This is a genomic window from Aeromonas sp. s12, assembly GCF_040907925.1.
Taxonomy (GTDB): Bacteria; Pseudomonadota; Gammaproteobacteria; order Enterobacterales; family Aeromonadaceae; genus Aeromonas; species Aeromonas veronii.
The window spans coordinates 55,333-113,003 of record NZ_JBFOCT010000007.1; the positions used below are offsets into that span (position 1 = coordinate 55,333).

Below are 57,671 nucleotides of genomic sequence, written 5' to 3' on the forward strand. Positions count from 1 at the left end.
TGATCGATCAGTTGCTGACCCTGCCACTGGGTTGGCACGATGCCGAGCTGCGTCTCAACGTCGAATAAGCGTCGAGTGTTATCTAAGGAAGAGCCCACCCCACGGTGGGCTCTTCTGTTTGGGGAAAATTGCAGGGAGCGAGGTCACGTAATTGGCGCGGGAGGCTTGGCGTCATCGGCCTGTAACGGTACCTTTTCAGGCTGTTTATCCGATTGAGCACTGACAGGGATGGATTGTAATTGATCGACTTTAGTCACCCCGAATGGCGGGCGCTGGCGCAGCAGTTGCTGAGCCACTCACCTGTGGTGATCCGTGGCCGCCAGTGGCAACCGCTGGTGGGCCTGCTCAAGGATAACCAGCTGCTGCTCGCCCATGGCAGCCACAGCTATGAGCTCACCCCGGCCGGGCGGCGCTATCTCACCCGCGAGCTGATGCTGGCCGAGATCGCCACCGCTCCTCCCGAGCCCGAGGAGTGGTTGCATGCTCAGGGCTGGCAATTGGGGGAGCAGATCAACGAACGGGTGCTGGCGGCGCTCTATCGCAAGAGCGAGGTGAACTTCACCCCCAACGAGCAGATCGATTTCGAGGACAAGGGGATCCGGCTCTGCGCCGATCAGCTGTTGCGCTTGCGCGCAGCCCAGCCGTTCAGCCTCTTTTTTAGCGGCGGCACCCTGATCGACGCAGGCCCTTGGTTGCAGGCGCTGGGGGAGGTGGCCCTGCCCGAGCGCACCCTGGCGGGTCTTGGCAAGATCCTGTGGGGGGAGGGGAGTATCGAGCGGGTGATCACCACAGACAGCGTCGGCGCCTTTGCCGAGATGCCCCTTGATGCTGGCACCTTGCTGGTGTGGGCTCCCCCATCGGCTCCTCTGGCCTTGCAGCAGGTGGTGGCCGCCTTGCCCCCCAATGTGCTGTGGAGTCATCTCACCGCCCTCGACCCTGCCGGGGTGGATCGGCTGCAGGCGCTGGCCCAGCGCTTGGGTCGTCCGGCCAGCTGGTGGCTGCCCCGTGATCTGGCCCCCATTCTCAGTGCGTATGCCCAACCTTTGACCGAGGCTAGGCCGTGGGAACCGAGCCGGATCCCCAAGTCATTGTTAGCAGTTTGTAGCGGTTTGGTTGAGTCCAATGGTGGCTTGTCGGCCGAGGTGTGCGCACTGGCGCCAGCGTGGCATGCCGTTGGTTGAAATTGGTCTGAAAGCGAGCCAAAAAGCGGTTTTCCCTCATTGAACGCGGTGATATAAAGAGTTGACGAAGCGCTCGCCAGATGAGCGCTTTTGTTTATCAAGCCGCTTTGCCACCCAACGAACTCAACGGAATACAGGGAATACCATGTTTGAAAAGGTTGTTGCCGCCCCAGCGGATCCGATCCTGGGCCTGACCGAAGCCTTCCGCGCTGACTCTCGCAGCCACAAGATCAATCTGGGCGTAGGGATCTACAAGGACGAGTCCGGTGCCACCCCCATTCTTCACTGTGTCAAGAAAGCCGAGCAGAAGCTGCTGACCGACGAGAAGACCAAGAACTACCTCGGTATTGAAGGCAATATCGAATATGGCCGCATCGTGCAGCAACTGCTGTTCGGGCAGCACTCTGCGCTGGTTGCCAGTGGCCGTGCCAAGACAGCCCAAGCGCCGGGCGGTACCGGTGCCCTGCGTATCGCGGCCGAATTCGTGGTGCGCAACGGTCTGGCCAAGACCATCTGGATTTCCGATCCCACCTGGGCCAACCACGTCAGCGTGTTCCAGGCCGCGGGCCTGACCGTCAAGTGGTACAAGTACTACGACGCCGCCACCAAGGGACTCGACTTTGCCGCTATGCAGGCCTCGCTGGCCGAAGTGCAGCCGGGTGAGCTGGTGCTGCTGCACGGTTGCTGCCACAACCCGACCGGTATCGACCCCACTAGCGATCAGTGGCGCGCACTGGCCAAGCAGAGTGCGGCCGCCGGCTGGTTGCCGCTGTTTGACTTTGCCTATCAGGGTTTTGCCCGTGGTATCGAAGAGGATGCCGAAGGTCTGCGCATCTTCGCCGAGTGCCATGACGAGCTGCTGGTGGCGAGCTCTTTCTCCAAGAACTTCGGCCTCTATAACGAGCGGGTCGGCGCCTTCACGCTGGTCAGCGCGACCAAGGAGATCGCCGATGTGGCCTTCACTCAGGTCAAGACCGTGATCCGTGCCAACTACTCCAACCCGCCGTCACACGGTGCCGCTGTGGTCACCGCCGTGGTGAGCGATCCGGCTCTCTATGCCGAGTGGGTCGAAGAAGTGGCCGCCATGCGGGTGCGTATTCGCGAGATGCGCGAATTGCTGGTAGAGAAGCTGGCTGCCCTCGGCGTGAGCCAGGATTTCAGCTTTATCCGCGAGCAGAACGGCATGTTCTCCTTCTCCGGCCTCACCAAGGATCAGGTGGAGCGCCTCAAGAGCGAATTTGCCATCTACATCGTCGGCTCAGGCCGGATCAGCGTCGCCGGTATTACCCGCGCCAATATCGATCCCCTGTGCGAGGCCATTGCCAAGGTGCTGTAATCGCATCGCCTGATGCTCTGGCACTATGCAGCACTATGCCATGAAAAAGCCCGTCACCTTGGTGACGGGCTTTTTTGATCGCCAACGGCTGATCGTCAAACGATGGGAAGGTGGGCTCACTGGTGGCGGGCACCTTGCCACAGTTTGCGCAGTTGCAGCAGCAGCGCGGTCAGGGCGCCGCCGCTCAGGGCGGTGAGTACCGCCAGCAGCAGGCTGCCGAGCAGGAAGGGGGGCACCAGGGTCGCAGCCTCCTGCTCCAGCCAGTGGAGGGTCCAGTTGAGGTGGAAAGGCTCCGGCGTCTGGTGCAGTACCAGACAACCGGTGCGATAGGCGTAGAGATACATGAACGGCAAAGTCAGCGGATTGTTGAACCAGACCGCCAGCAGCGCCAGCGGCAGGTTGAGGCTGAATGCCAGCGCCAGACCGACTGCGATGAGCGAGTGCATCGGGATGGGGAACCAGCAGGCGAAGATCCCGGCCGCCACCGCGCCGCTCAGGGCGCGGGTGCCCCCTTGCCAGAGGGCAGGGGCAAGCAGTCGCTCACCAAACAGGGCAAACCACTTCTGCTGGCGCAGGGTATCGGGATCGAGCTTGAAGCGGGCAAACCAGCGACTCAGCATGGGCGGGCCATCTTGCGTTTTTGCCACTGGCGCACCGTGCTGATCCGCCAGAAGGTACGGATCAGGGTGTAGCCGATAAGGGAACTGAGCAGGGCCAGGATCAGCGAGCCCAGCAACAGCGGCGGTGCCACTGTGCCCAGTACCGAGACCAGCCACTCCCAGGTGAACTCAATCTCTATCTGCTGCGCCGAATGTCCCAGCAACTGGCAACCTACCAGATAGGCGCCATAGAGCAGGGGCGGCATGGTAAAGGGGTTGGAGAGCCAGACCAGCGCCACCGAGAGCGGCAGATTGACCCGGCACAGGATGGCGCCACCGGCGGCCAGCAGCATCTGGCAGGGGAGCGGCACCCAGGCCATGAAGAGGCCCACCGCAAATGCCCCGGCAGCCGAGCGGCGGTTGAGGTGCCAGAGGTTGGCATCGAGCAGCAGTTTGCCGAACAGCCGCAGGTGCTTGTGTTCTTTCAGGGTTTGCTGATCGGGCATCCAGCGTTTAATGAGTCGTTTGGGCATATTGAAACCTTGCTAAATACTTGCTCCATGGATCTACGTCTGTTGTCGTTTGCCCTGGGGGCAAGCTCCTCACTGCTCTGGCCATGGTTACCTTCACTCGCATGGGGGGGCCTGTTGCTGTCTCTGCTGATCCCCCTTGCATATTGCCGTGCCTGGCGGTGGCTGTTTCTCCTGCTCGGCATCCTCTGGATGCAGGCCAATCTTGCCTATCGGCTGGCCTGGCTGGAGCGGTTGGGCGATCAGACGAGCCACATGATAACCGCAGAGCTGCAAAGTGCAGAGCCCGAGGGGGATAAATTTGTCCGGCTGCTGCTGCGGGTGAGCACCCTCGACGAGCAACCGGTGACACCTGAGCCCCTGATCCGGGTCAATGCCTATCAGGCATTACCCGCCATGACAGTGGGCAGCCGTATCACCCTGGTGACCTCGTTGAAACCGGCTCACGGTCTGGCCAACGAGGCGGGGCTGGATGGGCGGCGTCTGCTGCTGGGCAAGGGGATCACCGCCACCGGCAATTTGCGCCGGGTGATAGATATTCAACAGGCACCTGCGGGGTGGCGCGAACGCTGGTTGGGCGCGGCGACCGAGAGTTGGCGTCCGCTTGATTATGCTCCCTTGCTGGCGGCGCTCACTTTTGGCGAGCAGAGTGGCATCACGGATGCCCAGTGGGAGCTGTTTCGCGGCAGCGGCCTGACCCATATCATCGCCATTTCAGGGCAGCACATTGCGCTGGTGGCGGTGCTCGGGTGGTGGCTGGGCAGGTTGTTTGGCCTGCGCGGCGCCATCATCACCTCCCTGCTGTTTGCCGCCGTCTACAGCGCGTTGGCAGGGTTTGCGGTAGCCACCGAGCGGGCCCTGATCATGGTGCTGGTGTGGAGTGTGCTGCGCTGGAGTCGGCGGGAGTGGCCGGCCTGGCGCATCTGGCTGTGGGCCTTTGTGGTATTGACCCTCTGGGATCCCTTCGCCCTCTATTCGGCCGGCTTCTGGCTTTCGTTTCTGGCGGTGGCCATCTTGCTGCTGGTGGGATATGTCCACGACAAGCCGGGGCTCTGGCAGATCCAGCTCTGGCTGTTGCTCGGTCTGCTGCCGCTGCAACTGGCGTTGTTTGAGGGGATAGCGCCCCTTGCCATGGTGATCAACCTGTTGGCTGTGCCGCTCTTTTGTATCGCCATCATCCCGCTGGCCCTGATCGGTGTGCTGCTGGCGCCGCTCTCCACCTCGCTTGCCTATGTCCTGTTCTGGCTGGCGGATCTGGGGCTCGGGTGGGTGCTGACGATCCTGAATTGGCTTTCCGATCAACTGCAACTGTGGTGGCCACTACCCGGCTGGTGGCTGCCACTCTGCACCTTGCTGTTGCTGCTCTGGTTCGCCGCGCAGTGGCGCCCGGCACGCGGGCTCTGGCTACCGGGTCTGTGTGCGCTGTTATTGGCGCTCTGGCCAACGCCTGTCCGCTGGCAACTGCGTGTGCTGGATGTGGGGCAGGGGCTGGCGGTGCTGATCAGCAAGGGGGAGCGTGCCATCCTTTATGACACCGGTGATCGCTATCCCGGAGGCTACAACATGGCGGATGCGGTGATCCTGCCCCAGCTAAGCCATTTGGGGATCCGGGTGATTGATCGCCTCATCATCAGCCACAAGGATCGGGACCATGCCGGCAATCGCAAGCGACTGCTCAGCGCCATGCCGGTGCGTCACGAGCTCTCCTCTTATCCCTTCAGTGAGGGAACGACGCTCTGCCAGCGTGGGCAACAGTGGCGCTGGCAGGGGCTCTCGTTTGCAGTGCTCTGGCCAGAACGCCCCGGTGGCGGGCGCAATAACGATGGCTGCGTGGTGCGCATCAGCGATGGCGAGCGCAGCGTGCTACTGAGCGCAGATATCGAGCGGCAAGCCGAGCAGCGGCTGGTGGCGCTGGAGGGGGAGGGGTTGGCCAGCACCTTGCTGGTGAGCCCCCATCATGGCAGTCGCACCTCCTCCACGCCCCCTTTTGTTGCGGCGGTAGCGGCGCAGGAGGTGATCCACAGCGCCGGCTTTATGAATCAGTGGGGCTTTCCCCGTCCCGATGTAGTGGCCCGCTATCGGGATGCCCGCCAGTGGATCACCGGTCAGCAAGGGGCGATGCTGGTCGAACCCACCGCAGCGGGCTTGAGCGTCACCGCCGAGCGAGATCTGGGGCCTTGGTACCGGCGCAGTGGCGAGTGGTGGAGACCGCGAGTGTGGTTTGAGCAATAATCCGCCATTTCTGCCGTGTAGGAATGCGATATAGGTGGCGGCGCTTGGTGTAAGCCTGCGCTTTGGCTAGAATAGCCCGTCATTTCCATTACTAACGGCTATTCATGCAACAAGAAACCTCACAAGAGAGCTGGCCAGTATTCAAACGCCTGCTCGGTTATGTCCGTGATCGCAAGCTGGGCCTGGTCGGTGGCATCATCGGGATGCTGGGCTACGCCGCCGTGGATACCACCTTTGTCTACTCCATCAAGCCGCTGATCGATCAGGGCATCAATGGCAACGACAGCACCGTTCTGAAATGGATGCCCTTCTTCGTCCTCGGCATCGTGGCCCTGCGCGGTGTCGCCAACTTTCTCTCCAACTACTGCATGGCCTGGGTCGGCAACCACGTTGTGATGCGTCTGCAACAGCAGGTGTTCAATCACATGGTGGCAATGCCGATGAGCTTCTTCGACCGTCAGAACACCGGTCATCTGCTCTCCAAGGTGACCTATGACGCCAGTCAGGTCTCCTCGGCGGCGAGCACCACGCTGGTGACCCTGGTGCGGGAAGGGGCGACCGTGGTCGGCCTGCTCGGCCTGATGTTCTGGCACTCCTGGCAGCTGTCGGTGATTTTCCTGGTGGTTGGCCCACTGGTGGGGGTCATCATCGGCCTTATCAGCCGCCGTTTCCGCCAGATCAGCCGTCACATCCAGCAGGCGGTAGGGGATATCACCACCTCCACCGAGCAGATGCTCAAAGGGCACAAAGAGGTGCTGATGTTTGGTGGCCAGAAGGTGGAAGAGAAACGCTTCTTCCAGGTCAGCAACAACATGCGCCAGCAAACCATGAAGATGGTCGCCGCCGATGCCATCGGCAGCCCTGTGGTGCAGATGGTGGCCTCCATCGCGCTGGCTGCCTTCCTCTATGTAGCTACCATCGACAGTGTGCGCAGCGAGCTGACTGCCGGTACGTTTACCGTCATGATCACCTCCATGATGATGCTGCTCAAGCCGCTGAAAAGCCTGACCGACGTCAACAACCAGTTCCAGCGGGCCATCACCGCCTGCCACAGCCTGTTTGGCCTGCTCGACAGCGAGCCGGAGCAGGATACCGGTACCCGCACTCTGGAACGTGCCCGCGGCGAGATCGAGTTTCGCAACGTCACCTTTACCTACCCGACCAAGGACACCCCGGCGCTGCACAACGTCAGCTTCAAGGTGGAGGCGGGTAAATCGGTGGCGCTGGTGGGCCGTTCCGGCTCTGGCAAGAGTACCATTGCCAGCCTGTTGACCCGTTTCTACGACATCGATCAGGGCGAGATCCTGCTGGACGGCATCAACATCCGCGAATATAAGTTGAGCGAGCTGCGCAAGCAGTACGCGCTGGTCTCCCAGCATGTCCACCTGTTCAACGACTCGGTGGCCAACAACATCGCCTACGCGGCAGAAGACAAATACAGCCGCGACCAGATCGTGCAGGCCGCCCGTATCGCTCACGCCGACGAGTTCGTCAGCAAGATGAGCAACGGGTATGACACTGTGGTTGGCGAGAACGGTGCATCCCTCTCCGGTGGTCAGCGCCAGCGTGTTGCCATTGCGCGGGCTCTGCTGCGCGATGCGCCTGTTTTGCTGCTAGATGAGGCCACCTCGGCTCTCGATACCGAATCCGAGCGCCACATTCAGGCGGCCATCGACGAGCTTTGCAAGGCGCGAACCTCGCTGGTGATCGCCCACCGTCTCTCCACCATCGAGAAGGCAGACGAGATCCTGGTGATCGACGAAGGCCATATCGTCGAGCGCGGAAACCACGAAGCATTGATGGAGCAGCGCGGCACCTATGCCCAGCTGCGCGCCATTCAGTTTGGCAACGCGGGAAGCAAGGCCTGATGCTGGAACGGCTCTGGTATCGCAAAAGTGGCTGGCGCTGGTTGCTGGCCCCCTTTGCCCTGCTGTTTGCCATCATCAGCGGCAGTCGCCGCTACGCCTATCGTCACGGCTGGCGCAAGGGGTATCGCTCCTTCTTGCCGGTGATCGTGGTGGGCAATATTTCGGTCGGGGGCAACGGCAAGACGCCGGTGGTGGTCTGGCTGGTGGAGCAGTTGCAAGCCCGCGGCTATCGCCCCGGGGTGGTGAGCCGTGGTTATGGTGGCAAGGCGCCCCATTACCCCTATCGTCTGGATGAGACCAGCACCACGGCGCAGGCCGGAGATGAGCCGGTGCTGATTGCCCGGCGCTGCGGTTGTCCGGTGGTGGTAGCCCCGAAACGGGCCGACGCGGTACGACTGCTGGAGCAGAGCGGTGAGGTGGATATCATCATCACCGACGATGGTCTGCAGCACTATGCGCTGGCCCGCGACATCGAGCTGGTGGTGGTGGACGGAGCGCGCCGTTTCGGCAATGCCTGCTTGCTGCCCATGGGGCCGCTGCGCGAGCCGGTCACTCGTCTCAAACGGGTGGACGCCATCATCTGCAACGGCGGCGAGCCGGGCAAGGGGGAGTACCCCATGCAACTGGTAGCCGACACCCCGCGCCGGGTGCGCGACGATGCCCCGCTGGCTGCCCCCTTGTCGGGGCCGGTCGATGCGTTGGCTGGGATCGGTCATCCGCCCCGCTTCTTTGCCACCCTCGAAGGGCTCGGCTATCAGCTGGATCAACAGGCCGCCTACGGCGATCATCATCCCTTCGATCGGGATGAGCTGGTGGGGCGCTTTGCCAGCAAGCCGCTGCTGATGACCGAGAAGGATGCGGTCAAGTGCCGCGCGTTTGCCCTCGATAACTGGTGGTATCTGCCGGTCAGTGCCGAGTTGCCTGCTTCTCTGCTCGACACCCTGCTGCACAAGCTGGGGGCGAAGGCAAAGGGCACGACCGGGGCACAAGATTAATCTCTCTCGCCTGAATGGGGGAGAAGTGGACCAATAGCGGTCCCGTATGGAATATCTGGTTGCTCGACATCCATCGCTGGCGTGATGAAGCCGCCAGCGCGACATCGTTGAAGGAGTATCGTTTTGGCTTTGGACATCAAGTTGCTCGACATCATCGCCTGCCCGGTCTGCAAGGGTAAGCTGCATTACAACAAAGCAGTTCATGAGTTGGTCTGCCGCTTCGACAAGCTGGCCTATCCGCTGGAAGAGGGCATCCCAGTGCTGCTGGAGAACCGTGCCCGTCCGCTCAACAGCGATGAGCTGCCGTCATGAGTTTCGTCGTCGTCATTCCGGCCCGCTATGCGTCAACCCGCCTGCCGGGCAAGCCGCTGGCTGATATCCATGGCAAGCCCATGGTGCAACACGTGGTGGAGAAAGCCCTGCAATCGGGTGCCGATCGGGTGATCGTTGCCACCGATGACGAGCGGGTACAGCAGGCACTGCAGAGCACCGGCGTCGAGGTGTGCATGACCTCACCGGATCACCAGTCCGGCACCGAGCGTCTGGCCGAAGTGTGCCGTCACTACGGCTTTGCCGCCGATACCATCATCGTCAATGTGCAGGGGGATGAGCCGCTCATTCCGCCCGCCATCATTCGTCAGGTAGCGGATAATCTGGCCGCCGCCACGGCGCCGATGGCGACCCTGTCGGTGCCGATCCAGGATGCCGAAGAGGCGTTCAACCCGAACGCAGTGAAAGTGGTGACTGACAAGGATGGCTACGCCCTCTACTTCAGTCGCGCCAGCATTCCCTGGGATCGGGATCGCTTTGCCAACAGTCACGAGCAGATTGGTGACCACTACCAGCGTCATATCGGTATCTACGCCTATCGCGCCGGCTTTATCCAGCGTTACGTAGACTGGGCACCGAGCGTGCTGGAGCAGGTCGAGGCACTGGAGCAACTGCGGGTGCTCTGGTACGGGGAGAAGATCCATGTCGCCCAGGCCCTTGAAGCGCCGCCGGTCGGGGTGGATACCCAGGCCGATCTGGAGAAGGTGCGCGCCTTTTTGGCCAAGTGATGGCCACAGCACTAACGTCATGAAAAACGGTGTCGCAAGGCACCGTTTTTTGTTTTGAAATTTTATATAATTATTTGATTTTAAACGCTAAACATGGGTTTTCTCAAACTTTTGGCGTGCATGGTTTGCCAAAGCGACGAGTTTGGTTATGATGCAAGACGCCCTGTTAACCCTAACCGGGCGGCTAAAACGAGATAAAACGGGGTGTTTGGGTGATAAATGTATTCCTGGTCGATGATCATGAGCTGGTGCGTACAGGGATAAGACGCATTCTTGAAGATGTGCGCGGGATCAAGGTGGTGGGTGAGGCACAGAGCGGCGAGACCGCAGTTACGTTCTGTCGCCAACACCATCCGGACGTGATCCTGATGGACATGAACATGCCGGGTATTGGTGGTCTGGAAGCGACCCGCAAAATTCTGCGGATCCGCCCCGATGTGCGCATCATAGTGCTGACCATTCATTCAGAAAATCCGTTCCCCACCAAGGTGATGCAGGCCGGCGCCGCCGGTTACCTGACCAAGGGGGCAGCCCCCGACGAGATGATCCAGGCGATCCGGTTGGTGCACTCCGGTCAGCGCTACATCTCCCCGGAGATTGCCCAGCAGATGGCCCTCAGCCAGTTTGCCTCCGCTGACGAGAATCCCTTCAAGTCCCTCTCCGAGCGCGAGCTGCAGATCATGATGATGATCACCAAGGGGCAGAAGGTGACTGATATCTCCGAGCAGCTCAACCTGAGCCCGAAGACGGTCAACAGCTACCGCTATCGGCTGTTCAGCAAGCTGGGGATCAACGGTGACGTGGAACTGACCCATCTGGCCATTCGCTATGGCATGCTGGATGCCGATACCCTCTAATCGGGTGGCGTGTGGTCACAAAGGCGGCGCGTGCCGCCTTTTTGCTTTTCTGCCCTTTTGCTTTTCAGGCGGCGGGGGCAGTATGCTCTGCCCGTCAATTTTTGCCTTTGTGTGAGCCGAGTAGCTGATGATCCTCTCTCCCGAACCTCTCTTCGACAGCAAGGCGTTTCTGAGCGCCGTCACCCATCAAAGTGGCGTCTACCGCATGTATGACAGCGGTGGCACCGTGATCTACGTGGGCAAGGCCAAGGATCTGAAAAAGCGGCTCGCCTCCTACTTTCGCACCAACGTCGACAGCATCAAGACTCGCACCCTGGTGCGACAGATCGCCGATATCCAGGTCACCGTCACCCACACCGAGACTGAGGCGCTGATCCTCGAGCACAACCTGATCAAGCAGTACCAGCCCCGTTACAACGTGCTGCTGCGGGACGACAAATCCTACCCCTGGATCATCATCACCGCGCACCAGCATCCACGCATCGGCGTCCATCGCGGTGCCCGCAAGGTGAAGGGGGAGTACTTCGGCCCGTACCCCTCTGGCGGCGCGGTGCGCGAGAGTTTGCATCTGATGCAGAAAATATTTCCGGTGCGTCAGTGCGAAGATGCGGTCTATGCCAACCGCACCCGTCCCTGCCTGCTCTACCAGCTCAAGCGTTGCGCTGGCCCTTGTGTTCCTGGACTGGTGAGCGAAGCCGAATATGCCCAGCAGGTGGAGCTGGCCAAGCTGTTTCTGGCGGGCAAGAACCAGCAGGTGATTGGCGAGCTGGTTGGCAAGATGGAGTCTGCCAGCGGCGATCTGCGCTTTGAAGAGGCGGCCCGCTATCGGGATCAGATCCTGGCGCTGCGCCGGGTCACCGAACAGCAGTCGGTGAGCGGCAACGTACTGGACGAGCTGGATGTGGTGGGGGTCGCCTTCCAGCAAGGTGCGGCCTGCATTCACGTGCTCTTTATCCGTCAGGGCAAGGTGCTCGGCTCGCGCAGCTACTTCCCGAAAGTGCCGGCTGACACCCCGCTTGACGAGGTGGTGCAATCCTTCCTGCTGCAGTTCTATCTGTCGGGGCAGGGGGGGCGGCAGATCCCGAGCGAGGTGCTGCTCGATGTGGCCCTTGAGGACGAAAGCGTCATCGCCGAGACTCTGAGCCAGACCGCAGGCTACAAGGTGCGGGTGGTGAGCCGTACCCGCGCCGAACGGGCCCGCTTTATCAAGCTCGCCTCTATCAACGCCGAGACGGCGCTGCGCTCGCGGCTGGCTCACAAGAGCACCATCACCGCCCGCTACGACCAGCTGGAAGAGCTGCTGGAGCTGGAGCGCCCCATCGCCCGCATGGAGTGTTTCGATATCTCCCACACCATGGGGGAGCGCACCGTGGCCTCTTGCGTGGTGTTCAACCGGGAGGGGCCGCTCTCATCGGAATATCGTCGTTTCAATATCGACGGTATCACTGGCGGTGATGACTACGCGGCGATGGAGCAAGCGCTGGAGCGCCGCTTTGGCAAGCAGCAGGAGCCGGACAAGGTGCCGGACGTGCTGTTTATTGACGGTGGCCTCGGTCAGTTGCGCCGCGCCGAAGAGATCCTGGCCCGTCAGCTGGAGTTTCTCGGCGGTAAATATCCGCTGCTGGTGGGGATTGCCAAGGGGGTCACCCGCAAGGCGGGGTTGGAAACTCTCATCATGGGGGAGAGCCACGAAGAACTGCATTTGCCGGCAGATATGCCCGCTTTGCACCTTATTCAGCATATTCGCGATGAATCCCACCGTTTTGCCATTACTGGCCATCGGGCCAGACGGGCCAAGGCCCGCACCAGCAGCACGCTGGAGGATATTCCGGGGGTGGGGCCAAAGCGGCGGCAGGCGCTGCTCAAATATCTGGGCGGCCTGCAGGAGGTCAAAAAGGCGAGCGTGGATGAACTGGCCAAGGTACCCGGCATCAGTCAGGAGCTGGCCCAGACCATCCACGATGGCTTGCACAGCGCCTGAGCAGGGTTAGCAGCATGGCAAAATCGCTAACTCCTTGATGCACAAGAGCCGTGACGCGGGGGGGCCGTAAATGCCATAATGGCCCTCGCATTTTGAGAAGATTGATGGATTAAAAAGACCAAGACGGGCGCCAGTGCGGTTGCATCGCAAATCGGCTTTGGCGCACTATGTAGCGACGTACAAGAAGTGGCTGAAAATAATGACAAATATACCTAACCTGTTGACGTTTTTCCGGATTTTGCTCATTCCCGTCTTCGTCATCCTGTTCTATCTGCCTTATCAATGGTCCTATCTGGCTGCCGCCATCATCTTTATTCTGGCCGCTGCCACCGACTGGTTTGATGGCTATCTGGCTCGCAAGCTCAATCAGTCCACCGCCTTTGGCGCCTTCCTTGACCCGGTTGCCGACAAGATCATGGTCGCCGCCGCACTGGTGGTTATCGTCGAACACTACAACACCATCTGGGTGACCATCCCCGCCATGACCATGATTGGCCGCGAGATCATCATCTCCGCCCTGCGTGAGTGGATGGCTGAGCTCGGCAAACGCTCCTCGGTGGCGGTCAGCTGGATTGGCAAGTGGAAGACCATGATCCAGATGGTGTCGCTCACCGGTCTTATCTGGCAATACAACGTCTGGATGGTATGGCTCGCCTATGTGATGCTCTATGTCGCCACCGTGCTCACCTTCTGGTCGATGTTCCAGTACATGAAGGCGGCCTGGGGCGATTTGACCCACCACGCCAACCTGTGAGTCACTTGCGCCGCAAGGTGAGGTTTCCGCTGATTTGAGGCAGGAAACGGCCAAAGGCGCTAAAACTGTTCAAAAAGGGCAAAAAATGCCCGAACGATCAGGTAATTAAATATTTCTGGTTGACTGGGCGAGGAACATCGCTAGAATGCGTCCTCGTAGTCAGGCAGTCAGCCAGACCAATGCGGGAATAGCTCAGTTGGTAGAGCACGACCTTGCCAAGGTCGGGGTCGCGAGTTCGAGTCTCGTTTCCCGCTCCAAATTCAGACAATAGAGAGCCAACTCTCTTTTGCATGGCGCGTTAGCAAAGCGGTTATGCAGCGGATTGCAAATCCGTTTAGTCCGGTTCGACTCCGGAACGTGCCTCCATATTGACAAGCCCGCCACGCGAGCTTGATACCGATTGCGGTGCCCGAGTGGTGAAATCGGTAGACACAAGGGATTTAAAATCCCTCGACGTTCGCGTCGTGCCGGTTCGATTCCGGCCTCGGGCACCATTAAAATCAAAGAGTTACAGAAGGCCACTAGATATAGTGGCCTTTTCTTTTGCCTAAATGGCGCCAAAGTGGCGACAGCGCTTTTTTAAGTGGTTCACCCTTCCTGTCATGTGGAGTAACAGGATCTTCTTGTAGGATGCAGCTCTGCCTGACGGCGCACTTCATGCGGCGACTTTCCCTGGCCATGTTTCGGTGTGCTGTCAGACAGAAATGAGAATGGCCCCACATTGTGGGGCCATTCTCGGATCCAGTTATCACTCCTGCGTTTCTTCTAGCTGCACGTCGATATTCTTCTTCTGGGTGGCATTGCCGTTGGTGAACGATGTTATCGTCTGCTCGTTTTGGACCATGCACACCTGTATTCCGTTGCGTAGTCTACAGACCAAGGCATAAGCCTGTAATCAGAACCGGTACTCGATATGGAAGGTATGGCTGTCCAGCCCCGGGTTCTTGTCATACATATAGGCGTTGGACATGTGCTCATACTGATAGCCGATCAGCCAATTCTTGGTGATGGCGTAACCGAGGCCGATACCCAGAGTGAACTGGAAGGGGCCGCCGTAATCCTTGTAGCCGTGGCCGCGGGTACCAAATTGATGCTGATTGAGCCAGACCATTTCGCCGGGGAGCCAGGTCACCCAGTTACCCCATTGGCATTCGATACGGGCGCCGCCCCCCAGTCTGGCGGTCTCTTCATCTTCTACCTTGAGCGTACCGGCACGTACCCCCAGCCCAAATTGACAGCCTGAGTCTCCCCAGCGCCAGAACATGTGGTGGAACTTGGCGTCGGCGATGTTGATGTCGAGCTTTTCATTGCTGAAGGCCTTGCCAAGCTGCAGTACCACGACATTGTCATTTGCCATTGCAGACGGACTGGCCAGCAGTGCTGTCAGCAGGCCGATCCTTGATAGAGTGTTAGCGTCCATGCCCCCTCCCGATCCTTGTTGTCATCCTGGTGATCCTGTTGATCACCCTTCAGGCATAGTCAATCGACGCGCTCCCTGTCAATGCATGGTCACTCGGTAAAAAATTAAATATTTATGAAAAATCAACTATCTGTGATGGTCTGATGTGATTTGGCGGGCGCGACTGCGGGAGATGAAAAAGCCCTTCACCATGGTGAAGGGCTTTTTGCTATCTGGCGTTACCCGCCCGGTTTGGCGTGCAGGCTCAGTAGCCCTGCTGGTGCACGTCCATCACGGCGCGGCCGGAGGGATCTGCCATCTCCTTGAACTTGGCATCCCACTCCAGCGCGGTGGGGGTGGAGCAGGCGACCGACTTGCCGTAGGGCACGGTACGGGCGGCGGCTTCCAGCGGGAAGTGCTCGTCGAAGATGGCGCGGTAGAAGTAGGCCTCCTTGGTGAGCGGGGTGTTGATGGGGAAGCGGAATGCGGCCGCCTCGAACATCTGATCCGTCACCTCTTGTTCTACCATGGCTTTTAGGCTGTCGATCCACGAATAACCCACGCCGTCGGAGAACTGCTCCTTCTGACGCCATGCCACTTCGTGGGGCAGCAGATCTTCGAACGCTTCGCGCAGGATGTGCTTCTCGATCTTGCCCTTGCCGCACATCTTGTCGGCAGGTTGCAAACGCATCGCCACGTCCATGAACTCCTTGTCGAGGAAGGGCACGCGACCCTCCACCCCCCAGGCGGCCATCGATTTGTTGGCGCGCAGGCAGTCATAGAGGTGCAAAGAGGCGAGCTTGCGCACGTTCTCTTCGTGGAACTCGCGGGCGTTGGGCGCCTTGTGGAAGTAGAGATAGCCACCGAACAGCTCGTCTGAGCCTTCGCCGGAGAGCACCATCTTGATCCCCATCGCCTTGATGTAGCGGGCCATCAGATACATGGGCGTGGAGGCGCGGATGGTGGTGACGTCATAGGTTTCGAGGTGATAGATGACGTCCCGCAGGGCATCCAGACCCTCCTGCACGGTGAAGTGGATCTGGTGGTGGATGGTGCCGAGGTGATCGGCCACTTTACGGGCGGCGGCGAGATCCGGCGACCCTTCCAGACCGACGGCAAAGGAGTGCAGTTGCGGCCACCAGGCTTCGCTCTTGCCATCGTCCTCGATGCGGCGCGCCGCATAGAGCTTGGTAATGGCGGAGATGACGGAGGAGTCCAGCCCACCTGAGAGCAGCACGCCATAAGGCACGTCACACATCAGCTGGCGTTTGACCGCGGCTTCCAGCGCGGCTTTCAGCTCGGCCTTGTCGCTGACGTTGTGCTCGACCGCGCTGTATTCCATCCAGTCGCGCTTGTACCACTGTTTTAGCTCGCCATCCTTGCTCCAGAGGTAGTGTCCCGGCGGGAAGGTTTCGACGCTCTTGCAGACCGGCACCAGCGCCTTCATCTCGGAGGCGACATAGAAGTTGCCGTGCTCGTCGCGGCCGGTATAGAGGGGGATGATTCCCATGTGGTCGCGACCAATCAGGTAGGCATCCTGTTCGGCGTCATAAAGAATGAAGGCAAAGATGCCGTTGAGATCGTCGAGAAACGCCGGGCCCTTCTCCTTGTAGAGGGCCAGCAGCACTTCACAGTCGGATTTGGTCTGGAACTGGAAGTCGACCTTGAGGGTTTTCTCCAGCTCTTTGTGGTTGTAGATCTCGCCGTTGACCGCCAGCACATGGGTGCGTTCGGGGTTGTAGAGCGGCTGGGCGCCATTGCCCGGGTCGACGATGGCCAGACGCTCATGCACCAGAATGGCTTTGTCTGAGCTGTAGACGCCGGACCAGTCAGGCCCGCGGTGACGCAGTCGCTTGGACATCTCCAGCGCCGATTTGCGCAGGGCAACTGCATCGGACTTGATATCCAGAATGCCGAAAATTGAACACATTGGCGGTAATCCTCTTGATTTTTATATGAGCCCCCCACGTTTGGGCTCGAAATTCCATTTACATTCCTCGTCAGACACAATGCCTAGCGGAAAAACCTTTTGCAAGCGGGAAAACCGCAGAAAATCATGCCGTAAGCGTCAAGCGGATCAACAGAATAATGGCTGCGGCAACGGGGCAGGGTGACGTGAACGTCAAGCCGAGGCGGGTTCGAAGATCACATAGACCTTGCGACAGGGGGTGAGGGTCTCCCACTCGCCGACAAAGCCTGCCGGAATCACGAATTGATCGCCGGGTTTGAGGGCCAGCTGGCCGCCCTCACTGTCGTGGATCACCACATCCCCCTCCAGCAGCTGGCAATACTCGTGCTCGGTGTAGTGAATGGTCCAGCGGCCGGGCTCGCAGCTCCAGAAGCCCACGTGAAACTGCTGGCTTGGGTCGGAGTAGTGGTTCCACACCGTTTGCGCCGGGTTGCCCGCTTTAATGCGCTCGGGGGCTGGCATCAGCGGGGTAGGGGCCGCCTCATGGCGATCGAGCAAAATCCAGTCGTTGAGGGTCTTCATGGTGCCTCCCTGGCAATGGGGATATGAAAACGGGGCCATCCAGGCCCCGCGTTTGTTCGTTTTATTAAACGAGGTTGTGCATAACTTAAACGATGTGCATTCCCTTGCCAAGAGCCGCAGCCCGACGACTCAAAGTGGCTGCAAGCGGCGGATCACATGACGGGCAAAGCCGCTGCCCGCTTCGTTGTAGACGTTGAACACCGCATCCACCCCCTGCTCCTGCAAGGAGGCGATATCATCCTCGAAGCGGACGATGGCGGCTATCTTGCCGTTGAACCCGTGGCTGCGCAGCTTCTCGATGGCGTAGAGATTCCCCGAGTGATGGGGCATCGCCAGCAGCACCAGATTGACCTGATTGGAGAGCAGCACCTTGTCCCAGAAGTCGGTATCGGTGGCATCCCCCTCGATGACGTTCATCCCCTGGGCGCGCAGGGTGGGCAGCTTCTCGCTGTCGTTCTCCACCCCGAGGATGACGTTGCCGTACTTGTTCTCCAGCTCGAAGTAGGCTCCCTGACCGATCCGCCCCATACCGAGGATGATCACCCCGGCATCGCCAAGCTCTATGGGTCTGTCTTCCGGATGGAGGTTGCTCGCCTGCAATCCCCGCAGCCAGTGGCCGATGCGGTGGTAAATGCGCTCGCTCTGGGCATTGAGGGGAGCGGAGATCATAAAGCTGGCCGCCAGTGCCAGCGAGACCGCCACCAGCCACTCGTGGGAGAGCCAGCCTGCCTTGGCGGCGATGGCGGCGACGATCAGGCCAAACTCCGAGAAGTTGGTGAGCGCCAGGGTCGAGAGCAGGGCGGTACGCACCCGCAGGTGAGCGCCGCTGTAGACCAGATAGTAGAGGACACTTTTGAGCGGCAGGGCCAGCACCAGCGCCAGTGCCAGCAACATGGTGTCGTGGGTCGGCAGGCCGTTGAGGCCGATGGTGAGAAAAAAGCAGACCAGAAAGAGGTCTTTGAGGTTGAAGAGCGCCTTGGCCAATCCCGCCGCAGCCGGATGAGAGGCGAGCAGCATGCCGATGATCAGCGCCCCCAGATCCGGCTTGAGGCCGACCACTTCAAAACCGGCGGCCCCGACCACCAGCGCCAGAAACACCCCGAACAGCACCTGCAATTCGCCGTGCCCGGCACGCTCCAGTAGCTTGAACAGCAGCGGGCGCAGCAACGGCAGCCCCAGCACCCAGAGTGCCCAGATACTGGGCCACTTGCCGCTGGAAAACGCCAGAAACGCCACCGCGAACACATCCTGCATGACCAGCACCCCGATGGCGAGGCGGGCGTAGAGGGCATTCATGTCGCTGCGATCTTCCAGCACCTTGACCGCGAAGACGGTGCTGGAGAAGGAGAGGGCAAAGCCCAGCAGCAGCGCCAGCTTCCAGTCCAGCGACAGGGCAAGTTCAAGCCCCAGTCCCTTGCAGACCAGCAGCACCACGGTAAAGAGCAGGGTGGAGAGCAGCAGATGCAGGCTGGTGGTGCCCCACACATCGCGCCGCATCAGGGTTTTGATATTGAGCTTGAGGCCGATGGTGAACAGCAGCAGGGTGACGCCGAGATCGGCTACCTCGCTGAGGGCGGGAGTATTTTCATATCCCATGCCGTTAAGGATAAAACCGGCGGCCAGAAAGCCGAGCAGGGGGGGCAGGCCAATCAGATTGACTACCATGCCGCAACCAAAAGCCACGGCGATCAGAATGGGTTCCATAACAGATCCTGCAAGGGCAGGAGAGACCTGCCCTGTTTAACGCTTGGGTGGTGATTAGACTATATCGATGTCGACCACGGAGTCGAAAATATGGTTCGGGCGAAACGGCATGCGGTCGATATCGGCGACCTTGCTCACCCCGGAGAGCACCAGCACCGTCTCGAGACCGGCCTGAAAGCCCGCCAGAATGTCGGTGCGCAGGTTGTCGCCGATGATGATGGTGTCGTCGGAGTGGGCCTCCATCCGGTTGAGCGCCGCACGGATGATCCAGGCGCTCGGCTTGCCGACATAGAACGGCTTCTTGCCGGTCATTCGCTCGATGGGGGCGCACAGGGCGCCGCAGGCCGGGTGCATCATGGGGCCGTGGGTGTCGGGGTTGGTGGCGATAAAGCGGGCTCCCTGATCGACGAACTTGGCCCCCTGTTGCATCATGGTCCAGTTGTAGTTGCGGGTCTCGCCCACCACCACGAAGTCCGGGTCGATATCGGTGATGGTGAAACCGGCCTTGTAGAGCTCGTGGGTCAGCGCCCCTTCACCGATCACATAGGCCTTCTTGCCATCCTGACGCTTGAGGAAGTCGGCGGTGCCCATGGCGGAGGTATAGAAGCACTCCTCCGGCACTTCGATACCTGCGGAACGGAAGCGGTTTTGCAGATCTTTCTGGGTCTGGGCTGGGTAGTTGGTGAGGAACAAGAGCTTGCTGCCCTGCTCCAGCAGGCGATGGACGAAACGGTCGGCACCGGGGATGAGATCGTTGTTGTGCAGGATGACACCGTCGATATCGCAGATGACGTTCTTCTTCATGAAAACTCCTTGTCAGGGCGCAGGCGAGCCGCCAATCGTTAAGATGTTCAATCATTTATGATTTTTGTGACGCCATTATAAGTCTGTTTGATGACAAGTCTCCCCTGTCTCGTCACTTCGGTGCACAATAAAGCTGCCGTCGGGTCAGTCTGGTGGAGGGGCTGACGCCGGATCACTTTGCTGATGGAGCCGTTGCCATGGACACCCCGATTCCCAAGCCAGTCACCCCCGAACACCTCACCGCCGCGCAATTTATCGCCGGACTGCCGAAACTGGAGCTGCACCTGCATATCGAGGGCAGCCTCGAACCCGAGCTGATGTTTGAGCTGGGCCGCCGCAACGGTGTGCCACTGCCCTGGCCCGACGTGGCCAGCGTGCGCGCCGCCTATGACTTTGACTGCCTGCAATCCTTTCTCGACCTCTACTATCGCGGCGCCAGCGTGCTGGTGACCGAGCAGGACTTCTTCGACCTCACCTGGGCCTATCTTGAGCTGTGCGCCGCCGACAAGGTGGTGCATGTGGAGATCTTCTTCGACCCGCAGACCCACACTGCCCGCGGTATCTCCTTTGCTACCGTGCTCGGCGGCATCGAGCGGGCGCTGCAGCGCGGGGAGCAGGAGTTTGGCATCAGCTGGCGGCTGATCATGAGCTTTTTGCGCCACCTGAGCGAGGATGAAGCGTTCGTTACGTTGGAAGAGGCTATGCCCTTCCTGTCACGGATTCACGGCATCGGCCTCGACTCCGGGGAGAGGGGCAATCCGCCCACTAAATTTGCCCGGGTCTTTGCCAAATGCCGCGAGCTGGGGCTGCCGGTAGTGGCTCACGCCGGTGAAGAGGGGCCTGCCGACTACATCTGGCAGGCGATCAACGAGCTGCAGGTATGCCGCATCGATCACGGAGTGCGTTCGGCAGACGATCCCGAGCTGCTGCGCTATCTGGCGGATACCCGGCTGCCGCTCACCGTCTGCCCCCTCTCCAACACCCGGCTCAAGGTGTTCGGCAATATGGCCCAGCACAATGTGTTGCGGCTGCTGGAGCAGGGGCTTTGCGTCACCATAAACTCGGACGACCCTGCCTACTTTGGCGGCTATATGAATGCCAACTTTGTGGCGCTGGCCGATGGCCTTGGCGCGACCATGAGCCAGCTCTGCCGCTTGTCGCTCAATGCGGTGGAGGCGAGCTGGCTCTCTCTGGCCGACAAGGCGCGGCTGACCCGGGAGATCCGCAGTTATGCCGCAACTCACGGGGTGAGCCTGTATTGAGTCAGGCGCCAATGAAGTCGAGATGACATGCACTATATAAAGAGAGGCCCGCCATCACTGGCGGGCCTCTTTCGTTTCAATGGTCGGTGTGGTTATCAGGGAAGGTCAGCGTTATGCCACTCGCACCAGAAACTTCTCGCCCTGTCCTTCGCGCTTGAAGCGCTCGAGCAGGGTGGGCAGCGCCTCGAAATCGCCGACCATCAGCGGCGGCAGGGTCAGCTCGCCGCTCGCCATCTGCTCCATCATGGCGACACCGGCGGCCACCAGTCGGCTCCACTGTTTGTCCGAGCCAAAGGCGTGTTGGGCACCCAGTGCAATCTCGTGCAACGAATGGCAATGGGCAAAGGCGGGCAGCGGATTGTGCGGGATACGCCCGAGCACAGTCACCATGTGACCGTAGTAGCCCAGCGCGGGCAGCAAGCTCTCTGCCTGCTGGCTGGAGACCAGATCGATGATCCCCTCAAACGGCTCGTTGCCGTTGGCGGCCTGCAGGGTGGCCAGCCAGTCGGGATCCCGATAATCGGCTACACCCTGCACACCGATCTGTTTGAGCCACTGATGGTGGCGTGGACTGGCGCTGGCAAAGACCCGCGCTCCTTGCTGGAGGGCGAGCTGCATCACAAAGCGGCCGACGCTGCTGCCAGCACCTGTGATGAGCAGCGCTTCCCCGTGCAGGCGCGGCAGCTTGGCCAGCGCCTGCCAGGCGGTGAGGCCGGGACAGGGCAGGGCGGCGGCCGCCTCGTCACTCAGGGCATCGGGCACCGGCAGCAGGGCGCGGGCCGGTACCCGGGTGTGGCGGGCAAAGCTGCCGTGGTGGCGCAGGTCGGTGTGATAGGCGACCCGGGCGCCGAGACGCAGATGGCTGACGTTGGCGCCGAGGGCCACGATAGTGCCCATGCCATCGACGCCGGGCACCTGACCATCCTGCCAGTTGGAGTGGCCATATTCGATCAGCTTCCAGTCCACCGGATTGAAGGCGATGACCCGGTTTGCCACCAGCACCTCGTCAGGGGCGAGCGGTGCCAAGGGCAGATCGGCGAGGGTAAGCTGGGTCGGTTCACCGGGGGCATGCCAGCACCAGGCTTGGGTGTGATTCATGATGACTCCTTGTGAAAGCGAGGGGAGATAACAACGAGATCATTGCAACAGTGATTCGGTCAGTCATATCACTGTTGCTAATGCGCAACAATACGGCAGGCCCCAACCAGTGGGGCCTGCGTTACGTGGCCGGTTGGCCATTGGTAATCAGCGGCTGGCTGCTGCGTCATCGGCCTGATAGACGGGGTAGTCGGTCAGCCCTTTTTCGCCGCCGCCAAACAGGGTGGCCGGATCGTGGGGGGCCAGCGGATAGCCGTGGCGCAGCCGGTTCGGCAGATCCGGGTTGGCAACGAAGGGACGGCCAAAGCCAATCATGTCGGCCCAGCCCGCTTCGAGGGCGGCGCGTGCCCGCTCGCCATCATATTTACCGGCGTAGATCAGGGTGTTGGGGAAGGCATCCCGCAGACCCTGCTTGAAGTTCTCCGGCATCAGGGGGGCATCGTCCCAGTCCGCTTCGGCAATATGCAGGTAGACCACGTTGAGCTGGCCCAGCAGACGGGCGGCCGCCAGATAGGTCTCCTGCGGGTTGGCATCGACTGTGCCGTTGAGGGTGGTGAGCGGCGCAAGACGCACCCCGACACGTTCGGCCCCGATTTCGCTACTTACCGCCTCGGTCACCTCTTTGAGAAAGCGCAGCCGGTTTTCCAGCGATCCGCCATAACTATCGGTGCGGGCGTTGGATTCGGAGTCGAGGAACTGGTTGATCAGATAACCGTTGGCGGCGTGTAACTCGATGCCGTCAAAACCGGCGCTGATGGCGTTGCGAGCCGCCTGACGGAACTGGCCTACCACCGCATGGATATCGGCTTGAGTCATGGCGCGCGGAGTGACGGTCTCGACAAAGCCCGGCGCATCGCTGCCGTTATCGACGAACACTTTGACGCCCACTGCGGGCAGGGCTGAAGCGGAGATGGGCTGGGCGCCGCCGATGTTATCCGGATGGGTGACGCGGCCCACGTGCCAGAGCTGGGCGAAGATGGTGCCCCCCTTGGCGTGCACGGCATCGGTCACCAGTTTCCAGCCAGCGATCTGCTCGGCGCTGTAGATCCCCGGCGTCCAGGCATAGCCCTTGCCCATGGGGTCGATTTGGGTGCCTTCGCTGATGATCAGGCCCGCCTCGGCGCGCTGGGCGTAGTAGCTCGCCATCATGGCGTTGGCCACATCACCCGGCTGACTGGCACGGGAGCGGGTCATGGGGGGCATGACGATGCGATTGGCAAGGTGCAGCTGGCCGAGGCGCAGCGGGCAGAACAGGTGATCGTGGCTCATCTTGAGTTCCTCATGGTGGAAGTGAGGCCACTTTATGCCGCCATCTTGTTGTGAAAAAGGGGGGTAATTGCACAAGAGAATTGTGCTTGATGCAGCAATCAGTGCAAACCGTCGGGAAAGAGGCGTTGAGGCATAAAGTTGAAGCATAAAAAAGAGGGCCGTCTGGCCCTCTTCTGTATTCTGCTGGTGGCAGGCTCAAGCCGTGGCGGGCATCACTTTCACCCGCTCGATACGCCGCTCGCTCACCTCGATCACCTCGAAGTTGAGCTGCTGCAGTTGCAACTGCTGACCCGGGGTGGGCAGAGTGCCGAAGTGGGAGAGCAGCATGCCCGCCAGGGTCACGTATTCATCGCTCTCGCTTACCAGCCCCTCGTGCTCCAGCACCTGCTCCACATGGTGGATGTTGGTGCTGCCGTTGATCAGCCACCCTTCGCCATCGCGCACGATATCCGGGGTTTCGTCCTCATCCGGCAGCTCGCCGACGATGGCCTCCAGCAGATCGTGGGTGGTGACCAGCCCCTGGATCACGCCAAACTCGTCGGAGACCAGAATAAGGCTCCCCTTGGCTTTGCGCAGCTCCGCCAACAGACGGATCACGTTGATGGTTTGCGGCACGATAATGGGGTCGTTCTGCTTGGCCAGTTCACTTAAAGATTGCCCTTCGTTCAAGGCAAACAGCAGGTCCCGCGCCTTGACCACTCCGATCACCTCGTCCAGATCCCCGTCACAGATAGGGAACAGGCTGTGGGGCTCGCGCTGCAGCAGGGCGCGGATCTCGTCGCTGGAGTCGTTGATATCGATCCAGGCCATCTCCGAGCGCGGGGTCATGATGGTGCGAATGGAGCGCTCGGCCAGCGACAGTACGCCGGTCACCATATAGCGCTCCTCCTCGCCAAAGCTGAGCGGCTCGGCAGGTGCGGCATCCAGATCGTCATCCGGCTGATCCTGATAGGCCTTGCTGCCCATCAATTTGAAGATGGCGGCGGTGGTGCGCTCGCGCAGCGGTTGCTTGGATTCGTGACGCATGGCGCTGCGCTGGGCCAGTTGGTTGAAAAACTCGATCAGCACCGAGAAGCCGATGGCTGCATAGAGGTAACCCTTCGGAATATGGAAGCCGAATCCTTCCGCCACCAGGCTGAAGCCGATCATCAGCAGGAAGCTCAGACAGAGCACCACCACAGTGGGGTGGGCGTTGACGAAACGGGTCAGCGGTTTGGAGGCGAGCACCATCACCACCATGGCGATGGTCACGGCGGCCATCATCACGCCCAGGTGTTCCACCATGCCGACGGCAGTGATGATGGAGTCGAGCGAGAAGACCGCATCGAGCACCAGAATTTGGGCGATCACCACGCCGAAGCTGGCGTAGGCGCCGACCGGGCCATCATCCTGGGGCTTGGCTTCCAGCCGCTCATGTAGCTCGGAGGTGGCCTTGAACAGCAGGAACAGGCCGCCCCCCATCAGGATCAGGTCCCGACCGGAGAAGGGGTGATCCCACAGGTGCAAAATCGGGGTGGTCAGGGTGACCAGCCATGACATGACGCTCAAGAGCCCAAGTCGCATCAGCAGGGCCAGCGACAGGCCGATGACGCGTGCCTTGTCCCGCTGGGCGGGGGGCAGTTTTTTCACCAGAATGGCGATAAAGACCAGGTTGTCGATCCCCAGCACAATTTCCAGAATGATCAGGGTAAACAGACCGATCCAGATATGGGGATCCAGCAGCAATTCCATTGTGACGACCTCAATAAAAACAGACAGAGCAAACAGTGATCACGGCGCACGATGGCCGCAGTAACAGCAAGGCAAAGGTGTTATTCAGAGGCGCTGATTAAGCAGAAAAAGATAGGCTTTGACAGAGAGAGACGAAGGGCAACTTCGGGGATTGTCCATGATGGGCAATAAAACCTCGGGTGAAAAATGAGCCCTGATGATAGCGGCTGGCGCCAATTTGGCAAGAGCAGCGTCAGCGAGGCGTGATGGGGTTGTGATGCGACAGGGGAGGCGGCGGTGCCGCGCTCCCCCGTGCGGTCGTTACAACCAGCGCTTTTCGCGGGTGAAACAGACCGAGAGCCAGGCATCGCCCAGGGTGTCGCCAAGGCGAGACCAGAGCTCCTGGCGCAGGGCATCCTGACGTTCGACGGGCCACTCCTGACCCGGCGCCACCAGAATGTTCAATTCCAGATCGAAGCGGCGACCGCTCTTGGCCAGATGGCTGTAGCACTCGATGCCGTGGCGCTGGCGCAGCGCCTCGATCTCCTGCTCGACTTGCCGTGGCACATCTCCCTTGGGGGCGATCTTCAACACTTCCCGCAGGTTGCGACCGAGCACCTTGATGGGAATGAGGGTGGCACAGAGGGCCAGTAGCGAGACCAGCACCGGGTCTATGTAGCGGTTGTATTGGCCGTAGCCGATGGCATCGAGGCCGATGGCGACCACGAAACCGATAAGCAGGGTGGCGCTGAGCAGGGTATCCACCAGCCACTCCTTGGAGTCGACCCGCACCAGCTCGGAGTCTACCTGCTCGGCGACCTGGGCTTCGATGCGATAGATGATGGCGCAGAAGAAGGTGGAGACGGCGGCATAGATGAGGGCGTGGCCGAGATCGATCTCCCGTCCGCCATCCAGCAGGGTGGTGATGCCGCTATAGAGAGCGCCAAGGCAGAGCAGCAGAATAATGGTGCCATTGATGACGTTGGTGATGGGCTCGAAGTGGGCGTAGCCATACTGGAAGCGCGCATCGGAAGGGCGGGTAACGAGATAGGCGGTAACAAGACCGAGGCCTGTCATGCCCATGCTGAACAGGGTGAAGATACCATCGAGCATGATGGCGTTGGAACCGACGAAGAGGCCGTAGCCGATGCCGAAGATGGCAAAGGTGATACAACCGAACAGCGACAGGGTAAGCGCCTGTTTTTCGGTGGTGACCAGCGTACTGATAACATGGCTGTGGTGAGCCATAAAAGTCCTCCTTTCAAATGGTGAATATTGCCAAGCGCAAGCGGTTTTCTAGCTGATATACTGCCCGCTCACATGTGAGCGGACTGGCCTGACTGCCATTGACAGGCGGCTGGCCAGTCGTTGTCGCCGGCGTGCCGGCATCAAGCAAAGGATGGGAACAAGGATTCATGATCCCGAGACTCGATTACCAGGACAGTTTGTCACCCACAACCCTGCAGTTTCTTGAGTTGCTAGAGCGCAGCGCATTTCGTGGTGATATCGAAAAGTCTTATGCAAGCCGGTTGGCGATGGCGACGGATAACAGCGTCTATCAGGTAGTACCTCAGGCGGTTCTCTATCCGCGCAGTGCGGACGACATAGCAGCAATGCTCAAGCTGGCCGCAGAGCCGGCGTTCGCCTCCCTGAGTTTTTTCCCTCGTGGTGGCGGTACCGGCACCAATGGTCAGTCATTGGGCGGCGGCATTATCGTCGATCTCTCCCGTTATATGAACCAGATCATGGAAATTAATCTGGATGAGGGGTGGGTGCGCGCCCAGGCCGGGGTGGTGAAAGACCAGCTCAACGTCTATCTCAAGCCCCACGGCTACTTCTTCTCGCCGGATCTCTCCACCTCCAACCGCGCCACCTTAGGGGGCATGATCAACACCGACGCCTCGGGGCAGGGGTCGCTGGTCTACGGCAAAACCTCGGATCACGTGCTGGGGCTCAAAGCGGTGCTGGAGAACGGCGACCTGATGGCCACCGAGCCGCTGACCGGTGAGCGACTGGCCGACAAGCTGGCGCTGGAGAATCGCGAAGGGGAGATCTATCGCACCCTCTATCGCATCGGCAAGGAGCGCCGCGCCGACATCGAGGCGACTTTCCCCAAGCTCAACCGCTTTCTGACCGGTTACGATCTCAAGCACCTCTATCAACCCGATACCGACACGCTGGATGTGAGCCGGGTGCTGTGCGGCTCGGAAGGATCCTTGGGCTTTATTACCGAAGCCAAACTCAACATCACCCCCATCCCGCGCTACCGCACCCTGGTCAACGTCAAGTACGACAGCTTCCCCTCCGCCCTGCGCAATGCCCCCTTTATGGTGCAGGCGCAGGCTCTCTCGGTAGAGACGGTGGACTCCCGGGTGCTCGGGCTGGCTCGCGCCGACATCATCTGGCATTCGGTGAAAGAACTTATTCAGGATGTGCCCGGCAAGGATCTGCAGGGACTCAACATCGTCGAGTTTGCCGATACCGACGAGGCGGAACACAAGGCCAAGGTGGCAGAGCTCTGCCGTCGTATCGACGACCTGCTGGCCAAGGGGGAGGCGGGGATCATCGGCTATCAGGTGTGTGACCACCTGCCGAGCATCGAAACCATCTACACCATGCGCAAGAAGTCGGTGGGGCTGCTGGGCAACGCCGAAGGGCGCAAGAAGCCAGTGGCCTTCACTGAAGACACCGCCGTGCCGCCCGAATCCCTGGCCGATTTCATCATGGAGTTTCGCGCTCTGCTGGATGCCCACGGCCTCGACTACGGCATGTTTGGCCACGTCGATGCCGGTGTGCTGCATGTGCGTCCGGCGCTGGATTTGTGCGATCCCGAGCAGGAGGTGCTGCTGCGCCGCATCTCCGATCAGGTGGTGGCGTTGACCGCCAAATATGGCGGTCTGATGTGGGGCGAGCATGGCAAGGGCTTTCGCTCCGAATACAGCCCCGCCTTTTTTGGCGAGCTGTGGGAAGAGCTGCAGCGGGTCAAGGGGGTATTCGACCCTGCCAACCGCATCAACCCGGGCAAGATCTGCATCCCCTACGGTAGCGGCGCCGAGCTGGTGTCGGTGGATGGCCCCAAGCGCGGCAAGTATGACCGCCAGATCCCGCTCGCGGTGCGCACCAGCTACACCCGCGCCATGGATTGCAACGGCAATGGTCTCTGCTTCACCTTCGAGACCGACTCCCCCATGTGCCCCTCGGTCAAGATCAGCCGTGATCGCCGCCACTCCCCCAAAGGGCGGGCGGGTCTGATGCGTGAATGGTTGCGTCAGCTGGCGGAGCAGGGCTTTGACCCGCTGGCGGAAGAGGTGGCGCTGCAATCCGGTGGTGTGCGCTTCAAACAGCTGGTGGACAAGGTGCGCAACAGCTGGGCCAAACAGCGCGGCGAGTATGATTTCTCCCACGAGGTGATGGAGGCGATGGCGGGCTGTCTGGCCTGCAAGGCGTGCACCAGCCAGTGCCCGATCAAGGTGGATGTGCCCGATTTTCGCGCCCGCTTTATGCAGCTTTATCACGGCCGCTACCTGCGCGCCCCCAAGGATTACTTCGTCGGCACGGTGGAGAGCTATGCGCCGCTGCTTGCCAAGGCGCCGAAGCTGGTCAACTTCTTCCTCGAAAAAGAGTGGGCCCAGAAGGCGACCGAGAAGAGCATCGGCATGGTCGATGTGCCGCTGCTCTCGGTGCCGACCCTGGCCGAGAGCCTGCACGATAACCGCGCCCGCTATTTTGATCTGCCGGGTCTGGAGCGGATGAGTGCCGAGCAGCGCAAGCAGGTGGTGCTCATCGTGCAGGACCCCTTCACCAGCTATTACGACGCCCCCGTGGTGCGCGACCTGGTGAAACTCGCCAGCAAGCTCGGCTTCCAGCCCTACTTGCTGCCCTTTAAACCCAACGGTAAACCCCAGCATATCAAGGGGTTCCTGCGGGCCTTTGCCCGCACCGCCGCCAACAGCGCCCAGTTCCTCAACAAGGTGGCGGCGCTTGGCATTCCCATGGTGGGGGTGGATCCGGCCATGGTGCTTTGCTATCGCGATGAGTATGCCAAGGCGCTGGGGTCGGCCCGCGGTGATTTTCAGGTGTTGTTGCCGCAGGAGTGGCTGCTCTCGCTGCCGGTAGATCAGTTGCCTGCTCGAATCGACAAGACCAAGAGCGAGGAGGGGAGCGAGCCCTGGTATCTCTTTGCCCACTGCACCGAGAAGACCGCCAAGCCCTCCACTCACGGTGACTGGAGCACCCTGTTTGGCCGCTTCGGGGCCAGTTTGCAGCCGGTCTCTGTGGGGTGTTGCGGTATGGCGGGCACCTATGGTCACGATGTCAAACTGGTGGAGAACTCCAAGGGCATTTATGGGTTGAGCTGGGCTGACCCGCTCGCCCGTCTACCCAAAGCGCGCTGTCTGGCGACCGGCTATTCGTGCCGTAGTCAGGTCAAGCGGATGGAGGGGGAAAAGCTCAAACATCCATTGCAAGCCCTGCTGGAGCTGCTCTGATGCTGACGTTCCCCAAGCGGTTTCGGGTGCCGAAGGCCTATCGGCATCCACGTTTCTTGCTGTTACCCGCCACTCCCGCTCAGGCGGTGGTGGAGTTTGTCGCCATGTTGCGCGAGCGCGAGCAGCTCCATCAGCTGTTTCGCCCGCATGATCTCTGGCCCTCCGCCAACTTCAGCCTGAGCCAGCACGAAGGGGATCTGGAGTGGCAGCAGTCGGAGTTTCTGGCCAAGCGCTCCTTTGCCTATGGCCTCTGGAGCCCGGATCGGGAGCCGCAATTCTGGGGCGGGGTTTATCTTTACCCCTCGGTGTTGCCTGAGGTAGCGGTGGAGCTCTTCTTCTGGAAGGTGGCCGAGGCGCCCATCACGGATGAGGAGCTGGAGATTCAGCTGCGCGAGTGGCTCGCCAGGGTGTGGCAGTGGCCAGCCCCCCGCTTGCCGGGGCGAGATGTGCCTTGGTCCGAGTGGCCCGGCGTTACCTACCCCTGGTGACATCCCGCTTAAGGGCATGATTGTGTAACACGCAGCTCCGGGTCGGGGCTGCGTTGTTAACACGTCACCTGGTAACCAACAACTCATATAACCGAACCATTTTGCCGATGGAGGGAGTTTCACTCATATCGGTACGCATTCATCGCTTACATAAGGAGTCTGCTCGCAATGAGTCACGATATTGCGCCCATCTGGCGTAAACCCATGAGTCTGGAGGGGCTCAACGCCACCTCTCGCAACACCCTGATGGCCCATCTCGATATCGTCTACACGGCTTTTGGCGCCGATTGGCTTGAAGCGACCATGCCGGTGGATCATCGCACTCACCAGCCCCTTGGCATGCTGCATGGCGGCGCATCCGTGGTGCTGGCGGAAACCTTGGGATCGATTGCCGCCAATATGGCGGTCGGGCCAGATAGCTACTGTGTGGGGTTGGAGGTGAATGCCAACCATCTGCGAGCCAAGCGGGAAGGGGTGGTGACCGGGCGTTGCACGCCGCTTCATCTGGGAGCAACAACCCAGGTGTGGCAGATTGAAATTCGGGACGAACGTGAACGTTTATTGTGCACCAGCCGACTGACCATGGCGGTGCTCAAACACAAGCGGGGCAAGGACTCCAGCGAGGAGTGATCTGCAATAACGCACTATGAGTGCAAAATAAGCAAGCCATACTCGCCAGATCCCTCTATAATTGCCAACGTCTTGAGAGGCTTATCACATTTTTCAAGACAGCAGAACAAAGTGGCGCTATAATCGCCGCCTTTTTGCTATTCCGCGGTGTTAGCCGCCTGCCTTAATCTGGAAGAATCTATGTCTGATACCGAACAACTGCCCCTTTTTAGTGAGCTTGGACTGGCCGCGCCTGTATTGAAAGCGCTGCAGGACGTGGGCTATGAGCGCCCGTCACCAATCCAGGCCGCAGCAATTCCCCACCTGATGGCGGGACACGATCTGCTGGGGCAGGCGCAAACCGGTACAGGGAAGACCGCTGCTTTTGCCTTGCCTCTGTTGTCTCGTCTGGAAGCTGGTAACCGCAACACCCAGATCCTGGTGCTGGCGCCTACCCGCGAACTGGCGCTGCAAGTGGCTGAAGCGTGCCAACGCTACGCCCACCACATGCCCGATTTCCACGTACTGCCCATCTACGGCGGTGCCTCCTACGAAACCCAGACCCGCGCTCTGCGTCGCGGTGCCCAGGTTGTCGTTGGTACTCCGGGCCGCGTGATGGACCTGATCCGTCGCAAGAACCTGGACCTCTCCGGCCTGAAAGCTCTGGTACTGGACGAAGCTGATGAAATGCTGCGTATGGGCTTCATCGACGACGTTGACTGGATCATGGAGCAGTGCCCGAGCACTCGTCAGGTTGCCCTGTTCTCTGCCACCATGCCGGAGCAGATCCGTCGCGTGGCCCAGAAGCACCTGAAGCAGCCCAAAGAGATCAAGATCGCCTCCAAGACTGCTACCGCGACCACTATTCGCCAGCGCTACTGGCAAGTGACCGGTCTGCACAAGCTGGACGCCATGACCCGTCTGCTGGAAGTGGAATCCTACGAAGCCCTGCTGGTATTCGTACGTACCAAGAACGCTGCCGAAGAGCTGGCTGGCAAGCTGGCCGCCCGTGGTCACGCCTGTGAAGCGCTGCACGGCGACATCCCGCAGAAACTGCGTGAGCGTACCGTCGACAAGCTGCGTCAGGGCCAGCTGGACATCCTGATCGCCACCGACGTTGTCGCCCGTGGTCTGGACGTTGAGCGTATCACTCACGTAGTGAACTACGACATTCCGTACGACACCGAATCTTACGTTCACCGTATCGGTCGTACCGGTCGTGCCGGTCGTAAAGGCGAAGCCATCCTGTTCGTTGCTCCGCGCGAGCGTCGCATGCTGCGCGCCATCGAGCACGCAACCCGTCAGGCTATCGAGCCGATGAAGATGCCGAGCACCGAGGACATCAACCAGCATCGTCTGGCCAAGTTCAAGGAGCGCATCCGCGAAACCATGATGGGTGAAGAGCTCGAGATCTACCACAACCTGGTAAACGAGCTGATCGAAGAAGATTCTGCCGATCCGCTGGAGCTGGCTGCCGCACTGGCCAAGCTGGTACAGGGTGACCAACCACTGCTGCTGGATGACTCCATTCCGGACCCGCTGCTGAACGCTGGCAACGATCGTGGTGGCTTCGAGCGCCGTGACTTCAACGACCGTGGTGGTCGTGACTTCGGTGACCGTGGCGATCGTCCTGCCCGTCGCATGCCGTCCCTCGAACCGCGTCCGCTGAAAGACAACCCGGATGTGGAGATGGAGCGCTATCGCGTAGACGTGGGTGCCCATCACGGCGTCAAGCCGGGCCAGATCGTGGGCGCCATCGCCAACGAAGCGAACATCGAGAGCCGCTTCATCGGCAACATCGACATCGCTGATGACTTCTCCACCGTCGATCTGCCGAAAGGCATGACCGCCGATGTACTGGAAGTGATCAAGAAAGCCCGTGTTTGCCAGCGTCCGCTGCAAATCACCCGCTACACCGAAGTGCCAGCCGGTGGCAACACCAGCAGCCGTCCGCCCCGTGGTGATCGTCCGTTCCGTGGCGACCGTCCTTTCAACAAGGATCGCCGTCCCCAGGGGGACCGTCCGTTCAACAAGAGCGGGGAGCGCCGTGAAGGTGGCTTCAACAAAGATCGCAAATTCGGTGGCAAGCGTCGCGAAAGCTGATTGCTGATCCCGTTATGAAGAAGGCCGCTCATTGAGCGGCCTTTTTTGTATCTGCGATAGGGACTGCACCGTCAGTTTGCCTGTGTGGGGGTCATATTTCTGTTTCATAAGCCAGGTCGAGAGCCAAAGGGACATGAATATTTTCCGATGCAGTTGTGACATTCGGAGCCAGGATGCCATGCTTTTGGTGGCATTCGGGTACAGCCTGATGCTGGTTGCCTGATGTGGTGAGCTGGTTGCAGCAACATTGTTTTGCATTGTGACTCTGCCGTTGCCATGTAGCTGGGCAGAGTGAAACCAATAAAACAAACAGTACGATACGGAGGTCTATCATGGGTGGATGGCTTGGCAGTATGTTGCTGTTATCCGGCTGTCTTGTTTCTGGCATGGTGTTGGCTGATGATCCCTTCCTCAAGATCAAGGGGGATGGCTGTTGCAATGGTAAAGGGGAGGTCGTGTTGACCCGGGCCGAGTTTGAGGCCTTACCTCAGACAGAGGTCAAGACCCAGACCCCCTGGACCGAGGGGGATCACACCTATCGTGGCGTGCTGCTGCGAGATCTGGTCAAGATGTATGGTCTCAAGAGTGGGGAGGTCAAGGCGGTCGCCATCAATGACTACTGGGCGGCTGTGCCGCTGGAAGATGGAGATAAATATGCGGTATTGCTGGCCGAGAAGCAGGATGGCAAGGTGTTGACCCTGCGCAACAAAGGGCCGCTCTGGATCATCTATCCCCTCTCTGAACACCCGGAGCTGAACAAGGAGCTCTATCACAGCCGGATGGTGTGGCAACTGACGGCGATTGAGAGCAAATAAGATGCTGCGCGGCAAGTTTCTGAGCTTGATCCTGATGGTGACTGCCTTTTTGGGGGTCGCCATCTGGTCGGTCTGGAACTATGACCGTGCTTTTAATGCTGTGACCCGCTATACCCAACTCTCCGCCTGGGCGTTGGCGCAGCTGGAGCTGGAAATCCGTGGCTTTGATGAGGCGCTCTCTCTCTATCGCACCGGTTCGACCAGTCAAAATGAGATGAACAAGCGTTTTGATATTGCCTGGAACCGTCTCGATGTCTTCCTGCACGGTGAAGAGGCAAAGCAGGTTCGAGCTCGCTTTGGTGCTGAACAAGCGGTAGGGAAGATCATGGCCCTGTTCGAGAAGTATGAGCAGGCCGTGGTCAGTGGAGAGCGAGATTCGAAAGAACTTGCTCGTTTCGCCGAGGAGTTGGCTCGGGATCTGGCTGCCATCCGCGATGTGATGGTGAAAAATTTCACCGGTCCATCCGCTATTGCCCAGCGGGAGGTACTCAACTCGTCGCGTATCCAGAACTTCTTCATTCTGGCTTTCTTGATGTTGGCGACCGTGGTGATGCTGCTGATGCTGTTTCGCGAAGTGCGCCACCAGCACTTTCTTGCGTGGAATGATGCGCTAACCCGCTTGCCAAACCGGGCCTCCTTGATCAAACACCTCAAGCAGCTGACGGGACATAAAGGGGGGCGCAGCAGCGTGACCGTCTGTCTGGTGGATCTTGGCCATTTCAGGGAGGTAAATGACAGCCTGGGCTACGAGGTGGGGGATGCATTGCTGACGCAACTGGCCGAGCGGATCCGCGCGGTATCGGTTGACGGTCTCTTTGCCGCCCGAACCGGTAGCGATGAGTTTGCCATCATTATTTCCGGCGTTATGCCCACCTATTTGCGCTTTCCATTTCTGGAGCAGCTGCGTAACGAACTTGCCGGGCTTGCCTTGGCGACTGATCCCGCCCACCGGGTGCGGGTCTTTATGGGGGTCAGCCAGTACGTGCGACCGGTACACACGCCGGAGGAGATGCTGCTGTTTGCCGATATCGCCCTCGACAGTGCCAAGCGCAAGCGGCTGAATCGTTACGTGGTTTTCTCCAGCAGCATGTATCAGCACTATCTGCGCAACCGCCGTTTGTCGACCGAGTTGCGCGAGCTGATCCAGCACCACAGCAATTTGCAGTTGAGCCTCTACTATCAGCCCATTGTCCGTGGTCAAGGTAGGGTGCGACTGGGGGCTGAGGTACTGATCCGCTGGAATCACCCGGAGTACGGGTTTATTCCGCCCCTCGATATCATCTCGCTGGCGGAAGATAACGGGCTGGGGGAGGCGCTCGGGTTATGGATCTTCCGGCGCTTGCAACATGATCTCGCCATTTTCCCGAGCGACTTGATTGAACCGCTGGAGATCTCGGTCAACCTCTCGAGTTCCATGTTCACTATAGGGTTGGCAGCCCAGCTGGATGAGAACATGAGGGAGGGGCCGCTAAGCCTGCAACAGCTGATCGTAGAGCTGACCGAAACGATTGCTCTGGATGATATCGAGCTGAGCAAGCAGATCATCGATACCCTGCGTCATATCGGAGTGCGGGTGGCCCTTGATGATTTCGGTACCGGCTGGTCATCGTTCTCCTACTTGCGGGAACTCTATTTCGACAAGCTCAAGATTGACCGCTCATTTATCACTGCCATCGACAACGATACCCGTCAGGCCCTGTTCGTCGAGGCGATCACCAGCCTCTCTCATCAACTCGGTGTGCGGGTGGTGGCGGAAGGGGTGGAGAACAACGATGAGCTGAAGGCGGTGCTGAGCATCGGCGTTGATGAAATTCAGGGCTATTTCTACTCGAGGCCCTTGCCGTTGCAGGACTTTTTGCTGTTCTGCCATCGCTACTTTATCAATCGGAGCATCATGCAGGAGGTTGCGCTGGGTTAGCGAGCGGTACCTTTTCACCGTCACCACAAGCTAACGTGCTGTTGTTTATCTAGTCGAATACAACAAGAAGGCGACCATCTGGTCGCCTTCTTGTTGTGCATTGTGACGTGCAGAGTTCGCAGCCCGAGGGGCTATCAGAGCACCATGGCGGCAATCCAGCCGAAGATCACCAGCGGGATGTTGTAGTGAATAAAGGTGGGCACCACGCTGTCCCAGATATGGTCGTGCTGACCATCTGCGTTGAGGCCGGAGGTGGGCCCCAGAGTCGAGTCGGAGGCTGGTGAACCCGCATCCCCCAGCGCGCCAGCGGTACCAACCAGTGCGATGATCGCCATTGGTGAGAAGCCAAGCTGCAGACAGAGCGGCACATAGATGGTGGCGATGATGGGCACGGTGGAGAAGGAAGAACCGATCCCCATGGTGATGAGCAGACCCACCAGCAGCATCAGGAAGGCGGCGATCCCCTTGTGCTGACCAATGCCGGAGGCGACCACCTGAACCAGAGAGTCGACCCCGTGAGTTGCCTTCATCACGGCGGCAAAACCGGCGGCAGAGATCATGATGAAGCCGATCAGCGACATCATACGCACCCCCTGAGTGAAGGCATCCTGGCTTTCGCGAAACTTGATGACGCCGCCGCAGGTGAAGATGACAAAACCGGCCAGTGCACCCAGTACGATGCTGTTGGTCATCAGTTGCAGCCCCAGCGCTACGCCAATGGCCAGCAGGGCCACCCAGATGTGGGTGAGGTTGAGTTCGACCGCTTCGGGCTCGGCGTCCAGGATCTTGGCCAGATCGTATTGGCGCGGTTTGCGATAGCTGATGAACACCGCGATCAGCAGGCCCAAAACCATACCGGCGACCGGAATGGCCATCGCCAGCGGGATCTGGCTGGTGGTGATGGGCACGCCGTTATCGATCAGGTTCTTGGCCAGAATGTTATTCAGGAAGATGCCACCAAAGCCGACCGGCAGCACCATGTAGGTGGCTGTCAGGCCAAAGGTGATGACACAGGCCACCTGACGACGGTCGATCTGCATCTGCGCCATCACATGCAGCAGCGGCGGGATCAGGATGGGAATAAAGGCGATGTGAACCGGGATCAGGTTCTGGGAGGAGATCGCCACGGCCAGCACGGAAGAGAGCAGCAGGGTTTTGACCCACATGATACGGGTCGAGCTGGCATCCTTGCCCAACTGGTTGATCACCTTGCGGGCCAGCAGGTCGGTGATCCCGGAGCGGGAGATGGCAACCGCAAAGGCGCCCAGCATGGCGTAGGAGAGAGCAATCTCGGCGCCACCGCCCAGGCCACCGCTGAAGGTGGTGAGGGTATCGGTCAACGACAGCCCACCGACCAGGCCGCCAGCAATGGCCCCCAGCGCCAGCGAGACCACCACATTGATCCGCAGCAGACTGAGCACCAGCATCAGCCCGACTGCGATAACAACTGGATTCATTTGATTTCCTTATAGTTTGTTATTGCTGTCTGTCATGTGAAGGGGAGTTAGTTTGCGAAAAATGTGACAAATGTCGAGTAAAAAATCAGTCAAACCCCTCATATCACAGCAGCATGTGGCACAAGGTTGCTCAACATGAGGGTTTGTGACCTGTTTGTCTCCGTGCATCCCGTGCGCAGCGGTGGATAGTGACGTTGATAGCGATTTCCGGTGCGCCGTGCAATCAATCACTTCCCTAAAAAGCGAAGGCTGCCAGTGGCAGCCTTGTCCGTTTATTCTTGTCCCTCATCGTCGGCAGGGGCATCGGTTGTGTCATCATCCGGATGTGCTGGCGGCCAGCCCCCCATGCTCTTCCAGCGGTTGACGATATGACAGAACAGCTCTGTGGTGCGTTCGGTGTCATAGAGGGCAGAGTGCGCCTCTTTATTGTCAAACGGAATGCGGGCGCTCTGGCACGCTTTGGCCAGCACGGTCTGACCCAGCGCCAATCCGGAGAGGGCTGCGGTGTCGAAGGTGGCAAACGGGTGGAACGGATTGCGCTTGAGGCCTGCGCGCTCGGCGGCAGCCATCACGAAGCCGTGATCAAAGGTGGCGTTGTGGGCCACTATGATGGCGCGGCCGCAATCCTGCTCCTTCATCCCCTTGCGGATCCCCTTGAAGATCTCGGTCAGCGCCTCTTTTTCCGAGACAGCGCCACGCAACGGGTTGTAGGGGTCGATGCCGGTGAACTCCAGCGCAGCCTTTTCCAGGTTGGCCCCTTCGAAGGGCTCGACATGAAAGTGGAATACCTGATCGGGAACGAGCCAGCCCTGCTCATCCATTTTCAGGGTGTAAGCCGCGATTTCGAGCAGGGCATCGGTCTTGGCGTTGAACCCGGCTGTTTCAACATCGATGACGACGGGGTAAAAACCACGGAAACGGCCCTTGAGGGTATGAACTGCGTCGGTCATGGGATCTCGGTCGGGATAAAATGAGGCGGCATTATGGCAAAAAAGCACAGGCTTGTCCTCCCATCCCACGCAGGATACCGCGGCAAGGTGGCGCTCGATTTAATATCTGTGCAGCCACCAGCGGGCGGCAATCAGCGCCGTGAGCGTGCCCAACAGGGCGCTGGCCAGCACATCCACCGGCCAATGCATTCCCATTACCATGCGCGACAGACCAACCCCCAGCGCCCACAACGGCAGCAGCCAGACGCCTGTGGGGGCGCGGGCAAGCCAGATAAGGCCAAAGAACTGGGCCAGGCTGATGGCGGCGATGCTGTGGCCGGAGGGGAAGGCGTAGTTCACCTCGGCCTGCCAGTGGTGGCCGAGCCACTCTGGCAGGGCCAGCAACTGGCTGGCGGCGTGAACCTGTTCAGTGCGCACATCGATGCTACTGGCGTAGAAGTGCTTGATGGCCGGGATCAGCGCCTGACTCTCAAGCCAGAGCAGATAGGGTCTGGGCTCTTCTGTCAGGTGTTTGATCAGGCTCTTGAGCACCCAGTCGCTGGCGAGCAAGGTTGCCAGCACACACCCCAGCGCAATGAAGGGAGCCAGCTCCAGTTTGAGTTTGTAGCGGGTCAGCAACAGCAAGAGGGCGCCACTGACCCCGATCCCGGGAAGATCGACCATGCGGGTGAGGGCGTATGACCACCATAACCAACCTGATTGCAGGGAGCCGGTCAGAAAAGGCTGCCAGGGCAGGGTGGCGAGCAGCAGCAGGGGCAGGATCAACAGGGCAGTGAAGCCAAGCACCTGGCTGCGGGTGAGTGAGGCGGTTGACGTTGGGAGCGACGAAGCGTGTGGCGGCATGGTGGGTATGGGCGATCGCGAAAAAAGAGGGGCATTGTGCCACCGTGACATGCCCGGACAAAGCCGAGCAGCACGTTTGTTACCTCTGCTTACACATTTGTGGCGACATCCTCTGTTTTAGCGGGTTGATGGAGAGGCTGCCGCGCAATGTGGTCCCCTTTCGCGCCGGATTGCATCACAGGCTGAAATCTCGGGCGGCTTTGCGCTAGAATGGCGCCCCCGTGGCGGTTGTGACCAAAGAGAGCCCGATGAAGATAGTCGTTGATGAGAATATGCCCCATGCCGTGGAGCTGTTTGCCGAATTTGGCGAGGTGATCCCCTTGCCTGGGCGGCAGATGCAGGCACACGATCTGCTGGATGCCGATGTGCTGCTGGTGCGTTCGGTCACCCGCGTCAACGGCGATTTGCTGGCGACCAGCCCCAAACTCGGGTTTGTCGGCACCGCCACCATAGGCACAGACCATGTGGACAAGGCCCTGCTGGCAAGCCGCAATATTCCCTTCTTCAGCGCCCCCGGTTGCAACAAGTATTCGGTGGGGGATTATGTGCTCTCCGCCCTGCTGGTGCTGGCGGAGCGTTATGAACTCGACCTCTCGGCCATGACTTTGGCGGTGATTGGCGCGGGCAATACCGGCGAGTGTGTGGCTGGCAAGGCCCAAGCGCTCGGCATGCGGGTACTGCGCAGCGATCCACCCAAGGCGCGTAATACCCCCGATGCGGGCTTTGTCGATTATCAGACCGCTCTTGGTGCCGATATCGTCAGCTTCCATGTGCCCATTACCCGTGAAGGGCAGGATGCCACCTACCATCTGCTCGATGCCGAACAGATTGCCGCGCGCCCTGCCGGGCAGATCCTGATCAATGCTTCCCGGGGCGAGGTGTGGGATAACCGGGCCCTGCTGGCGCGCCAGTTGGGCGATGCGCCTTTGCGACTGGTGATGGATGTGTGGGAGAACGAGCCCGAGCCACTGGCTGCGCTGGTGCCCCATACCGAGATTGCCACCCCCCATATCGCTGGTTACAGCCTGGAGGGGAAGGCGCGCGGTACCTGGATGCTCTACCAGGCGCTGTGCCAGCAGCTGGGACGCCAGCCTCGTCAGGATTTGAGTGGGCTGTTGCCCGCCCCCGATGTGCAGGCAGTGGTGCCGGGCCGCGCGCCGGATCAGGCGCTGATCAAGCAGCTGGTTCATCTGGTCTATGATGTGCGCCGCGATGATGCCCGTTTCCGGGCCCGACTCGGCTTGCCCGGCAGCTTTGACGAGCAGCGCAAACACTATCCCGAGCGCCGTGAACTATCCTCCCTGCAGGTTGAGGGGGCGTTTGCCGACCAGGCGCTGGGCGAGCTGGGATTTGCGCTGTCACGCCCCTGAATCGGGGACTAGGAGTTGGAAGATAACTGGAAGAGGTGAGCCGTACTGGCTACCTCGACCCCCTTTTTTACTGAGCTGGCGCAGATACTACTGCGCTGGCTCAGCCATATCAGGCAGCGTCATCTCGCCGTGCGGGAGCCTGCCGACCATGGCGCCACCCGGCGCCATTGCAGCATTATCAGAGGAGAACAGAATGAGCCAGCAGTTTAACGTAGCGGTATTGGGTGCCAGCGGCGCCGTGGGTCAGGCGATGATCGAGATCCTGGAAGAGCGCGAATTTCCGGTAGCGACCCTCTATCCGCTGGCTTCCAGCCGCAGCGCCGGTGATACCGTGCGCTTTGGCGGCAAAAACCTCGAGATCCTCGATGTGGAGGAGTTTGACTGGAGCCAGGTACAGATCGCACTCTTCTCCGCCGGTGCAGAGGTCTCTGCCAAGTGGGCGCCGATTGCTGCCGAACACGGCTGCATCGTCATCGACAACACCTCCTGCTTCCGTTACGACGAAGATATCCCGCTGGTGATCCCGGAAGTGAACCCGGATGCGCTGGCCGATTTTCGCAATCGCAACATCATCGCCAACCCCAATTGTTCCACCATCCAGATGCTGGTGGCTTTGAAGCCGCTGCACGACGAAGTGGGCATTGCCCGCATCAACGTGGCCACCTATCAATCCGTATCAGGCTCCGGCAAAGAGGGGGTCAGCGAGCTGGCAGGTCAGACAGCTCATCTGCTCAACGGTCGTCCGGTGGAACCGACCCTCTATCCGCAACAGATCGCCTTTAACCTGATCCCGCAGATCGACAGCTTCACCGACAACGGCTACACCCGTGAAGAGATGAAGATGGTATGGGAAACCCAGAAGATCCTGGGGGATGCCAGCATTGCCGTGAACCCCACCTGCGTGCGGGTGCCGGTCTTCTACGGCCACGCCGAGGCGGTACACGTCGAACTGCACCAGCCGCTCGATGCCGAACAGGTCAAGGATCTGCTGCGCAGTGCGCCGGGTGTGACCCTGTTTGATGACGAAGGGGACTATCCGACCCCGGTGCGTGACGCAACCGGCAAGGATGAGGTGCTGGTGGGTCGGGTACGCCAGGATATTTCTCACCCGAGTGGTATCAATATGTGGATCGTGGCCGATAACGTTCGTAAGGGCGCGGCAACCAACAGTGTACAGATTGCCGAGCTGCTGGTTCGCGACTATCTGTAAGGCTGGTCAGATGCCACAGATGCGCAGCAGGGAGTGCTGCGCATCCGGCCTGTGATCAAACCAGGGTGTGACCCATGCCGCACTCCGTCACTTCAAGATTCTGTTGCGATATCAACTGATTAAGTTTTTTCCTACACTCAGGGTCAAGTTGGGTGCTAAATGTGTCGGACTGCTGGCTTGCCAGGCGAGCCTGATTTATATTGAACCGACTGTTTTGGGGTAACTATCCAGATTTTTCAATGTGATAGGGCCGTCATACGAAGGAACGAATATGGGACATTCCCGCATAACATTGGCAACGCTACTCGCATTGGGTCTGCTGGGCACCGTCCAGGCTGAAGACTCGGCGCGGGAGCCTTTTTTTGTCGAGCTAAAAGGCCCTGACGAACCCGCACCTCCCGCCGTCAATTCCCAGCCACTGGCGCAGCCGGTCGCCAGACCCGTCGCACAACCGGTGCGTACAACCGCCCAGCCGGTGGTGCGTCAGGTCACTGCCAATGCCGGTAGCTATGGCCCTGTTCGTCCGACCGATACCCTCTGGAGCCTGGCGAGCAAATATCGCCCCTCCAATCGGGTCAGCGTCTACCAGACCATGGTGGCGATTTACGAGAAAAACCCCCGCAGTTTTGCCGATGGCAATATCAACCACATTCTGGTGGGATCCCGCATTCTGCTGCCGACCGCGGCCGAGGCGAGCGTCATCACTGATGCTCAGGCCCGCGCCAAGTTCCGTAGCGACAACGCCAGCTGGAAGGGGTTAAGCCCCAAATATCTGGCTGACAAGCAGGCCCATACAGCCAAGCCGGCTGCCGCCAAGCCCGCGAAGGTGGAAGCCGCCAAGACCGAGCCGGTGAAGGCTGCGCCTGCGCCGCTGCCAGTGGCGAAAGCCGCCCCCATTCCCGCCCCGGTGGTGGCACCGCAACCGGCTGCTGAAACCAAAGAAGTGGCCAAGGTGAGCGAGCCTGCGCCGAAAGAGGCGGTAGCACCTGCTCCGAGCGCAGCAGAAGGCACCACCCCGGCGCCTCTGCCTTCCGATCTGGATAAACCGGTGGGCAAACCGGCCACCGAGATGGCGCTGGCACTGGAAGATGCCAATGCCCAGCTCGGCCAGGTGACCGAGATGAACCACAGGCTCAAGCTGCGTCTGCAATCCCTGACCGAAGAGGTGGAGACCCTCAAGGCCCAGCTGCAGGATCAGACGGCGCTGCAAAAAGAGATTGCCGAGCTCAAGGCTCAACCGGTCCCGCCGGTGGCAGCCGAGCCTGAGCCTGAGAAAAACTGGTTGATGGATCTGCTCTCCTCACCGCTCAACCTCGCCATGATCATTCTGCTGCCTGTGCTGCTGGTCTTGGCGCTGGTGACCCTGTGGCTGCGTGCCCGGGCCCGCCGCGAACTGGAAGAGCAGGAGAAGAGCCTCTCCGAATCCACCGCCATGATGATGGATCAGGAGCAGAGCGAGTTTGATGATCTGCTGAGCGTCGATGTGACCGACAACGAGCCGGTGCGCCCGGTGCCGGATCTCAACACCCCCGATGGCTTTATGCCGATGGAGCCTGACGAGCCGGCCGCCAAGCCGGATGTCGATCTGGTGTTCAGCGACGAGGGCGAGATGGAGCTGCAGGGCTTTGAGCCCGAGCGGATGGCGGCCCAGCCAGCCAGTCGTGACCCGGACCTTGTGCCGGATCTCGATCTCTCGCTGGATGAGCCTATCGCGCTGGCCAACGAGCCCGCCATGGATCTGGCCAGCGAGTTCAACCCCAAGCCCAAGGCCGCTGACGAGATCATGAGCGAAGAGGAGCTGCAGGCAGCCCTGTTTGCCGAGCTGGATGCGGATCTCTCCGCCGACCTCGAGCCCGATTTGAGCTCCATCGACGAAGTCGGTGCCGCTGACGACGATCTGGCGAGCTTCGATCTCGGCGATTTCGACAGTGCCCTCGACGAGCCCGCCACAGGGAAAGATGACAACGCCATTGATCTCAGTGCCGCAGAGGACGCCGACGAGAGTGCGGATGCCATGCTGGCCGAGCTCGGTCTTGAGCCTGTCAAGGCGAAGGAAGCGGAGCTGGATCTGGAGTGGGATCCCAACGAGCTGGCGCTCTCCGATTTCGAAGATGCGTTCGCCGAGGTGGAATCACATCCGGCAGATCTCCAGCCCCGTGAGCAGGCACAGGAGAGTGGCTACGTCGAGATCGACAAGCTGCTGGCCGAAGCGGATGCCACCGCGCCGGAGCAGGAGCCGTATCAGGGCTTCTCGCTGGATGTGGGGCTCGATGGCTTCCCCGAGGTGCTGCCGGAATCCACCGGATTTGACGTGGATGCCGACGACGGCGGTGTGGGGGCCAAGCTGGATCTGGCCCGTGCCTACCTCGAGATTGATGACAAGGATAGCGCCCGCGAGCTGCTGCAAGAGGCTGCGGAGCAGGGCAGCGATCACCAGCGCGCCGAAGCCGAGAAGTTGCTCAAGCGGTTGGGCTAAAGCATTTCCCATCACGGGATCAGCAAAACGGGGGCAGCCAGCAGGCTGCCCTCTTCTTTTGGCGAGTTGCAACGGTGCGAGTATGGCCGCGCAGGCTCTCAATCTGGGCCAATTGCGTGCGTGGTGGGACTTTTCAGGCTGAGCGCGTATAATCCGCCCCGTTTCTTTCACTGCGTTTTCACAACAAGACAAGTTTATCCATGCGAATTGCCCTAGGTATTGAATATGACGGCAGCCGGTATTTCGGCTGGCAGCGTCAGCGTGAAGTGATCAGCGTGCAGGCTGAACTGGAGACGGCGCTGAGCCGGATTGCCAACCACCCTGTCTCCATCCAGTGTGCCGGACGCACCGATGCCGGTGTCCATGCGACCGGTCAGGTGATCCACTTCGATACCGAGGCGAACCGTGCCGAAGGGGCCTGGACCCTGGGGCTCAATTCCAACCTGCCGCCGGATATCGCCGTGCGCTGGGTCAAGCAGGTGGACGAGAGCTTCCACGCCCGCTTCAGCGCCACCGCCCGTCGCTACCGCTATGTCATCTACAACCACAACTACCGGCCGGCGATCCTCGGCAGTGGCGTCAGCCACTACCACGAGACCATCGATGCGGAGTTGATGCACCAGGCGGGCCAGAGCCTACTGGGGGAGCACGACTTCAGCACCTTCCGTGCCGTCGCCTGCCAATCCAACACCCCGTGGCGCAATGTGACCCATCTGTGTGTCAGCCGCTCCGGCCCCTACATCGTGCTCGACATCAAGGCCAACGCCTTCCTGCACCATATGGTGCGCAACATCACCGGCTCCCTGCTGCTGGTGGGGCAGGGGCTCAAACCGGTGGAGTGGATTGCCGAGGTGCTGGCTGCCAAGGATCGCAATCTGGCCGGGCCGACCGCCAAGGCCGGTGGCCTCTATCTGGTCGACGTGGATTACCCAGCCGAGTTTGCTCTACCGCAGTTGCCGCTCGGCCCGCTGTGGCTGCCGGACTCGGCACCGGGTACGACCAGTTTTTAGTAACTGCGCCCGAAAAATTGTGGTTTAATGACCCGTCATTTGTTGCCATCGAGCTATTAAGTCATTGAACAATCTAGGCTCGATGCGTTTTGTCAGGCACAAAAGCATTAAGGAATTCCATGAGCTGGCTTGAGAAGATTCTTCCCAAGAGCAAGATCACTGCGCCCCGTCGTCACAACATTCCGGAAGGGGTGTGGACCAAGTGCAGTGCTTGTGAACAGGTGCTCTACCGGGCAGAGTTGGAGCGCAACCTCGAAGTGTGCCCCAAGTGTGATCATCATATGCGCATCAGCGCCCGCGCCCGTCTCGAGAGCTTCCTCGATGAGCAGGGTCGTACCGAGATCGGTGCCGAGCTGGAGCCGCAGGATGTACTGAAATTCAAGGATTCCAAGCGCTACAAGGATCGTTTGTCTGCCGCTCAGAAAGAGACGGCGGAGAAAGATGCGCTGGTGGTGATGAAAGGGACCCTCAAAGGGGTACCGGTTGTCGCCTGTTCGTTCGAATTCTCCTTCATGGGGGGCTCCATGGCCTCCGTGGTCGGTGCCCGCTTTGTACGCGCCGTCGAGGAGTGCATCAAGGAAGGCCGTGGCCTGGTCTGCTTCTCCGCCTCTGGTGGTGCTCGCATGCAGGAAGCCCTCTTCTCCCTGATGCAGATGGCCAAGACCAGTGCTGCGCTGGACCGACTCACCAAGGCGGGCCTGCCCTATATCTCCGTGCTGACCGACCCCACCATGGGTGGCGTCTCTGCCAGTCTGGCGATGCTGGGTGACATCAACGTGGGCGAGCCCAAGGCGCTGATCGGCTTTGCCGGCCCGCGCGTTATCGAGCAGACCGTGCGCGAGAAACTGCCGGAAGGCTTCCAGCGCTCCGAGTTCCTGCTGGAAAAGGGTGCCATCGATATCATCATCGATCGCCGCGAAATGCGTAACCGTCTGGCCAGCCTGCTCGCCAAAATGCTGAATACTCACGTCATCGAAGAGTGAAGATGAGTTCAAACATGCAACAATTCCAAAGCCGGTCGCTTGTCGACTGGCTTTCTTATTTGGAGCAGATCCATCCGGTCAATATCGACATGGGGCTGGATCGGGTCGGTGCCGTTGCCCGGCGTATGGGGCTTACCCAGCTGCCGTTCAAGGTGATCACGGTGGCGGGCACCAACGGCAAGGGCTCCAGCTGTGCCATGGCGGCCAGCATTCTGATGGCCGCAGGCTATAAGGTCGGCGTCTACTCCTCGCCCCATCTGCTGCGCTTTACCGAGCGGGTGCGGGTCAACGGGCAAGAGCTGCCCGACAGCGATCACTGCGCCGCCTTTGCCGAGGTGGAAGCTGCTCGCGACGAGATTGCCCTTACCTTCTTCGAGTTCGCCACCCTGGCTGGCTTGTGGCTCTTCTGCCGCGCCGCACCGGATGTGCTGCTGCTGGAAGTGGGGCTGGGTGGTCGGCTCGACGCCACCAACGTGGTGGAGTCCGATGTGGCGATGATCACCTCCATTGCCCTCGATCACTGCGACTGGCTGGGTGATACCCGCGAAGCTGTGGCGGTGGAGAAGGCCGGGGTCTATCGCGCCGGTAAACCCGCCATCAGTGGCGAGCCCAATCCGCCTGCGACTATCGCGAGTGAAGCACTGCGTCTTGGCGCCAACCTGCGTCAGGTCGGTATCGATTTTCGTGGCGATGAGCACGAGAGCGGTTGGGATTATCACGGCCTCAACCAGTGGCGGGATCTGCCAAAACCGGGGCTGCCGCTGATGAACGCGGTGACCGTGCTGGCGGCGCTGGAATCCCTCGGCTTGCCGCTGCCGGAGTCCGCCATTCGTGACGGGCTTGCCAATGCCCGGCTGGCTGGCCGGATGCAGCAGCTGCAAAGTGCGCCGCTGGTGATCGTCGATGTGGCCCATAACCCCCATTCGGCAGCCTATCTGGCAGCGCAATTGCGCAAGATGCCCTGCTCGGGTGTACGCCGCGCCGTGGTCGGCATGCTCAAAGACAAGGACATGGCGGGATCCCTTGCCGAACTCGATGGTCTGATCGGCGAGTGGTATCTGGCCAGCCTCACCGGCCCGCGCGCCGCCACTGCTGCGCAGCTGGCTGCGGCGCTGGGGGAGGGAAAGGGGCCTGCCAGGGAGTTTGATGATGTCAGCGCCGCTTATCAGGCAGCGTTGGCCGCATCGAGTCCGGACGATATGGTCATTGTGTTTGGTTCGTTTTACACTGTCGCCGACATTCTGGCGGGTGTCGCCGTCTAGGCCACACCCCGGCTCCCCGGCCCTCGGGCGGGGAGCCAAATCGCATATTGAGTTACGTAAAGGTAGGATTCAACTTGGCCTCGAAGTTTCAAAACCGTCTGGTGGGCACCGTCATCCTGGTGGCCCTGGTTGTTATTTTCCTGCCGGACTTGCTGGATGGTCATAAGCTGGCACAAAAGGAGGAGGCCTTTGCCAAGATCCCGCTGCGCCCCGAGCTGGAGCCTGCCAAGCCTGCGCTGCAGGTCTCGGCAGCCAGCAGCCTGCCCGCCGATCATCTGGCCAGCCAGCAACAGGCCTCTGCGGCCCAACAGTGGCAAGTGGAAGAGGTGGCTGACCCTATGACCCTCGCCGGTCAGGGCAACGGTGCACAGCCGGCGACAACCCCTGCCGCATCGGTACAGCCGCAACAGAATGCCCAACCCAAGCCACAGCCCAAGCCGGAAGTGGTGGCCAAAAAACCGGTCGAACCGCCCAAGCCAGCACCCAAGCCGACGCCAGCCAAACCGGTTGAAGTGGCCAAGGCGCCCGCACCGGCCAAGCCGCAGGTGGGTCAGATCAAGTCCCTCGACGATCTGATTGAAAGCAAGATGACCCAGCCGACCACACCCGCGCCTGCTGCGGCACCGGCACAGGGTAGCTGGATCCTCCAGCTTGGCGCCTTCAAGAACGTCGACAGCGTCAACGCGCTGGTGAGCAAGCTGCGGGCGGCGGGCTACTCTGCCCACACCTCGCCGCGCACACCGGTGCAGGGTCAGCTCAACCGGGTCTTTATCGGACCGGATGTCTCCAAGGCCAAACTGCAGGGGATGCAGGGGCGGATCTCCCAGATGACCGGCCTCAGTGGCTCGGTAGTCTCTTACAACCCGTAACGGTGTAATGGCCCTCTGAAACAAACACCGCGCCCCGTGCGCGGTGTTTTTTTATCTGGCCGTCGTGATTTTTAAGGTCGGCGTCGTACAGGTCACCCCCCGGTTGGGATTTTCGGGCAGTTGGGGTAGTCTGAGCCCTTCTGCTACTCACAGGAGTTCAAGATGATCCTCTCGACGACCCCCACGCTGGAAGGCAAAACCATTCGTGAATACCGCGGCATCGTGGTTGGCGAAGCCATTCTCGGCGCCAATATTTTCAAGGATCTCTTTGCCGGGATCCGTGACATCATCGGAGGCCGCTCCGGCGCCTATGAAAAAGAGCTGGCCCGTGCCCGCGAGATCGCCTTCGATGAGCTGAAAGAGCGCGCAGCGGCCCTTGGTGCCAACGCAGTGGTCGGCATCGATATCGACTACGAAGTTGTGGGGCAAAACGGCAGCATGCTGATGGTCAGCATCAGTGGCACCGCCGTGGTGGTCTGATCGGGCTTCCGCCTCTGCATGAGCAATGAGCCGATAACTGGGTTATCGGCTTTTTTATTGCCTGTCTGATACGTGGCGGCTGGCGGGGTTATCATTCAACTCATTGATTTTAAATATTTATATTTATTAATAATTCCGCTAACCGGTTTTATTTTTTTTAACTGGGTGGCCCGAGAGGGTCAAGCTAGAGTGCCGCCATCAGGAACGACACCGCTCACGGACGATGTTCTCTTCTCTTGAAGGCGTATCACTATGAATCAAAAACCTGCTCTGCTGACCCTTGTCATGTTGGCCATGACCGCCCATGCCGGCAGTGCCCTCGCGGCGCTGCCCAATTTCAGCGCCACTTGTCCCACCGACATCCGGGTCAAGTCACAAGGGGGCAACGTCTTTATCAATGGCAAGAAGGCGACCCTAAAAACACTGGCGCCCGCCGCCTATTCGGCCACAAACGGCAAGGTAGTCATCGGGATCACCTTCGACCTGCCCGCCAGCGAACCCACCCTGGATTACGTCATCAAGCATGATCGCCGGGCCCACGGCTTTTGCACCGTGCACGCCTGGTCGTCGGGCAAGGCCGCCGCACTGCCGATGGCCAAGGGGGACTCGCCCTATCAGGGCAAGTGGATCGCCAAAAACCGCGAGACCGGCGCCACGGTGGCCAATATTCAGGTGGATGGCAAGGAGCAGGTGTGGGTCAACGGAGTCAAGGTGAAGGCGAAACGGGCCGATGGCGCGCTGCAGTTTCGTAAGGGCACCATCCTCTACACCTTGCAAGGGGATCCGCGTATTCGCGATGAGAGCGACTGGAATGACAGCGATGTTCAGAACACCGGCCCCATCCGGCTCGAGTAACAGACGTGCCGTGCCACGGCTTGGTCATTGATGCAAAAACAGAGAGCGGCATGGCCGCTCTCTGTTTTGTTGTCTCTATTGGTTGATCGCCGTGCGGGGCTAGATGCCGTGGATGGCGTTGGCTTCCCCATACCAGTCCAGCTTGTCGGCCAGAGTGACCACTGTGCCGATGATGATGAGGCTCGGGCTTTTCACCTGACGGGCCAGTTCGGCTAACAGCTGTAGCTCGCCGCGCACCACCCGCTGACTGAGCTGGGTGCCTTGCTCCACCAGCGCCACCGGGGTGTGACCTGGCATGCCGTGGGTTTGCAGCGCATCCTGAATGCGGGCGGCGTGGGCCAGCCCCATGTAGAACACCAGGGTCTGGCGGGGGGCCGCCAGCGCCGACCACTCCTGGGCGATATTGCCCTCCTTGTCGTGGCCGGTGATGAACTGCACCCGCTGAGCGTGATCGCGGTGGGTGAGGGGAATGCCGCTGTAGGCGGCGCAGCCTGAGGCTGCTGTAATGCCCGGTACCACCGAGAAGGGGATGCCCGCCTCGGCCAGGGTTTCCAGCTCCTCGCCACCCCGGCCAAAGATAAAGGGATCGCCCCCCTTGAGCCGCACCACCTGTTTGCCCAGCAGCGCTTGTTCCAGCAACAGTTGGTTGATCGCCTGCTGGGGCACGCAGTGGCGGCCCGCCTCCTTGCCGACAAAGATCCGCTCGGCATCCCGGCGAACAAGCGCCAACACCTCCTGCGAGACCAGTCGGTCATAGACCACCACATCCGCCTGCTGCAACTGCTGCAAGCCATTCAGGGTGAGCAGCCCCGCATCACCGGGGCCCGCTCCCACCAGGGTGACGCTTCCCTTGCTCTGTGGTTGCTCATCGAGCAGCTCTGCGACGCTCTGTTCGGCAGCTTGCTGCTGACCGCGGGCCAGCTGGCATGCCAGTCGCTCATGGCTAAAGAGCCGCTCCCAGAAGCGACGGTGGGCCAGCTTGTCCGGAATGAGTTTGACCCGCTCGCGCAGCTTGCCCGCCAGCGCCGCGAGCTGGCCGAGGTGTTGCGGTAGCAACGCTTCGAGTTTTTCCCGCAGCTGGCGGCTCAGTACCGGCGCCGCGCCTGCGCTGGAGATGGCCACCATCAGCGGCGAGCGGTCAATGATCGCGGGCATGATGGCGCTGCAGTGGGCCGGAGAGTCCACCACATTGCAGAAGATCTGGCGCAGGTTCGCCTCATGAAAGACCTGCTGGTTGACCTCTTGCTGGTTGGTGGCGGCGATCACCAGCCACTTGCCATCGAGCAGTTCGGGATGAAAGCTGGCGGCGCAGACGGTCAGGCGACCCTGCTCGGCCCAGCTCATCAGCTGGGGTTCCAGATGCGGGGCATTGATGGTGATCTTCGCCTTGGCATCGAGCAGCAGGCGCGCCTTGCGCACCGCCACCTCACCGCCGCCGACGATCAGGACCGGCTTGTTTTGCAGCTGACAGAAGAGAGGGAGAAAGTCCATAACAGGCTCCGGATGCTGGCCCGCTCGCAATGCCGCGCCGGGCGAGATAGCAGGGCGCGCCGTGACGCACCCCGGATGGTCGGGGGAAAGATCCCCCGACGGGAATAAAAAAGGGGAAGGGTGATCTACGCCCGGGCCCACGACAGATCCCCACCGGTGTCGGCCACTTGATCACGCTTCCCCAAACGAGGTTTTTCCTATTGCACCGCTTTGACATGCATGTTGGCGACGTACTGATCTTCGGCCCAGAAGATGCGGTCAGCGACCATGGCTTCCGGGTTGAGGGTGACGCCGCGCAGCACCCGCTCCTTGAACTTGTGATAACCGGCCCGGTCGATAAGGTGACCCATGTGCAGGTAGATGGGTTTGCCATCCAGCATCTCGGCCTCGAACTCGAACAGGTTCTTGATCACCGCGTGCAGCACCTCTTCGGTCACCCAGTTGAGGAACAGCTTGCCGGTACGGGGGGTCTTCTTACTGGTGCGTCCCCCCAGCTTGACCATATAGAGCTGCTTGGGATCCCGCTGCCAGGCCATAGTCGGGCAGGCCAGCACGCATTCGCCACAGCCGATGCACTTGCTCTCCTCCTTGACCGCCTTGCCATGCTTGATGGCGAGGCAATCCACAGCGTGGTGGCTGCACGCCTTGACGCAGGCGCCGCAGCCGATGCAGCGCTCGGCATTGAAGTGGATCTTGGCGATGCCGAGGATACCGAAGTCGGCCATGTTGGCCTTGGCGCAGTCGTTGGGGCAGCCGGCGATCACCATCTTGAGGTGATAGGGGTTGGGGTAGAGGTGCTTCTCCATCCGCTGAGCCAGCCCGGTGCAGTCGATATTGCCCTTCTGGCAGATGGTGTTGCCCTGACAGGCGACGATATTGCGCCCGCCGATGGTCTGGTAACCGGCTGTGGTGTCCTCTACCTCGATGCCGCAGGTCTCCACCTCGATCTCCTTGATAAAGGGCTCGAGGGCGGCGTTGACCTTGTCCATGTCCTGATACTTGATTCCGGGCATCGCCAGCTTCTGGCGGGTGGTGAGGTGGATCAGGCCGTTGCCGTACTGTTCGGCGATCTGCTGGGCCACCGCCAGCAGGTGGGCGGGCATGATCCCGCCGGGAATGCGTACGCTGATCATCGCTTCGCCGCGCACCTTGGAGAGGCGGTATTCGTTCTTGGCGCGGGCCTTGATGATGTCGATATCGAGACTCATGGTGTTCTCCCTCAGTCGATCAGATGCTGGGCCTGGTCAAAACGAAAGACCGGTCCATCCACGCAGATATAGGTGTCGCCCATCCGGCAGTGGCCACACTTGCCCACGGCGCAGGCCATGCGGCGTTCGTAGTCGACCCAGATGCGATCCTTGGGGATGCCCCGTTCGAGGAAGGCGAGCACCACGAAGCGGATCATGATGGGGGGGCCGACCACGATCACCTGGATATCCTCCTTGTCAGCGAGATCCAGCTGGTCGATGTAGTCGGTGACCCGGCCAATGCGAAACTGCTCGCTCTCCTTGCCCTCGTCCAGGGTGACGATGAGGTTCTGCTGCTCGGCCCAGAGCGGCATCTCGTGGCGATAGAGCACCGCCTGCTCGTTCTTGAAGCCGAGGATCATGTCGAGGGATTTCACCTCTTCCGGATGTTTGCTGAAGCGGCGCAGCAGCCCCTTGACCGGCGCGACGCCGGTGCCGCCCGCCACCACGATGAGGTGCTGGTTGCGGTAGCTCTCCAGCGGATAGCCGTTGCCGTGGACACCGCGCATCCACACCTTGTCGCCCACATCGAGGGCAAAAAGCGCATCGGTCACCTTGCCGACCTTGCGGATCAACAGATCCACATAGCCATCGCCATAGTCGGAGACCGAGATGGGCGCCTCGCCGACGGTGGGCAGGGAGATCTCCACAAACTGGCCGTAGTGGACATCAAAGTCGCGGGAGACCCGAAAGTTCCACTCAAGCTCGGTGTGACGCTCGATGGCCAGAATGGTGTAGGCCTTGGGCAGCAGGCGGTTTTCGACCACGTCCTGCTGCGGTTCTGCTGTTGCGGTTTGCTGGCACTGGCACATATCAGTTCGCCCCCTGCGCGTTGTCGGCTGCGATGGTCTGTTCGACCACATCGGTCATCTTGTTGATGATGTTGCTAAAGGAGATGTAGTGAGGGCAGCGATCGTCGCAGCGGCCGCAGCCGACGCACATGTGCTCCTCCCCCTGACGGGCCTTGTAGTCGTTGACCTTGTGCAGGGCGCGATAGCGCAGGCGCTCGCCATGTTTGGCGCGAAAACCGTGGCCACCGGCCATGTCGCTGAAGCCATCCACCATGCAGCTGGCCCACTGGCGACGGCGCTCGCCCTGCTTGGGGTTCTCCGCATAGGTGAGGTCGTGCACGCTGTAGCAGCTGCAGGTCGGGCAGGAGGTGGTACAGCGGCCGCAGCCGATGCAGCGGCTGTCGTACTCGGCCCAGACCGGATGGGCGGTGAGGATTTGGCGGATCCGCTGGGGGTCGTCACAGATGCTGTCCGGGGGGCGTACCTTGACCGGGTTGCTCTGGACAAATTCCGGGGTGAAGTCATCGGATTCACCCAGTTCGGCAAAGTAGCCGAGCAGCTCGGGATCCTTCACCTCGATACGGGCACCCTCATCGCTCAGACGAATGGCGGCGGCGTAGTCCTGGGTCTTGTTGCTGCCCATGGAGACGCAGAAGCAGTTCTCGAAGCTCTCGCGGCACTCCAGCAGTACCAGCTTGAGCTTGCTGCGCAGCCGGGCGTAGTAGACGTCGCTGTTCTGGCCGTTTTTCAGGTAGACCTGATCCAGCCTGCGCAGAGCGTGGATATCACAGCTGCGCAAGAACAGCAGGGTGGGCTTGGCCTCCACCTTTGATTCGCGCAGCTCCAGATTGTCGAAGTGGAACAGGGTCTGGGTGATGGGGAGCACCACCTCTTTCGGGGAGAAGTGGGACTTCTCCTGCCACACCAGATCGGCCGGATGGCGGATGCTGTGGTAGGTGACGTTGTCGGTGTCGGAGAAGCGGCCGCCCCGATATTCGGCCGCGGGCGCCATGATCCGGTAATCGGGCAGCAGCCGCTCGAACAGCTGCGCCAGCGCGGGATGGGTGAGAAGAAACGACATAAATAAACACCTTGTATGAGGGTGAGATGCCCTGGCATAGGGATGAGGAGCAAGCCGGTCAGGGTGTCTGGCACCGGTTCTGGCCGCGCTTGCCTCGCCACGGTCTGTTTTTATGACTCATGTTGCTCAACTGACCCGATTGTTATTGTGTTGGCGGCGCGTGCGTCGCGGCAGGTCGGGTCATGCCTGTAAAACCCTTATCAATTGAGCAGGGCGGCCTGATAGCCTGCGCACTTGCCCATCACGTATCCCATCTCCAGCTTGTTGATGTCGCGGGTAAAACGGGAAACGGGGAAGTAGTCGGCCGGGGCGATCACCTCGATCTGGCAGTCCTCCGGCGGATTGGCGATAAAATCGAGCGCCTCGTTGTAGCTGCGATCCCGCTGCTCCAGCGCCTGTGCCAGCGCGGGGCGGGTTTTGAGCAGGGTGCGGATCATCCAGGGGAAGGGCATCGGCTTGAGCCGATAGCCAAGGGGCTCGGAGAGGATCACAGTCAGGTGACGGGCACCGCGGCGGTAGGCCTCGATCACCGGGATGGAGTCGGCCACCCCGCCATCTGTCATCGGTACCCCGTGCACCTCCGGGTATTCGTGGGAGGCGAGGGGAATGGCGCAGCTGGCGGGCAGCACCTCGTTCATGTTCTCCGGCTTGACCCGGATGTACTCCGCCTTGCCGGTCAGGGTATTGGTCACCACCGCATAGAAGGGGATGCCGGTCTCCCGGTAGGCGTGAATGTCGAGGGGATACTTGCGGCAGCTGGTGTTCCACAGCCAGTGGATATCCACCAGATTGCCCCCCTTGGCAAAACGCAGGGGATCCATAAACTGCTGGCTGCATGCCAGTTTGGTCAGGATCTCGTGGCTGCGGCCATGCTGGCTGGCGAGATAAGCCAGCAAGTTGGTGGCCCCCGCCGAGACGCCGATGGCGAAGTCAAAGGGGCGATAGTCATGCTCGATAAACGCATCCAGCACGCCGCTGGCAAATATGCCGCGCATGGCACCGCCTTCTACAACCAATGCGCTGGGGGATGCGTTTTTGTTCATGACAGGCACCTCATTGATAAGTCAGAGAGAAAAAGTGGGAAAGAGAACGTTCGGGCTGTCAGGCCGACCGTTCTGACAACCAACCGGGGTTGGCCATCGCAATGAGGTCATTCTAGGAAGGGGATAGTGTTTAGAATATCTGTTAATAATGAATCAAGTGTTTTGTATTTCTAAACGATGGTGATAAACCCGTTGTGATCAAAGGGGTTGTGTAGGAGTCTCAACGATTCTGTGATGGCTGGATATTGGCAAGGATGAGTGTGTCATGACGTTATTGGTTCCCCCGCTGCTCCGACGTGGCGATACCATCGCTTTTTTCTCCCCTTCCTGCGCGGCGACCGCCTGGGCACCCAACCGTTTTGCCCGCGCAAAAGCCTTTCTTGAGGGGCAGGGCTTTAGACTCAAGGCGGGCAGCCTCACCGGCCAGCAGGATCACTGGCGCTCCGGCTCCATCGCCGCACGGGCCGAGGAGCTCAATGTCCTTATTCGCGACCCAGAAGTGCGCTGTATTATGTCGGTGATTGGCGGCAGCAACTCCAACTCCCTGCTGCCCTACCTCGATTTTGATGCGCTGAGGCGCGATCCCAAGATCATCGTCGGCTACTCCGATGTGACGGCGCTGCTGCTCGGCATCCATGTCCAAACTGGCCTGGTTACCTTTTATGGCCCGGCGCTGGTGGCCTCCTTTGGCGAGTTGCCGCCGCTGGTGGATGAGACGCTGGCCAGTTTTTTACAGATTGCGTTGGCCGGCGAAGCTGGCGTCCCCTGCACGTTGCCCACCCCGGTAAAGTGGAGCGATGAGCGGCTGGATTGGGAGAACCAGACCCGGGCCAAGCAGTGCCAGCCCAATCGGCTGATCTTGGTGGGTTCTGGCCGGGTAGTGGGGCGACTGATCGGCGGCAACCTCAACACCATGGCGGGGATCTGGGGTTCCCCCTATATGCCGCCCATCGAGCGCGGTGACATTTTGCTGCTGGAGGACAGCCTGAAATCTGCCGAGACGGTGGAGCGCTCCTTTGCCCACCTCAAGTTGTGCGGGGTGTTTGAGCGGATCGGCGCGCTTATCCTCGGCAAGCACGAGCTGTTCAACGATCAGGGGAGCGGCAAGCGCCCCCTCGATATCCTGCTGGAGGTGGTGGGGGAGCCGAACTTCCCCATTCTGGCGGAGTTTGACTGCGCCCATACCCACCCCATGCTGACGCTGCCGCTGGGTATCGAGGTAGCGCTCGATCTCGACCGCCAGCAGCTCACCTTGCTGGTGCCCTGGTGGCGAGCAGAATGAGCACGAAATGAATGTCCAACAACAAGGCCGCGGATGCGGCCTTGTCTGTTTTTGTGGGGAGGGATCAGGGCAGGGCATCGGGCCGGAAGCTGGCGCGGATCTGCGGCACCAGGCTTGAAGGTTCGAATCCCTTCTCTTCCCCCAGTACCGGATGGAGCAGGGGCTTCTCTTCGATGGGGGTGATATCCCCCGCCAGCAGCTGGCGAGTCGCCTGACCCATCTGGTAGAGCTGGCGTACCGGCGCAAACTGGGTCGCCAGATTGAGGGGGTCATCGGCGCGGGTGAAGGCCATCATGGGGATCTGGTAGGTGGCATCGCGCGCCGGCTTGTCACCGTGAATCCCCTTGCCGGCGGACATCAAAAACGGCTGGTGATCGCCAAAGGCCACCACCAGATAGCGCTTGCCTGACTGGTCTAGGGTCTTGAGCAGTCGCTCCAGCGAGGCCATGGCATCCACCACCCCTGTGTAATAGGTGTTGAGCAGCTGGGTGTCACTCTCGCTCTGGTTCGGGCAGGCGCCGCTGCGCTCCTGCCCCTGATAGCGGGGGCCATCGAAGGGGCCGTGCCCCTGCATGGTGACCGCATAGGCAAACAGCGGTTTGTCATCCTGTTCGCTGCGCTTGAGCAGGTGGTCGATGAGCGCATCATCGGAGATATAGAGCCCCTTGTGCTCAAGGGTGGTGAAGCGGGTATCGAACCAGCGCTCCTCATAGCCAAGCGCCGGGATCGCCTTGGCGCGGCCCCAGAATTTTTCCACATAGGGGTGAGCGAACAGGGTCTGGTAGCCGCTCTGTCTGGCGCTCTGGGCCAGCCCCGGCACCTGCTGCGAGAGGTAGTAGTAGGGCACCACCCCCTGCTTGAGCAAGCCCACCGGCAGGCCGGTGTTCATCTCGAACTCCGCCAGTACCGTCATGCCGCCGGTGGTGGGGGAGTGGATGGTTTTTTGCCACTGCTGCACGCTGGCGGGTAGGGAGAGGGTGGGAGCCGGGGCGCAGATCCGCCCCTTCCAGTCGAGCCAGAGCGACTCATATTGCAGCACGATCACCAGATCCCAGCGCGGCGCTATGCCCTGGGGCGGATAGCTTAGCTGCGGGGTCAGCTCGTTGATCTGCAAGGGGTAGCGAAACACGCTGCCGCTTTGCAGCATCTCGTCCACCAGATTGAACAGATAGAGGCCGGGGCCGGAGCGGATGATGTCCCTGTGGTAGTTGACCGCGCGATCCACGTAGCGAATGTTGGCCCCCAGCAGCTTGTTGCCGGTCTGGGTGGCAAAGACGCACAGGGCAAAGAAGGCGACGGTGGCGGCGGCAGTGCGCAACACCCAGCGCGACAGGGCAAAGCGCCAGCAGAGAAACAGTGCCAGCAACACGGTGAAGATGGGCAGGATGGGGTGCTGGTCGAGCAGGATCCGCAGCAGCGCCAG

The 57,671-nt window shown here is 60.4% G+C and carries 48 protein-coding genes and 3 tRNA genes (2 of these 51 only partly in view); 31 read left to right on the plus strand and 20 right to left on the minus strand.

Annotated features, from left to right (window positions below; all coding sequences use genetic code 11):
* The 3 genes from hdfR to AB5Y67_RS01825 all read left to right on the plus strand — a co-directional run.
* Positions 1–68, plus strand: partial view of an HTH-type transcriptional regulator HdfR gene (gene hdfR, locus AB5Y67_RS01815; protein ID WP_005337525.1) — the end only. Its footprint begins 805 nt before the window's first position; 68 of the gene's 873 nt are visible here — the last part of the coding sequence; its start codon lies beyond the left edge, outside the window; its stop codon occupies positions 66–68.
* A 171-nt stretch (positions 69–239) separates the two neighbouring features.
* Positions 240–1,181, plus strand: coding sequence for a hypothetical protein (locus AB5Y67_RS01820; protein ID WP_162518375.1), 942 nt, complete (start codon positions 240–242; stop codon positions 1,179–1,181).
* A 145-nt stretch (positions 1,182–1,326) separates the two neighbouring features.
* Positions 1,327–2,517, plus strand: a complete 1,191-nt coding sequence (locus tag AB5Y67_RS01825) for an amino acid aminotransferase (protein ID WP_005350888.1) — start codon at positions 1,327–1,329, stop codon at positions 2,515–2,517.
* Positions 2,518–2,633: 116 nt separating this feature from the next.
* Here AB5Y67_RS01825 and AB5Y67_RS01830 read toward each other — a convergent pair whose 3' ends face one another.
* A complete protein-coding gene (locus AB5Y67_RS01830) occupies positions 2,634–3,137 on the minus strand; it encodes a DUF2062 domain-containing protein (RefSeq protein ID WP_139741415.1) in 504 nt (167 codons plus the stop codon).
* A complete protein-coding gene (locus AB5Y67_RS01835) occupies positions 3,131–3,649 on the minus strand; it encodes a DUF2062 domain-containing protein (protein ID WP_005350890.1) in 519 nt (172 codons plus the stop codon). The genes AB5Y67_RS01830 and AB5Y67_RS01835 overlap by 7 nt, the downstream gene beginning before the upstream one ends.
* Positions 3,650–3,676: 27 nt before the next feature.
* Between AB5Y67_RS01835 and AB5Y67_RS01840 the strand changes: the two genes are divergently transcribed.
* From AB5Y67_RS01840 to AB5Y67_RS01890, 11 genes are all read left to right on the plus strand, one after another.
* On the plus strand, positions 3,677–5,878 hold the full coding sequence (locus AB5Y67_RS01840; protein WP_199428410.1) for a DNA internalization-related competence protein ComEC/Rec2: 2,202 nt from the start codon (positions 3,677–3,679) through the stop codon (positions 5,876–5,878).
* 104 nt (positions 5,879–5,982) lie between these two features.
* Positions 5,983–7,746 (plus strand): lipid A ABC transporter ATP-binding protein/permease MsbA, encoded by a 1,764-nt coding sequence (gene msbA, locus AB5Y67_RS01845; RefSeq protein WP_157160501.1) that lies wholly within the window; start codon positions 5,983–5,985, stop codon positions 7,744–7,746.
* On the plus strand, positions 7,746–8,741 hold the full coding sequence (gene lpxK / locus AB5Y67_RS01850; protein WP_199428409.1) for a tetraacyldisaccharide 4'-kinase: 996 nt from the start codon (positions 7,746–7,748) through the stop codon (positions 8,739–8,741). The genes msbA and lpxK overlap by 1 nt, the downstream gene beginning before the upstream one ends.
* Before the next feature lie 123 nt (positions 8,742–8,864).
* The gene (locus AB5Y67_RS01855) at positions 8,865–9,053 is read left to right on the plus strand and encodes a Trm112 family protein (protein ID WP_005347033.1); all 189 of its coding nucleotides are present in this window, start codon (positions 8,865–8,867) and stop codon (positions 9,051–9,053) included.
* Entirely contained in the window at positions 9,050–9,799 is a 750-nt protein-coding gene (gene kdsB, locus AB5Y67_RS01860; RefSeq protein ID WP_005337458.1) for a 3-deoxy-manno-octulosonate cytidylyltransferase, read from the plus strand. The genes AB5Y67_RS01855 and kdsB overlap by 4 nt, the downstream gene beginning before the upstream one ends.
* Before the next feature lie 212 nt (positions 9,800–10,011).
* Positions 10,012–10,656 carry a UvrY/SirA/GacA family response regulator transcription factor gene (gene uvrY, locus AB5Y67_RS01865; RefSeq protein ID WP_005337448.1) on the plus strand — a complete coding sequence of 215 codons (645 nt, stop codon included), beginning with the start codon at positions 10,012–10,014 and terminating at the stop codon, positions 10,654–10,656.
* A gap of 127 nt (positions 10,657–10,783) precedes the next feature.
* A complete protein-coding gene (gene uvrC / locus AB5Y67_RS01870; RefSeq protein ID WP_199428408.1) occupies positions 10,784–12,637 on the plus strand; it encodes an excinuclease ABC subunit UvrC in 1,854 nt (617 codons plus the stop codon).
* 199 nt (positions 12,638–12,836) lie between these two features.
* The gene (gene pgsA / locus AB5Y67_RS01875) at positions 12,837–13,391 is read left to right on the plus strand and encodes a CDP-diacylglycerol--glycerol-3-phosphate 3-phosphatidyltransferase (RefSeq protein ID WP_031227442.1); all 555 of its coding nucleotides are present in this window, start codon (positions 12,837–12,839) and stop codon (positions 13,389–13,391) included.
* A 181-nt stretch (positions 13,392–13,572) separates the two neighbouring features.
* A tRNA-Gly gene (locus tag AB5Y67_RS01880) sits at positions 13,573–13,648 on the plus strand.
* A 35-nt stretch (positions 13,649–13,683) separates the two neighbouring features.
* Positions 13,684–13,757 (plus strand) — tRNA-Cys (locus tag AB5Y67_RS01885).
* A gap of 41 nt (positions 13,758–13,798) precedes the next feature.
* Positions 13,799–13,885 (plus strand) — tRNA-Leu (locus AB5Y67_RS01890).
* Between the two features lie 401 nt (positions 13,886–14,286).
* Here the strand turns inward: AB5Y67_RS01890 and AB5Y67_RS01895 are convergent.
* The 5 genes from AB5Y67_RS01895 to AB5Y67_RS01915 form a co-directional block, all read right to left on the minus strand.
* Positions 14,287–14,811 carry an acyloxyacyl hydrolase gene (locus AB5Y67_RS01895; RefSeq protein ID WP_150388906.1) on the minus strand — a complete coding sequence of 175 codons (525 nt, stop codon included), beginning with the start codon at positions 14,809–14,811 and terminating at the stop codon, positions 14,287–14,289.
* Between the two features lie 244 nt (positions 14,812–15,055).
* A complete protein-coding gene (gene asnB, locus AB5Y67_RS01900; RefSeq protein WP_005361356.1) occupies positions 15,056–16,720 on the minus strand; it encodes an asparagine synthase B in 1,665 nt (554 codons plus the stop codon).
* Positions 16,721–16,912: 192 nt separating this feature from the next.
* Positions 16,913–17,281: a cupin domain-containing protein gene (locus tag AB5Y67_RS01905; protein ID WP_064338224.1), complete on the minus strand. Its 369-nt coding sequence runs from the start codon at positions 17,279–17,281 to the stop codon at positions 16,913–16,915.
* Between the two features lie 129 nt (positions 17,282–17,410).
* Positions 17,411–18,985 carry a cation:proton antiporter family protein gene (locus tag AB5Y67_RS01910; protein WP_150388907.1) on the minus strand — a complete coding sequence of 525 codons (1,575 nt, stop codon included), beginning with the start codon at positions 18,983–18,985 and terminating at the stop codon, positions 17,411–17,413.
* A 54-nt stretch (positions 18,986–19,039) separates the two neighbouring features.
* Positions 19,040–19,789 (minus strand): HAD-IIA family hydrolase, encoded by a 750-nt coding sequence (locus AB5Y67_RS01915; protein WP_005337281.1) that lies wholly within the window; start codon positions 19,787–19,789, stop codon positions 19,040–19,042.
* 197 nt (positions 19,790–19,986) lie between these two features.
* On the opposite strand from AB5Y67_RS01915, the gene AB5Y67_RS01920 reads away from it, so the two are divergent.
* On the plus strand, positions 19,987–21,051 hold the full coding sequence (locus tag AB5Y67_RS01920) for an adenosine deaminase (RefSeq protein ID WP_111900573.1): 1,065 nt from the start codon (positions 19,987–19,989) through the stop codon (positions 21,049–21,051).
* A gap of 111 nt (positions 21,052–21,162) precedes the next feature.
* Here the strand turns inward: AB5Y67_RS01920 and AB5Y67_RS01925 are convergent, their stop codons facing one another.
* The 4 genes from AB5Y67_RS01925 to AB5Y67_RS01940 all read right to left on the minus strand — a co-directional run bounded on the left by AB5Y67_RS01925 (position 21,163) and on the right by AB5Y67_RS01940 (position 26,376).
* Positions 21,163–22,149: a zinc-binding dehydrogenase gene (locus AB5Y67_RS01925; RefSeq protein ID WP_111900572.1), complete on the minus strand. Its 987-nt coding sequence runs from the start codon at positions 22,147–22,149 to the stop codon at positions 21,163–21,165.
* A gap of 147 nt (positions 22,150–22,296) precedes the next feature.
* Positions 22,297–23,418: an alkene reductase gene (locus AB5Y67_RS01930; RefSeq protein ID WP_111900571.1), complete on the minus strand. Its 1,122-nt coding sequence runs from the start codon at positions 23,416–23,418 to the stop codon at positions 22,297–22,299.
* Between the two features lie 195 nt (positions 23,419–23,613).
* Complete coding sequence (locus AB5Y67_RS01935) at positions 23,614–25,149, minus strand: TerC family protein (RefSeq protein WP_064338218.1); 1,536 nt, start codon at positions 25,147–25,149, stop codon at positions 23,614–23,616.
* A 300-nt stretch (positions 25,150–25,449) separates the two neighbouring features.
* The gene (locus tag AB5Y67_RS01940; RefSeq protein WP_005361338.1) at positions 25,450–26,376 is read right to left on the minus strand and encodes a cation diffusion facilitator family transporter; all 927 of its coding nucleotides are present in this window, start codon (positions 26,374–26,376) and stop codon (positions 25,450–25,452) included.
* Positions 26,377–26,543: 167 nt separating this feature from the next.
* On the opposite strand from AB5Y67_RS01940, the gene AB5Y67_RS01945 reads away from it, so the two are divergent.
* The 6 genes from AB5Y67_RS01945 to AB5Y67_RS01970 all read left to right on the plus strand — a co-directional run bounded on the left by AB5Y67_RS01945 (position 26,544) and on the right by AB5Y67_RS01970 (position 35,548).
* A complete protein-coding gene (locus tag AB5Y67_RS01945) occupies positions 26,544–29,615 on the plus strand; it encodes an FAD-binding and (Fe-S)-binding domain-containing protein (protein WP_190973229.1) in 3,072 nt (1,023 codons plus the stop codon).
* Positions 29,615–30,103 (plus strand): hypothetical protein, encoded by a 489-nt coding sequence (locus AB5Y67_RS01950; RefSeq protein WP_129503821.1) that lies wholly within the window; start codon positions 29,615–29,617, stop codon positions 30,101–30,103. Before AB5Y67_RS01945 ends, AB5Y67_RS01950 begins: the two co-directional genes overlap by 1 nt.
* 168 nt (positions 30,104–30,271) lie before the next feature.
* Positions 30,272–30,733: a hotdog fold thioesterase gene (locus AB5Y67_RS01955; RefSeq protein WP_005352771.1), complete on the plus strand. Its 462-nt coding sequence runs from the start codon at positions 30,272–30,274 to the stop codon at positions 30,731–30,733.
* A gap of 180 nt (positions 30,734–30,913) precedes the next feature.
* Positions 30,914–32,815 (plus strand): DEAD/DEAH box helicase, encoded by a 1,902-nt coding sequence (locus tag AB5Y67_RS01960; protein WP_005337260.1) that lies wholly within the window; start codon positions 30,914–30,916, stop codon positions 32,813–32,815.
* Between the two features lie 332 nt (positions 32,816–33,147).
* Positions 33,148–33,630, plus strand: a complete 483-nt coding sequence (locus AB5Y67_RS01965; protein ID WP_150388909.1) for a molybdopterin-binding oxidoreductase — start codon at positions 33,148–33,150, stop codon at positions 33,628–33,630.
* Between the two features lies 1 nt (position 33,631).
* Positions 33,632–35,548: a bifunctional diguanylate cyclase/phosphodiesterase gene (locus tag AB5Y67_RS01970; protein WP_150388910.1), complete on the plus strand. Its 1,917-nt coding sequence runs from the start codon at positions 33,632–33,634 to the stop codon at positions 35,546–35,548.
* A 134-nt stretch (positions 35,549–35,682) separates the two neighbouring features.
* Here AB5Y67_RS01970 and AB5Y67_RS01975 read toward each other — a convergent pair whose 3' ends face one another.
* The 3 genes from AB5Y67_RS01975 to AB5Y67_RS01985 all read right to left on the minus strand — a co-directional run bounded on the left by AB5Y67_RS01975 (position 35,683) and on the right by AB5Y67_RS01985 (position 38,798).
* Positions 35,683–37,005, minus strand: a complete 1,323-nt coding sequence (locus AB5Y67_RS01975; protein ID WP_005361308.1) for a Na+/H+ antiporter family protein — start codon at positions 37,003–37,005, stop codon at positions 35,683–35,685.
* 272 nt (positions 37,006–37,277) lie between these two features.
* A complete protein-coding gene (gene rnt / locus AB5Y67_RS01980; protein WP_005333780.1) occupies positions 37,278–37,955 on the minus strand; it encodes a ribonuclease T in 678 nt (225 codons plus the stop codon).
* A gap of 99 nt (positions 37,956–38,054) precedes the next feature.
* The gene (locus AB5Y67_RS01985) at positions 38,055–38,798 is read right to left on the minus strand and encodes a phosphatase PAP2 family protein (RefSeq protein ID WP_150388911.1); all 744 of its coding nucleotides are present in this window, start codon (positions 38,796–38,798) and stop codon (positions 38,055–38,057) included.
* A 248-nt stretch (positions 38,799–39,046) separates the two neighbouring features.
* On the opposite strand from AB5Y67_RS01985, the gene AB5Y67_RS01990 reads away from it, so the two are divergent.
* From AB5Y67_RS01990 to AB5Y67_RS02030, 9 genes are all read left to right on the plus strand, one after another.
* A complete protein-coding gene (locus AB5Y67_RS01990) occupies positions 39,047–40,168 on the plus strand; it encodes a 4-phosphoerythronate dehydrogenase (RefSeq protein WP_150388912.1) in 1,122 nt (373 codons plus the stop codon).
* Positions 40,169–40,361: 193 nt separating this feature from the next.
* Complete coding sequence (locus tag AB5Y67_RS01995) at positions 40,362–41,378, plus strand: aspartate-semialdehyde dehydrogenase (protein WP_040066449.1); 1,017 nt, start codon at positions 40,362–40,364, stop codon at positions 41,376–41,378.
* Between the two features lie 271 nt (positions 41,379–41,649).
* Positions 41,650–43,854: a FimV/HubP family polar landmark protein gene (locus tag AB5Y67_RS02000; protein ID WP_150388913.1), complete on the plus strand. Its 2,205-nt coding sequence runs from the start codon at positions 41,650–41,652 to the stop codon at positions 43,852–43,854.
* A gap of 200 nt (positions 43,855–44,054) precedes the next feature.
* Entirely contained in the window at positions 44,055–44,864 is an 810-nt protein-coding gene (gene truA / locus AB5Y67_RS02005) for a tRNA pseudouridine(38-40) synthase TruA (RefSeq protein ID WP_040066446.1), read from the plus strand.
* Between the two features lie 119 nt (positions 44,865–44,983).
* Positions 44,984–45,847, plus strand: a complete 864-nt coding sequence (accD, locus tag AB5Y67_RS02010; RefSeq protein WP_005333765.1) for an acetyl-CoA carboxylase, carboxyltransferase subunit beta — start codon at positions 44,984–44,986, stop codon at positions 45,845–45,847.
* 2 nt (positions 45,848–45,849) lie between these two features.
* The gene (gene folC / locus AB5Y67_RS02015) at positions 45,850–47,109 is read left to right on the plus strand and encodes a bifunctional tetrahydrofolate synthase/dihydrofolate synthase (RefSeq protein WP_199428375.1); all 1,260 of its coding nucleotides are present in this window, start codon (positions 45,850–45,852) and stop codon (positions 47,107–47,109) included.
* Between the two features lie 74 nt (positions 47,110–47,183).
* On the plus strand, positions 47,184–47,978 hold the full coding sequence (dedD, locus tag AB5Y67_RS02020) for a cell division protein DedD (protein ID WP_199428374.1): 795 nt from the start codon (positions 47,184–47,186) through the stop codon (positions 47,976–47,978).
* A 162-nt stretch (positions 47,979–48,140) separates the two neighbouring features.
* A complete protein-coding gene (locus AB5Y67_RS02025) occupies positions 48,141–48,458 on the plus strand; it encodes a heavy metal-binding domain-containing protein (RefSeq protein ID WP_005333757.1) in 318 nt (105 codons plus the stop codon).
* Between the two features lie 252 nt (positions 48,459–48,710).
* Positions 48,711–49,313 (plus strand): hypothetical protein, encoded by a 603-nt coding sequence (locus AB5Y67_RS02030; protein ID WP_199428373.1) that lies wholly within the window; start codon positions 48,711–48,713, stop codon positions 49,311–49,313.
* Positions 49,314–49,412: 99 nt separating this feature from the next.
* On the opposite strand, the gene cysG is transcribed toward AB5Y67_RS02030, so the two are convergent.
* The 5 genes from cysG to AB5Y67_RS02055 all read right to left on the minus strand — a co-directional run bounded on the left by cysG (position 49,413) and on the right by AB5Y67_RS02055 (position 54,966).
* Positions 49,413–50,804 (minus strand): siroheme synthase CysG, encoded by a 1,392-nt coding sequence (cysG, locus tag AB5Y67_RS02035; RefSeq protein WP_270819042.1) that lies wholly within the window; start codon positions 50,802–50,804, stop codon positions 49,413–49,415.
* A 197-nt stretch (positions 50,805–51,001) separates the two neighbouring features.
* On the minus strand, positions 51,002–52,012 hold the full coding sequence (gene asrC / locus AB5Y67_RS02040) for a sulfite reductase subunit C (RefSeq protein ID WP_150388917.1): 1,011 nt from the start codon (positions 52,010–52,012) through the stop codon (positions 51,002–51,004).
* 11 nt (positions 52,013–52,023) lie between these two features.
* Positions 52,024–52,863 carry an anaerobic sulfite reductase subunit AsrB gene (gene asrB / locus AB5Y67_RS02045; RefSeq protein ID WP_199428371.1) on the minus strand — a complete coding sequence of 280 codons (840 nt, stop codon included), beginning with the start codon at positions 52,861–52,863 and terminating at the stop codon, positions 52,024–52,026.
* A gap of 1 nt (position 52,864) precedes the next feature.
* Positions 52,865–53,923 (minus strand): anaerobic sulfite reductase subunit AsrA, encoded by a 1,059-nt coding sequence (gene asrA, locus AB5Y67_RS02050; protein ID WP_199428370.1) that lies wholly within the window; start codon positions 53,921–53,923, stop codon positions 52,865–52,867.
* 200 nt (positions 53,924–54,123) lie between these two features.
* Complete coding sequence (locus AB5Y67_RS02055; protein ID WP_005333746.1) at positions 54,124–54,966, minus strand: patatin family protein; 843 nt, start codon at positions 54,964–54,966, stop codon at positions 54,124–54,126.
* A gap of 265 nt (positions 54,967–55,231) precedes the next feature.
* Here AB5Y67_RS02055 and AB5Y67_RS02060 point away from each other — a divergent pair, with 265 nt between their 5' ends.
* Complete coding sequence (locus tag AB5Y67_RS02060) at positions 55,232–56,248, plus strand: S66 peptidase family protein (RefSeq protein ID WP_199428369.1); 1,017 nt, start codon at positions 55,232–55,234, stop codon at positions 56,246–56,248.
* A 64-nt stretch (positions 56,249–56,312) separates the two neighbouring features.
* Here AB5Y67_RS02060 and AB5Y67_RS02065 read toward each other — a convergent pair whose 3' ends face one another.
* Positions 56,313–57,671, minus strand: partial view of an LTA synthase family protein gene (locus AB5Y67_RS02065; protein ID WP_201941685.1) — the 3' portion only. 897 nt of this gene lie beyond the right edge of the window; only the last 1,359 of its 2,256 coding nucleotides appear in the window; its start codon lies off the right edge, out of view — the gene reads right to left on this strand; its stop codon occupies positions 56,313–56,315.

Bases quoted from the DNA above. Each gene is read 5' to 3' on its own strand.
- AB5Y67_RS01825 (WP_005350888.1), top strand. From the start codon at position 1,327: ATGTTTGAAAAGGTTGTTGCCGCCCCAGCGGATCCGATCCTGGGCCTG.
- AB5Y67_RS01830 (WP_139741415.1), bottom strand. From the start codon at position 3,137: ATGCTGAGTCGCTGGTTTGCCCGCTTCAAGCTCGATCCCGATACCCTG.
- AB5Y67_RS01835 (WP_005350890.1), bottom strand. From the start codon at position 3,649: ATGCCCAAACGACTCATTAAACGCTGGATGCCCGATCAGCAAACCCTG.
- AB5Y67_RS01840 (WP_199428410.1), top strand. From the start codon at position 3,677: ATGGATCTACGTCTGTTGTCGTTTGCCCTGGGGGCAAGCTCCTCACTG.
- msbA (WP_157160501.1), top strand. From the start codon at position 5,983: ATGCAACAAGAAACCTCACAAGAGAGCTGGCCAGTATTCAAACGCCTG.
- lpxK (WP_199428409.1), top strand. From the start codon at position 7,746: ATGCTGGAACGGCTCTGGTATCGCAAAAGTGGCTGGCGCTGGTTGCTG.
- kdsB (WP_005337458.1), top strand. From the start codon at position 9,050: ATGAGTTTCGTCGTCGTCATTCCGGCCCGCTATGCGTCAACCCGCCTG.
- uvrC (WP_199428408.1), top strand. From the start codon at position 10,784: ATGATCCTCTCTCCCGAACCTCTCTTCGACAGCAAGGCGTTTCTGAGC.
- pgsA (WP_031227442.1), top strand. From the start codon at position 12,837: ATGACAAATATACCTAACCTGTTGACGTTTTTCCGGATTTTGCTCATT.
- AB5Y67_RS01895 (WP_150388906.1), bottom strand. From the start codon at position 14,811: ATGGACGCTAACACTCTATCAAGGATCGGCCTGCTGACAGCACTGCTG.
- asnB (WP_005361356.1), bottom strand. From the start codon at position 16,720: ATGTGTTCAATTTTCGGCATTCTGGATATCAAGTCCGATGCAGTTGCC.
- AB5Y67_RS01905 (WP_064338224.1), bottom strand. From the start codon at position 17,281: ATGAAGACCCTCAACGACTGGATTTTGCTCGATCGCCATGAGGCGGCC.
- AB5Y67_RS01910 (WP_150388907.1), bottom strand. From the start codon at position 18,985: ATGGAACCCATTCTGATCGCCGTGGCTTTTGGTTGCGGCATGGTAGTC.
- AB5Y67_RS01915 (WP_005337281.1), bottom strand. From the start codon at position 19,789: ATGAAGAAGAACGTCATCTGCGATATCGACGGTGTCATCCTGCACAAC.
- AB5Y67_RS01920 (WP_111900573.1), top strand. From the start codon at position 19,987: ATGGACACCCCGATTCCCAAGCCAGTCACCCCCGAACACCTCACCGCC.
- AB5Y67_RS01925 (WP_111900572.1), bottom strand. From the start codon at position 22,149: ATGAATCACACCCAAGCCTGGTGCTGGCATGCCCCCGGTGAACCGACC.
- AB5Y67_RS01930 (WP_111900571.1), bottom strand. From the start codon at position 23,418: ATGAGCCACGATCACCTGTTCTGCCCGCTGCGCCTCGGCCAGCTGCAC.
- AB5Y67_RS01935 (WP_064338218.1), bottom strand. From the start codon at position 25,149: ATGGAATTGCTGCTGGATCCCCATATCTGGATCGGTCTGTTTACCCTG.
- AB5Y67_RS01940 (WP_005361338.1), bottom strand. From the start codon at position 26,376: ATGGCTCACCACAGCCATGTTATCAGTACGCTGGTCACCACCGAAAAA.
- AB5Y67_RS01945 (WP_190973229.1), top strand. From the start codon at position 26,544: ATGATCCCGAGACTCGATTACCAGGACAGTTTGTCACCCACAACCCTG.
- AB5Y67_RS01950 (WP_129503821.1), top strand. From the start codon at position 29,615: ATGCTGACGTTCCCCAAGCGGTTTCGGGTGCCGAAGGCCTATCGGCAT.
- AB5Y67_RS01955 (WP_005352771.1), top strand. From the start codon at position 30,272: ATGAGTCACGATATTGCGCCCATCTGGCGTAAACCCATGAGTCTGGAG.
- AB5Y67_RS01960 (WP_005337260.1), top strand. From the start codon at position 30,914: ATGTCTGATACCGAACAACTGCCCCTTTTTAGTGAGCTTGGACTGGCC.
- AB5Y67_RS01965 (WP_150388909.1), top strand. From the start codon at position 33,148: ATGGGTGGATGGCTTGGCAGTATGTTGCTGTTATCCGGCTGTCTTGTT.
- AB5Y67_RS01970 (WP_150388910.1), top strand. From the start codon at position 33,632: ATGCTGCGCGGCAAGTTTCTGAGCTTGATCCTGATGGTGACTGCCTTT.
- AB5Y67_RS01975 (WP_005361308.1), bottom strand. From the start codon at position 37,005: ATGAATCCAGTTGTTATCGCAGTCGGGCTGATGCTGGTGCTCAGTCTG.
- rnt (WP_005333780.1), bottom strand. From the start codon at position 37,955: ATGACCGACGCAGTTCATACCCTCAAGGGCCGTTTCCGTGGTTTTTAC.
- AB5Y67_RS01985 (WP_150388911.1), bottom strand. From the start codon at position 38,798: ATGCCGCCACACGCTTCGTCGCTCCCAACGTCAACCGCCTCACTCACC.
- AB5Y67_RS01990 (WP_150388912.1), top strand. From the start codon at position 39,047: ATGAAGATAGTCGTTGATGAGAATATGCCCCATGCCGTGGAGCTGTTT.
- AB5Y67_RS01995 (WP_040066449.1), top strand. From the start codon at position 40,362: ATGAGCCAGCAGTTTAACGTAGCGGTATTGGGTGCCAGCGGCGCCGTG.
- AB5Y67_RS02000 (WP_150388913.1), top strand. From the start codon at position 41,650: ATGGGACATTCCCGCATAACATTGGCAACGCTACTCGCATTGGGTCTG.
- truA (WP_040066446.1), top strand. From the start codon at position 44,055: ATGCGAATTGCCCTAGGTATTGAATATGACGGCAGCCGGTATTTCGGC.
- accD (WP_005333765.1), top strand. From the start codon at position 44,984: ATGAGCTGGCTTGAGAAGATTCTTCCCAAGAGCAAGATCACTGCGCCC.
- folC (WP_199428375.1), top strand. From the start codon at position 45,850: ATGAGTTCAAACATGCAACAATTCCAAAGCCGGTCGCTTGTCGACTGG.
- AB5Y67_RS02025 (WP_005333757.1), top strand. From the start codon at position 48,141: ATGATCCTCTCGACGACCCCCACGCTGGAAGGCAAAACCATTCGTGAA.
- AB5Y67_RS02030 (WP_199428373.1), top strand. From the start codon at position 48,711: ATGAATCAAAAACCTGCTCTGCTGACCCTTGTCATGTTGGCCATGACC.
- cysG (WP_270819042.1), bottom strand. From the start codon at position 50,804: ATGGACTTTCTCCCTCTCTTCTGTCAGCTGCAAAACAAGCCGGTCCTG.
- asrC (WP_150388917.1), bottom strand. From the start codon at position 52,012: ATGAGTCTCGATATCGACATCATCAAGGCCCGCGCCAAGAACGAATAC.
- asrB (WP_199428371.1), bottom strand. From the start codon at position 52,863: ATGTGCCAGTGCCAGCAAACCGCAACAGCAGAACCGCAGCAGGACGTG.
- asrA (WP_199428370.1), bottom strand. From the start codon at position 53,923: ATGTCGTTTCTTCTCACCCATCCCGCGCTGGCGCAGCTGTTCGAGCGG.
- AB5Y67_RS02055 (WP_005333746.1), bottom strand. From the start codon at position 54,966: ATGAACAAAAACGCATCCCCCAGCGCATTGGTTGTAGAAGGCGGTGCC.
- AB5Y67_RS02060 (WP_199428369.1), top strand. From the start codon at position 55,232: ATGACGTTATTGGTTCCCCCGCTGCTCCGACGTGGCGATACCATCGCT.